Here is a 43593-nt window from a genome sequence, read left to right on the forward strand (position 1 = left end):
GGGGCAGTGCGTCTCGATTCCCTCCTTCAGGGCGGCAAATTTCTCCGGGTCGGAAGAGGGGCTGCCGTCGCCGTTGCGCACGTGGCAATGGGCGATGGCGGCCCCGGCCTCGAAGGAGGCATGGATGCTCTCCACCTGCTCGGCCACGGTGATGGGCACGGCGGGGTTGTCGGATTTCCGGGCCACGGAGCCGGTGATCGCGACGCAGATGATGCAGGGTTCGCTCATGGGCGCGCCTCGCCTATCGCGGGTTGCGGTTTCACCTCGCCTTTGCAGCGGGCTCCGAAACGGTAGACGGGCAGGGGGCTTGCATCAAGATGTCTCGCCCCGGCGGGCATGGATCGGACAGGGGGCTTCGAGCCGGGGAGGGTGAGGCCGCGCGTGCGGGCGCGGCCTCGCCGGGATCACTCCGCGAAGTGGCAGGCCACCTCGCGCCCGCCGGCGGCAAGCAGGGCGGGCTTGGTCGCCTTGCAGGCGTCCTGGCGCTTCGGGCAGCGCGATTGGAACAGGCAGCCCTCGGGCAGGTTCAGCGGGCTCGGCAGATCGCCTTCGAGCACCTGCGGCTCCACGATCACGTTGGGATCGGGCACCGGCACCGAGGAGAGCAGCGCCTGCGTGTAGGGGTGGCGGGGCGTGCGCACCAGCGCGTCGGACTCGCCCTTCTCCATCATGCCGCCCATGTACATCACGAGGATGTCGTCGGAGATGTGGCGCACCACGCCCAGATCATGGGCCACGAAGATCAGCGACAGCCCCATCTCGGCCTGCAACTCCCGCAGCAGGTTCACGACCTGTGCCTGGATCGACACGTCGAGCGCGGAGACCGGTTCGTCGCAGAGCAGGATCTTAGGGTTCACCGCGAGCGCACGGGCGATGCCGATGCGCTGGCACTGGCCGCCGGAGAACTCGTGCGGGTAGCGGTTGAAGTTGCGCTGCGCGATGCCGACGCGATCGAGCAGGTCGTGCACCAGCTTGTCCTGAGCCTCGGGATCCAGATCGCCGCGGAACCGGCGCGTCGGCTCCGAAACGATCTCGCGCACGGTCATGCGCGGGTTGAGCGAGGCCACCGGGTCCTGGAAGATCATCTGCACCTTGTGGCGCAGCGCCAGCACGTCGGCCCGGCTGCCGTAATCCACCGCGCGCCCTTCGAGGGTGACGGTGCCGCCCGTGGGCGTGACCAGGCCGGCGATCGCGCGGATCAGGGTGGACTTGCCGCACCCCGATTCGCCCACGACGCCCAGCGTGCGGCCGCGCTCGAGCGACAGGCTGACGCCGTTCACGGCGTGCACCTTCTTCATCGGGGACCAGGGCCATTTGCGGCCCTGGCGGGTGTCGAACGTGACCTTGAGATCTTCGACGGTGAGGATGGGTTCGCTCATGACAGGGCCTCCACGGGGCGCAGGCAGGCGCGTTTGGTTGCTTCGCCGGTCAGCTCGGGCAGGGTGCTGCGGCACTGCTCCACCGCGTCCACGCAGCGGGCGGCGAAGGGGCAGTGGGTCAGCGGGCGCAGCTGGTTGGGCGGGCTGCCCGGAATCGCGCGCAGTTCGCCGGCGGCATCGTTGATGTTGGGCACCGCGCGCAGCAGGCCGCGGGTGTAGGGATGGCTCGGCGCGGCGAAGAGATCCTTCGTCGGGGCGGTTTCCATCATCCGCCCGCCGTAGAGCACCATCGAGCGATCGCAGAAGCCCGCCACGACGCCGAGGTCGTGGGTGATGAGCAGCACGGCGGTGTTCAGCTCGGACTGGATCTCGTCCAGCAGGCGCATGATCTGGGCCTGCACGGTGACGTCCAGCGCGGTCGTCGGCTCGTCGGCCAGGATCAGGCCGGGCTTGCAGATCAGCGCCATGGCGATGACGATCCGCTGGCGCATCCCGCCGGAGAACTCGTGCGGGTAGGCGTCGATCCGGTTCTTCGCGTCCGGGATCTGAACCGCTTCCATCGCTTCGATGGCACGCTTGCGCGCGTCCGCGCGCCCAAGCCCCTCGTGCAGCTCCACGATCTCGGTGAGCTGCCGGCCGACCCGCATGTAGGGGTTCAGCGCGCTCATCGGATCCTGGAAGATCATGGCGATCTTCTTGGCGCGCACCTTGTTGAGCGCATCCTGAGACAGGGTGAGCAGATCCCGCCCCTCGTGCAGGATGCGGCCCGACACCTGTGCGTTCTTGGCCAGCAGCCCCATGATCGACAGGGCGATCTGCGATTTGCCGGAGCCGCTTTCACCTACCAGCGCGACCTTCTCGCCGGGGGCGATGTCGAAGCTGACGTTGTTCACGGCATGAACGGTGCCATCGCCGGTGGAGAACCGGATGGCGAGATCTTGAACGGAAAGCAGGCTCATAGGCGATCCTTCGGGTCAAGGGCGTCACGGAGACCGTCGCCGATGTAGTAGAGGGAGACCTGGGCGATCACGAAGAAGGCGGCCGGGAAGGCCAGCTGCCACAGCGTGCCGAAGGTCATGGTGGAGGCGCCTTCGGAGATCAGCGCGCCCCAGCTCGTGTTGGGTTCCTGGATGCCGACGCCCAGGAAAGAGACGAGGCTCTCCATCATGATGACTTCCGGCACCACCATGGAGGTGTAGATCACCACCACCCAGAGGATGTTGGGCGCGATGTGACGGAAGATGATGGCCACGTCCGACAGGCCGAGCATGCGCGCGGCATCCACGAATTCGCGGTTGCGGAGCATCATCACCTGGCCGCGCACGATCAGCAGGCCGGCCGTCCAGTTCACCAGCACGATCACGAGGATCATCTGGCCCAGCGAGCGGCCGAAGAAAGCCTGCCAGACGACGAAGAAGATGATGTAGGGCACGGAGAGCCAGATCGTGTAGCCGCCCATCACGATGCTGTCGAACCGGCCACCGAAATAGCCGGCGAACGCGCCGATGGTGGAGCCGATCAGCACCGAGGCGATGCCGGCGACGAAACCGACGAGCAGCGAGGTGCGGCTGCCCTGCACGACGCGAGCATACATGTCGCGGCCCAGTTCATCGACGCCGAAGTAATGGCCGTTGGCGATGGAGGGGCCGCCTTCCTCCTTGATCATGCCGAGGAGGTTCCAGTCGATTTCCTCGTAGCTCCATTGCGCGATCACGTTGCCGAAGATGGCGAAGAGCACGAGCAGGAACAGCATGAAGACCGAGACGAGCGCCATGCGGTTCTTGAAGAAGCGGGCGCGGGCGTCGGCCCAGAAGGAGCGGGAGGAGAGCATCTCCTCCGCGACATCCTCGACGAAGGCCTGGGATTGCAGGCGAGCTTTTGCGGAGGTCACAGCGAATCCCTCACTTTGGGGTCGATCCAGGCGTAGAGCAGATCGAGCACGAGGTTGATCGAGAAGGTCAGCACGCAATAGATGATCGCGAGGCCGAGCAGCACCGAGTAGTCGCGGCTGTAGGCGCCGTCGATGAAATCCTGCCCGATGCCGCCGGTGGAGAAGAAGACGTCGATGAACACCGAGCCGGTGATCATGTAGACGAAGACGGGCCCCATGTAGGTGAGCGTCGGCAGCAGCGCCGGTTTCAGCGCGTGGCGGATCAGGATGGTGCGCTCGGGCAGGCCCTTGGCGCGGGCGGTGCGGATGAAGGGCGAGTTCAGCACTTCAAGCAGCGAGCCGCGCGTCAGGCGGGCCACGCCGGCCATGTAGGAGGTGCCGAGGGCGATCGCGGGCATCACGATGTACTGCCACTGGCCGCCGTTCCAGCCGCCGCCGGGAAGAAGGCCCCAGCTCAGCGTGAACAGCAGCACCATCAGGGGCGCGAGCACGAAATTGGGGAAGATCTGGGAGAAGATCGCAAGACCCGTCATCAGGTAGTCCCAGAAGCTGTTGTGGCGCAGCGCGGCGATGATGCCGAGCGGAATGCCGAGCACCAGCACGAAGACGGCCGACCAGAACCCGTAGGTCAGCGTGACCGGGAAGCCCTGCGCGATGATGTCGTTCACAGAACGGTCCTTCTGGGAGAAGGAGGGGCCGAAATCAAAGCAGCAGACGATGTTCTTGATGTAGGTGAACAGCTGCATGTGCAGCGGCTCGTCCATGCCGTAGCGTTTGAGCACGTTTTCCATCACCGCCGGAGGCAGCGGTTTTTCGGAGGTGAACGGGCCGCCGGGGGCAAGCCGCATCAGGTAGAAGGCGAAGACGATCAGGATCAGGATCGTGGGCACCGCTGTGAGAAGGCGCCGGACGCTGTAGTTGAACATGCGATCTCCGAACAACAGACCCGCCGCCCGAAGGCGGCGGGGAAGGGGCGCGGGCCTCGGCCGCGCGCCCCGGTTTGGGTGAAGGGTTTACTCGGCGACCTTGTAGAGGTCCTTGGAGTACCAGTTCTGCTCGACGTTGTTCACCGGCCAGCCCTGGATGCTGTCGTCCAGCATCATGTTGGTGGAGTAGTGGTAGACGGGCACCACCGGCATGTCCTCTGCGAGGATCTGCTCCACCTCGGTGTAGAGCGGCTGGGCGTTGGCGGAAGATTTCGCTTCCGTCATCAGCTCGTCCACGCGGGGGTTGGAGTATTTGCCGTCGTTGTAGCCGGACGGCGTGGTGAGCAGGTCGAGGAAGGTCGAGGCTTCGTTGTAGTCGCCGCACCATGCGCCGCGGGCCATGTCGAAGTTCTGGTTGCCGCGGGTTTCGAGGAAGACCTTCCATTCCTGGTTGGACAGTTCCACGTCCACGCCCAGTTTCTGCTTCCACATCTGGGTGGCCACGATGGCGACCTGCTTGTGGGCTTCGCTGGTGTTGTAGAGGTAGGTGAAGGAAAGCTTCTCGCCGTCCGGGCCGTAGCCGGCTTCGGCGAGCAGTTCCTTGGCCTTGGCGTCACGCTCGGCCTGGGTCATGCCGGCGTATTCCACGGCGGGCACTTCGAAGCCGGCGGTCGCCGCCGGGGTGAAGGTGTAGGCCGGGAACTGGCCGCCCTGCAGCACGCGGTCCACGATCACCTGGCGGTCGATCGCGTAGGAGAGCGCCTTGCGCACGCGGGCGTCCTTGAAGGCTTCCGGGCCGCTTTCGAGGTTGAAGGTGAAGTAATAGTTGCAGAGGCGCGGCAGGGCGTAGGCCTCTTCCGGGAACTCCTCCTTCAGGGCCGGGTACTGGCCTGCGGGGATCTCGGTCTTCTCGACTTCACCGGCGCGCCAGCGGGTCAGCGCCTGGGCGTCGTCGCCGATGACGAGGGTCACGACCTTGTCCAGAACGGTGTTCTCGTTGTCCCAGTACATCGGGTTGCGCTCGCGCACGGAGCGCTCCTTGAGCACGTGCTCGGTCAGGACGTAGGCGCCGTTGGACACGATGTTGCCCGGGCGCGTCCATTCCTTGCCGTGGGCTTCGATCGCCCATTTCGGTGCCGGGAAGGTGGTGGCGTGGGTGACCATCTTGTCGAAGTAGGGCAGCGGCTGGCTCAGCTTCACGACGAGCGTGTGATCGTCGGGTGCGGAGACGCCGAGCTCGGTGACGGGCTTCTCGCCGGCGATGATGGCCGAGGCGTTCTCGATCGACATCAGTTCCATGTACCAGGCGTAGGGCGAGGCCAGCTCCGGATCCACGGCACGCTGCCAGGCGTAGACGAAATCGCCGGCGGTGACGGGGGTGCCGTCGCTCCACTTGGCGTTGTCACGCAGCGTGAAGGTGTAGGTCATGTTGTCTTCGCTGACCGTGTGGCTCAGCGCGACGCCGGGCACGTTGTTGCCGTCGGCGTCCTGGTTGTAGAGGCCTTCGAAGAGGTCACGGACCACTTCGGAGCCGTTCACGTCCTCGACGACCTGCGGGTCGAAGGACGAGAATTCGTCGAGCACTCGGTAGGTGAAGACCTGCTCTTCGGCGAGCTTGGTGCCTTCGGGCACATTCGCCGCAAAGGCAGCGGTGCTGATTGCGGTGGAAAGCAAAAAAGCGCGGAAAGCGCGAACGAACGCGACATTGTCTGTCTCCCTGTTTGTTCGGATGGGGCACTTGAGGTGAAAAATGCGGAAAACTTCAAGATGCAACTTGCAGGAATTGGCGTCAGATTGCCGATAAAACCCCAACGTCAGCAGGATTTCGCGGCCATCTTGTCCCGAAATGGCAACTTTGGCTGCCGAAATGGCGGTGGGCGCCGGGGACGCTGGCCAAAGCGGGCAGGCGTTTCGGATTTCGGAACCTATGCGGGAATCAGCCTTGGCCCGGCCGGGATCTTGTCATTGCGCCGGAGAGGTCGCACCTATTGTCGGGCCGCGCCTTTGTAAAGGGCGCCGATCAACCGGAGGGGACATGACCGAGGCGAAGAGCGGATTGACGGCGGAGGAAGCCAAGGGGCTGCGCACCGCCAAGGAGCTGGAAGGCCACCTGAACTGGCTCGATACCTTCACCTCGGCGGCGCTGGGCGTGCTGGCGGTGGCCTCGGGCATCTACACCTACCTCGGCGTGTCTTCGCTGCTGGAAGACAACGGCGCGATCACATTCATCGCCGCCGTCGCCTATTCCATCGCCGTTTCCGTCGGCATCTTCGTCTTCTGGAGCTACATGCTCCGGCTTCTGCCGGCGATGCGCAGCGCCGGCGGTTTCATCGGCCTCACGGTGGCGACGGTGGTGGGATCGCTGGCGATCATCGCCATGTCCAGTTGGCTCAACGCCGCCGCGCTGGCGGGATCGGCGGCGGTGGAGCAGCATCTCGAAAACACCGTACGCGACTACCAGCAATCGCTGGAGCAGGCTCATGACATCGCCCTCGGCGGGCAGGCGCTGGGCCGCGAGGTGGAGCGGGCGCGCCAGAGTTTCGAGGAACTCGCGGAGCTTGAGCAGTCGGGCGATCTGTCCGGCGCAGCCGGCCGGGGCGCCGTGTTCCGGGTGCTGACGCAGAAAAGCGAGGAACTGCGCAATCTCGAAGAGCAGATCGCCGCGCAGCAGCCGCTGATCGAGGAAGCCTTCGAGCGGGGCAACGCGATTCTCGCCCGCATGCGCGAGCTCACCGTGGCGCCGGGCCCGGTGGACCGCCGCTCGGTGCAGTTTTCCGAGGAAAGCGTGAAGCTCGCGGGGGTCATCTCGCAGCTCAACCAATACAACGTGGCGCCGCTGGTGGCGCGCGCGGCGGAGGATCTGCCCGCATCGGTGGTGCTGCCCGAGCTTGACGGGCGCTCCACCTCGGTGCGCGATGCGCAATCCGCCACCATCACCTCGGTGCTGAACGCGCTGGACCAGCGCAGCCGCACCCTGCGCACGGCCGCCGAGGAAGTGCTGGAGATGGAGCCGCCGATCCAGACGGCCTACAACCCGATCTCCCGCGCCGACGCGGTGGTGCGCTATGCCGGAAACTTCGCGCCAAGCTGGGCCGGGGCCATCGCCATCGATCTGCTTCCGGCGGTGCTCGTCTTCGTGCTGGCGATCACCCAGGCCGCGATCCGCTCGGGCCGTGATGGGATGAGTATCGAGGAGACCCTCACGCTGGCTGATCTGAAAGCCGCGATGAACGCGATGAAGGACGTGGAGCTTACGATGGGCGCTGCCGATGCCGCCTTGCAGGAGCGCGCGGCCGGCAAGCAGGATACCGAGCAGGGTGGCGCCGGGCAGGGTGGTGCGGGCTGATGGCGCTGGATGTCGCCCGTGGCCTGCGCCTGATCCTCGTGGCGCAATTGGCAATGGCCGGTGTGCTCGTGGCCGCAGACGGTTTGGGTGCGCTCTCGGGGCTGGTCTCGCCTTCCGCGCCGCAGCCCTCTGGCCCGGTCTCCCCCGGCGACCAGACACGCGAATACCGCACCGACCGCACCCTGCCCACGCTGCGCCGCCCCGACGCGCCGCCGGGGCTGGACCTGCCGCAGACCTTTTCCGACAGGCTCGAATTCGAGGATCGGGAGTTCGAGGGGCTCGGCGATGTCCTGCTGCTGACCGGCACCATAGCGGAGGGCGATGCCGCACGGTTCTCCGCCCATCTGGCCGAACGCCCCGCCCCGCCGGCGCGCATCGCGTTGCACAGCCCCGGCGGGATCGTGATGGAGGCGCTGGAAATCGGCCGCCTGATCCGGGCGCGGGGCCTCGATACGGTGGTGCCTTCGGGGGCCTATTGCCTGTCGAGCTGCCCCTACATCCTTGCCGCCGGGCCCGAGCGCGCGGTGGGCGAGGGCGGAGTCGTCGGGGTGCACCAGCACTACTACGAGCAACCGAAATTCCTGCCCGTGGTGCTGGCCGTCGAGGGCATCCAGTTCGGGCAGGGCGAGACGCTGGAATACCTGCTGGAGATGGGCATCGCGCCGTCTCTGATGGTCTTTTCGCTGAAAACCCCGCCCGAGCAGATCTACGCGCTCGTCGAGGAGGAGCTTCTGGAGACCCGGCTGGCGACGGAAATCGTGGAGTAGGGCGCGCGCCGGGCTGGGTGCCCTTCGGATTGAAATTGAGAATGATTTGCAAAATCATTGACGCGGGTGCGGTTTCGCCATAGCTCTTCTCCAACACCTTCATTTTCCCGTTCAGCGAAAGCCCGACCATGCCAGTTGCCCGCCGTTTTCTTTCCGCCGCTCTCGCCGTCGCCCTCGCCCTGCCCGCCGCGGCGGCGGAGAAGATGAAAGTGGTCACGACCTTCACCGTGATCGCCGACATGGCCGCCAACGTCGCCGGGGAGGCAGCGGAGGTCGTCTCCGTCACCAAGCCCGGCGCCGAGATCCACGGATACGAGCCCACCCCGCAGGACATCGTGCGCGCCCATGACGCCGACCTGATCCTCTGGAACGGGTTGAACCTCGAGCTGTGGTTCGAGCAGTTCCTCGCCAACCTCGGCGATGTGCCCTCCGCCACCCTGACGGACGGCATCGATCCGATCCCGATCGCCAGCGGATCCTACGAGGGCAAGCCCAACCCGCATGCCTGGATGGGGCTGGAGAACGCGCAGATCTACGTCGACAACATCGCACGCGCCTTCGCGGCGCAGGATCCGGCGAACGCCGAGATCTATGCCGCCAACGCCGAGGCCTACAAGGCGAAGCTGCGCGCCACGCTCGAGCCGCTGCGCGCAGCCGTGGCGCAGGTGCCGGAGAGCAAGCGCTGGCTCGTCTCCTGCGAAGGGGCCTTCAGCTACCTCGCAAGGGACCTCGGCCTGAAGGAGCTGTATCTCTGGCCGATGAACGCCGATCAGACCGGCACGCCGCAGCAGGTGCGGGCGGTGATCGACGGGGTGCGGGCGCATGAGATCCCCGCGGTCTTCTGCGAAAGCACCGTCTCCGACGCGCCGGCGCGGCAGGTGGCCCGGGAAACCGGGGCGGCGTTCGGCGGCGTCCTCTACGTGGACAGCCTGTCCCAACCCGACGGGCCGGTGCCCACCTACCTTGATCTCCTGCGCGTCACCACGTCGACCGTCGTCGAGGGGCTGACCGGTGCGGTGAACTGAAGGTGCAGACGGCATGACGGCACAAGGCCAGAACACATCGACCGCGCCCGAAGCATCGCCCGCGGGCGGCGCGGAGGGGCTGGTGGCCCGGGGCGTGACCGTCACCTACCGCAATGGCCACACCGCCCTTCGGGACGCGAGCTTCAGCGTTCCCCGCGGCACGATCACGGCGCTCGTGGGCGTGAACGGCGCGGGCAAATCCACACTGTTCAAGGCGATCATGGGCTTCGTGCCCGCGGCCAGCGGCAGCATCTCCATGCTCGGCCTGAGCGTGAAGGAGGCGCTGCGGCGCAATCTCGTGGCCTATGTTCCGCAGGCGGAGGAGGTGGATTGGGCCTTCCCGGTGCTGGTGGAAGACGTGGTGATGATGGGGCGCTACGGCCACATGGGCTTTCTGCGCCGGGCGAAAGCGGCCGATCATGCCGCGGTGGATGCGGCGCTGGAGCGGGTCAACATGACGGCCTACCGCCACCGCCAGATCGGCGAGCTTTCGGGCGGCCAGCGCAAGCGCGTCTTCCTCGCCCGCTCCCTGGCGCAGGAGGGGCAGATCATCCTGCTGGACGAGCCCTTCACCGGGGTGGACGTGAAGACCGAAGCCCAGATCATCGCGCTCTTGCGGGAACTGCGCGAGGAGGGGCGGATCATGCTCGTGTCCACCCACAACCTCGGCTCCGTGCCGGAATTCTGCGACAGGACGATCCTCGTGAAGGGCACGGTTCTGGCCTCGGGCCCCACCGAGGACGTGTTCACCCACGCGAACCTCGAAAATGCCTTCGGCGGCGTGCTGCGCCACTTCACGCTGGGCGGCGAGACGCTGCACGAGGATGAGGACGGGCGCAGCGTCACCATCCTCACCGACGACGAGCGCCCCCTCGTGCACTACGGCGGCAAGATGCAGCAGGCCGAAGCCGAGCGCCGCGGCGAGGAGGATGCATGAGCAGCCTGCTGCTGGAGCCCTTCTCCTACGGCTACATGGTCAACGCGATGTGGGTCTCGGCGCTCGTGGGGGCGGTTTGCGCCTTTCTTTCGGCCTACCTCATGCTGAAAGGCTGGTCGCTGATCGGCGATGCGCTGTCCCACGCCGTCGTGCCCGGAGTCGCCGGCGCCTACATGCTGGGCCTGCCGTTCGCGCTGGGGGCCTTCCTGTCGGGCGGGCTGGCGGCGGGGGCGATGCTCTTCCTGTCGGACCGGTCCGGGCTGAAGCCCGACGTCATCATCGGCCTGATCTTCACCGGGTTCTTCGGTCTCGGCCTTTTCATGATCTCGGTCAGCCCCACCTCGATCGACGTGATGACGATCACCATGGGCAACATCCTGGCCATCACGCCCGAAGACACGCTCCAGCTGGCCATCATCGGCTTCGTCTCCCTCGCGGTGCTCAGCGCCAAGTGGAAGGATCTGATGGTCACCTTCTTCGACGAGAGCCACGCCCGCACGATCGGCCTTCGCACGCAGCTTCTGAAGGCCTTGTTCTTCGCGCTGCTGTCGGCCTGCGTGGTGGCGGCGATGCAGACCGTGGGCGCCTTCCTCGTGATCGCACTGGTGGTGACGCCCGGTGCCACCGCCTACCTGCTGTGCGACAGGTTCCCCCGGCTGATCCTCACCTCGGTGGCCATCGGCGCGGGCACCAGCTTCCTCGGAGCCTACGTGAGCTATTTCCTCGACGGGGCGACGGGGGGCGTCATCGTCTGCCTGCAGACGCTGATCTTCCTCGTGGCTTTCACCTTCGCACCCAAGCACGGGATTCTGGCGGCGCGTCGCAAGGCGGCGGCGGCCCTGCGGCGGGCAGATGAACCGGCGGAGGCCGCCTGATGGAATTTTCCCTCGATACCGCGCTCTTGCCCTTCCAGTTTCCGTTCATGCAGAACGCCTTCCTGATCGCGGCAATCGTGGCGGTGCCGACGGCGCTTCTCTCCTGCTTCCTCGTCCTGAAGGGCTGGGCGCTGATGGGGGATGCGATCAGCCATGCGGTTCTGCCCGGAATCGTTCTGGCCTACATGCTGGGCTTTCCGCTCATCCTCGGCGCCTTTGGTGCGGGCATGTTCACGGCGGTGGCCACGGGCTACCTCGCGGGCAACAGCCGGGTGAAGCAGGATACGGTGATGGGGGTGGTGTTCTCGGGGATGTTCGGGCTCGGGATCGTCCTTTACGTGGCGGTGAAGCCGGACACGCACCTCGATCATATCCTCTTTGGCAACATGCTGGGGGTGGGCGCGGCGGACCTCTGGCAGGCCGGGGTGATTTCGCTCCTCGTGGCGGGCGTTCTGGCGCTGAAATGGCGCGATTTCCTGTTGCACGGGTTCGATCCGGCCCAGGCGCGCGCCTCCGGCCTTGCGGTGGGGTGGCTGCACTACGGGCTGTTGGCGCTGATCTCTCTCACCATCGTCGCCACGCTCACGGCGGCCGGGCTGATCCTTGCCGTAGGGCTGCTGATCGCACCGGGCGCGATTGCCTTCCTGCTCGTGCGCCGCTTCTCCGCGATGCTCTGGGTCTCGGTGCTCGTCTGCATGGGCTCCATGCTCGCCGGCATCTACGCGAGTTTCTACCTTGACAGCGCCCCGGCGCCCACGGTCATCCTCGTGCTCACCGGTCTCTTCCTGCTGGCCTTCCTGCGCCGCCAACTCCGGATCCGGCAGCTGGCACGGCGGACGGGTTGAGCGCCGAGAGTGGTTTGCAAGGGGCTGATTTCATTGCCGTTTGACCCGCAGGTGGCCCTGTGGTCTACTCGAAACAAAGTTGCGTAACCAGTAAAGGCCTTGGTTTGGAGAATGACATTTCGATCGGCGTTCTGCTGCAGATCGCCGGGAGGATCATGGAGGCGGGTTTGGCCCGCGTCTCGGAAGACATCGACCTGACGACCGGCCAGTTGGCGGTCCTGGGCATGGTGTGCCGCTACCCCGAGTTGCCCCAATCCGAATACGGGCGGATCCTCTGCATCAACGAAGCAACACTCGGCCGCTACGCCAGCCGGCTGGAAACCACGGGCCACATCACGCGCAGCCGCAACGATCCGGATGGTCGTATCATCCGGCTGAGCCCAACGGATGAAGGCAAGGCGCTGTTCAAACTTCTCGGGGAACGATTGCAGACCTTTTCCGAGGCCTACCGTGCGGCATCGCCTGACGGGAACGTGGAGCGGCTCCACAAGGAAGTTTCCCAGTTTCTGAAGGCCCAGGGTTGGGCTCTGCCTGACAAGGCCAGAGCCGGGCCCACAGGATAGGGGGCTGCGCGGAAAGACCCGCGTTCGGGCGCGCCCTTCACCGCAGGGCGCGGCGGCTGCGCAGGGGTTCCGCCTCGACAGCCGTCCGCTGCACGTATTTCAGGTGCCCGATGGCGGGGCGGAAGCCTTCGTGGGCGGGTTTGCGTTCGAGGTAGTCCATGATCCGGTAGAGGTTGATCGGCTGTTTCACCACCAGCGCCTTGATGCGCTCCACCGCGTCCATGTGCGGGTAGGTGTCGATGAACATGCAGGCCGCCTGCGTCGGCGTCAGGATGAACCAGTCCTGCGGCCGCCGCTCGGTGTAGCGCGTGGCGTCGAAGGGGGATTCCCCGAGCGCGCGGAACTTGGGCATGATGGCGCGGATGTTGTCGGCGCGGTTCTCCAGAACGGTGCCCGAGACCTGCCGGAAGCCCAGCGGCGCCAGTTTCTGCAGCGCCCGGCGGCGCATCGGGCCCGAGAGCATGTCCATGTCGGCGCGGTCGAATTTCAGGTCGTCGAAGACGGAGATGATCCTGAGCTGTTCGTCGGCCACCAGTAGGTAGGGATCCTTGTTCAGCACCTGCATCCGGGCGGCGAAATCCGGGGTGAAGGCCCGTTCGTCCCGCGCCGGAGAGGACAGCCCCAGCGCCGCTGCAACCCTGTTCACCATGCCCATCGTGCCGTGCCTCCCTTCTGGAAATTCACCCTGCGAAGCCTAGGTTGCTTCTCAGGTTCAAGGGTAAGACGAAGGGATGGCACGGCAATGCTTCAGGACAAACGCCAGGATCTGGACGCCGAGAAACAGAGGCGGCTGCTGCAACGGCTCGTGGAAGAACTGAGCCGGACGCATGGGGAACTCTACTACCAGCCGACGAGCCAGATCGCGATGCAGCTGGAATCCTACATCGACGGCGAGGCGAAGCTCTTCGCGGAAGAGCGCGCGCTGCTGAAGCGGCTGACCCGGCGCGACATCGAGGTGCTCCTCAGCCTCCATTGAGGTCAGTCCGCGCAGCCGCGCGGCCGGGTTTCACCCAGCGGCGGGAATCACCCCACGAGAATGATGCTGCTTTCCCCGGCGGCGCGGCGCAGGGCGTGGATCTCGGCAAGCTCGGGATCGTCGCGCCAGGCGATCGCCGCTTCGCGGCTCGGAAAACTCAGCACGCCCACCATGCTCGGCGCCGGCAGGGCATCGTCCAGCAGGGTCGGTGTTGGGCTGGCGGCTTCGAGCTTGCCGCCGTGCCGGGCGAGTGCCGCGCCGGCGCGTTCGCGATAGGCCGCGAGCGCGGCCGGGTCGGTGATGTTCATGTGGACGGTTGCATAGATCATGCCGGTGGCCCTTCCTGCGTGGGTGTTTGGAATAGCCCGAACCTATGCCTGGACAACCCAAGCGAAAACCGGGTGCTTTTGCATTCATGACATGCGAAATTGCATGGCATGAAGGACGATTGGGACGATCTGCGCGCGGTTCTGATGGTGGTGCGGCACGGGGCGCTGGCGCGGGCGGCCAAGGCGCTGGGCGTGAACTACACCACCGTGGCACGGCGCATCGCGCAGGCGGAAGAGGCCTACGGCGTGCGTTTCTTCGAGCGGTTGCCGGCCGGCTACGTGCCCACGCCCGAGGGCCTTGCGGCGGCCGAGGCCGCCGAAGCCATGGCGGAGCGCGAAACGGGCCTTCGGCTGCGGCTTGCCGGGCAGGATGCGCGCCTGTCGGGGCCGCTGACCGTCACCGCGCCCTCGCTGCTGATCGCGTCGCATCTGTGCACCGTGTTCGACGCCTTCACCCGCGCCCATCCCGACGTGGAGCTGCGGGTGCTCGCGGCGAACGAGGTTCTGAACCTGAACCGGCGCGAGGCCGATCTGGCCGTGCGGATCAGCAACGATCCCGGAGATACGCTGACCGGCCGCAGGCTGGCGCAACAGCATACGGCGGCCTTCGCCGCGCCTGAGCTGGCCGAGCGGTTGGCGGCCGAGCCGGGCATGCCGTTGGAGTGGATCGGCTTCACCTTCTGGGACGGCCCCCCGAAGGCCTCGCGCGCGCGCCACCCGGAGGGGCGCGTTCGCCTGCGGTTCGATGACATGACGGCGGTGATCGGCGCGGCGAAAGCCGGGCTGGGGGTTGCCCGGATGCCGGTTTTCGTGGGGCGCGCGGCGGGGCTCGTGCAGGTGCCGGTCATGCCGCCGCAGCCCTACCAGGACATCTGGATGGTGGCGCACCGGGATGTCTGGCCGGCGGCGAAAGTTGCGGCGATGCGGGCGCTGATCGTGGCCCGGTTCGCCGGGGCGGAAGCGGAGTTTCTTTCCCGACCCGATCGCTAGGGCGCCGCGGGCGCTTCAGGCCCAGGTGACATCGCCGAGAAAGATGTAGCCCGCGCCGTAGATCGTCTTGATGAGGCGGGGGTTCTTGGGATCTTCCCGCAGCTTGGTGCGCAGCCGCGAGATGCGCACGTCCATCGCCCGGTCGAAGCTTTCACCGGCGGCACCGCCGAGGCTTTCCTGCATCTGCGCGCGGGAGATCAGCCGTTTCGGGCTTGAGAGGAACAGGCGCAGCACTTCGCCTTCCGCATGGGAGAACGGGGTTTCCCGGCCCTCGGCGTCTTCGAGGATGTAGCGATCGAAATGGGCCGTCCAGCCGGCGAAACGCGCCTGTTCGCTGGGCTTGCCCGGCGCGCGTTCCTTGCGCAGCCGCGCCCGGATGCGCGCCACCACCTCGGCCGGGTCAAAGGGCTTGATGATGTAGTCGTCGGCGCCCAGTTCCAGCCCGGTGACCCGATCCTGCACCTGCGCCCGCCCCGAGATGATGATGATCGCGGCACCGCTTTCCAGCGCCAGCCGATGCACGAGCGCGAGCCCGTCCTTGTCGGGCAGGCCGAGATCCACGAGGCAGACGTCGGGCACGTCCTTGGCCAGCGAAGCCTCGAACTCGGTGGCCCGTGCGAAACCGGCGGTGCGGAAACCGGCCTCGTCGAGCGTTTCCAGCAGCAGGCGCCGGATCTCGGGCTCGTCGTCCAGCACGGTGACATAGGGTTGGCTCACGCGGGGCTCTCCTGAAGGTCGAGGAAACGGGCGAGGCGGCCCGTGGCGAAGGGTTTGGGCAGCAGCGGGTAGCGCGCGGCGGCCTGCTGGCGCAGCGGATCGCCCGCCGGAAGGCTCGTCATCAGGCGGCCCGGCACCTCGGGCAGTTCGGCGGCGAGATCGTCGAGCAGGGCGAGCCCCGTCCGCTCGCCGGCGAGCATGATGTCGGAGAGCACGAGCCCGACGCCGGGCAGCCGCGCCAGCGCCAGCGCCTCTTCGGCGCTTTCGGCCTCGATCACGCTGTGGCCCAGTTCCGTCAGCATCCCGCGCACCGACTCGCGGATTTCGGGGCTGTCTTCGGCCAGCACCACCAGAGTGGGCTCGCGGGTGGCGCGCAGGCGCCGGAAGGGCAGGCGCAGGGTCACGCGGGCACCGGTCTGGGTGTTGGCGAGCCGCACCTGCCCGCCGGCGAGCCGGGTGGAATCATAGACCATCGAAAGCCCCAGCCCGCTGCCCTCGCCGCCCTTCGTTGTGAAAAAGGGATCAAGCCCGCGCCGCAGCGCGATCTCGGAGAAGCCGGGGCCGGTGTCGGAGACTTCGATCTCGATCCAGGTTTCCTTCTGGGTGCGCAGGGTGACGCGGATCTCGCCGGGGCCGGTGCCGATGGAATCGCGCGCGTTGATCACGAGGTTCAGCAGCGAATCCTGAAGCGCGCCCGCGTCGAGGTGGAACAGGCCCTCCAGCGGCGGGCAGTCGATGGTCAGGCGCACGTGCTCCGGAAGACTCGGCTCCGCCAGCAGCCGCAGATCCGCCAGAAGACGGTTCAGATCGGTCGGGGCCGGGTTCATCTCACGCGGGGAGGAGACGCTGGCGATCTTCTCCAGAAGCGTGCCGCCGCGCGCCACCGCAGCCTTGGTGGCATCCACCAGCGCATGGGCCTCGGGCGGAAGCTCCATCCGCTGCAGCTTGCTCTGCATCCCCATCATGATCGTCAGGAGATTGGCGAAGTCATGGGCCATGCCGCTCGTCATCTGCGCGGCCAGCTCGCGTTTCATCGCCTGCCCGAGCGCGGTGCGGGCCTGCACCTCTTCGGTCACGTCCATCGACAGGATGTAGACGCCGCGCACCTGGCCGCCGGATTCGTCCGGCGTCAGCGCCACGCGGATGCGCCGCCCGGCGATTTCCTCGGTGAACTCGAAGACGGAGCCTTCGCCCAGAAGCGCCTGGGAGAAATGCGGCTCGATCTGGGCCCAGGCATGTGCGCCGAGCGCCTCCTGCATCGTCATGCCGATGATGTCGGTCGCCCGTTCCGGCATGACGGACGAAAGCCGGCGGTTGGAGTAGGTGTAGCGCTGATCGGTGCCGACGCGGGCGATGTGGGCCGGCATCATCTCGGTGGTGAGCCGGGTGCGCTGCTCCATCTCCGTCAGTTCGCGCTTGGCCTGCTCAAGCGCGGTGTTGGTGGCCGCGAGAGCGCGGTTTGTCGCCGCCAGTTCCTCCGCGCGGGAGAGCAGTTGATCGGACAGGCTCTCGGAGCGGGCCCGCAGCAGATCTTCCTGCTGCTTGATCTCGGTGATGTCGGTGTAGACGGTGACCCAGCCGCCCATGGGAAGCGGCGCGCCCTCGATGGAGACGACGCGCCCATTGGAACGGTGGCGCTCCACGTAGTGCGGCTCGAAGGCCTCCGCCAGCGCCACCCGCCCGGCGACCCAGGCCTCCACGTCCTCCACCTCGCCGTATTCGCCGCGCTCGGCGAGGTAGCGGATGGTTTCGGCAAAGCTCGCGCCGCGCGTGACGAGCCGCTCGGGCAGATCGAACATCTCCTTGAAGCGATCGTTCCACACCGCCAGCCGCAGCTCCGCGTCGTAGATCGAGATCGCCTGCTGGATCAGGTTCAGCCCCGCGAGGGTCATCCGGCTGCGTTCGGCTTCGGTCAGCGCCATGGCTTGCTCCTCCCGGTCTATCGCTAGCATCGCCGGGCAGGCGAAGAAAAGGGGCGCGCGGCGGCTGTTACAATTCGTAAGGATTGGGAAAAAATCAGGAAAAAATTGACGGCCAGAAATTTCACGTCACCCTTTGCAGGGAAGAGAATCGCATCAAGCGATCGCCGCCTTCGGTTGAGGAGCCTGAGGCACGGGAGGAGAATACTGTTGGAGAAAACAGCGTCGTCCGGCGCGCTGGAATCCGTTCCGGCGCTTCTGTTGCGCAACGCCGCCGAACGTGGGGCGCGCCCTGCGTTCCGGGAAAAGGAATTCGGGATCTGGCAAAGCTGGACCTGGGCGGAGACGGAGAAGGAAGTCGAGGCGCTCGCGCTCGGGCTGATCAATCTCGGGGTGAAACCCGGCGATTTCGTCGCCATCATCGGCCGCAACCGCCCCTATCTCTACTGGTCCTTCGTCGCGGTGCAGAGCGTGGGCGCGGTGCCCGTGCCGCTCTACCAGGATGCCGTCGCCGAAGAGATGGCCTACGTGCTGGAGCATTGCGGCGCGCGCTTCGTGATCGCGGGCGACCAGGAGCAGGTGGACAAGGTGATCGACGTGCAGGACCGCCTGCACCAGTTCGAGCACATGATCTACCTCGATCCGCGCGGCATGCGGAAATACGATCATTCCCGGCTGCATGACTTCCGCCACGTGCAGGAGCAGGGCCGCGCGGCCTATGACGAATTCATGCCCGAACTGGTGCGCCGCCGCGCCGCGCTGGGCTATGACGACATCTGCGTGATGCTCTACACCTCGGGCACCACGGGCCGCCCCAAGGGCGTCGTGCTCTCCAACCGCAACATCCTGATCACCAGCGAGAACTCGGCCGCCTTCGATCACCTGACCGAGAACGAAGAGGTGCTGGCCTACCTGCCCATGGCCTGGGTGGGGGATTTCATCTTCTCGATCGGGCAGGCCTTCTACGCGGGCTTCTGCGTGAACTGCCCCGAAAGCCCTGACACGATGATGACGGACCTGCGCGAGATCGGGCCGACCTACTACTTCGCGCCGCCGCGCGTGTTCGAAACCCTGCTCACCAACGTGATGATCCGCATGGAGGATGCCGGCCGCTTCAAGCGCTGGCTGTTCAAGGTGTGCATGGATCACGCGCGCAAGGTCGGGCCCGACATTCTGGACGGCAAGCCTGTCGGCGCCTGGGACCGGTTCAAATACGCGCTGGGCGAGCTGCTGATCTACGGGCCGCTGAAGAACACGCTCGGCTTTTCGCGGGTGCGCGTCGGCTACACGGCGGGCGAGGCCATCGGGCCGGAGATCTTCGATTTCTACCGATCGCTGGGCATCAACCTGAAGCAGCTCTACGGGCAGACGGAGGCCAGCGTCTTCATCACGCAGCAGCCCGATGGCGAGGTGCGGTCCGATACCGTGGGCGTGGCATCCCCCGGCGTGGAGATCCGCATCGCCGAGAACGGCGAAGTCTTCTACCGTTCGCCGGGCGTCTTCGTGGAATACTTCAAGAACCCGGAAAGCACTGCCGACACCAAGGATCCCGATGGCTGGGTCGCCACCGGCGATGCCGGCTTCATCGAGGAGGCCACCGGCCACCTGCGCATCATCGACCGCGCAAAGGATGTGGGCAAGATGGCCGATGGCCGGCTCTTCGCGCCGAAATACGTGGAGAACAAGCTCAAGTTCTACCCGAACATCCTCGAAGCGGTCGTCTTCGGGGCGGGCCGCGAGATGTGCACCGCCTTCATCAACATCGATCTCACCGCCGTGGGCAACTGGGCGGAGCGCAACAACATCGCCTACGCCTCCTACCAGGAGCTTGCCGGCCACCCCGAGGTCTACGCGATGATCGAACGCCACGTGGCCGAGGTGAACGAAAGCGTGGCGAAAGATGAAATGCTCTCGGGCTGCCAGATCCACCGCTTCCTGATCCTGCACAAGGAGTTGGACGCCGACGACGGCGAGCTGACCCGCACGCGCAAGGTGCGCCGCCGCATCATCGAGGAGAAATACGCAGATCTGATCGCGGCGCTCTACGACGGCTCCACCGAGATCTTCACCCGCACCGAGGTGACCTACGAGGACGGCCGCAAGGGCGAGATCTCGGCCACGCTGGAAATCCGAGATGCCAAGGTCGTGGGCGGCGGAGAACGGATGGCGGCGGAATGACCAAACAACCTGACACGAACACACGAGGGCCGCGCCATGCTTGATGCCAGCGAAGGCTACACCACCGCCGACGGCCGCAAGATCGGCGGCGTGCTGATGGAGATGCAGAACATCACCCTGCGCTTCGGCGGCGTGGTGGCGATCAAGGACATCAGCTTCGACATTCGCGAAGGCGAGATCCGCGCCATCATCGGCCCCAACGGGGCCGGCAAATCCTCCATGCTCAACGTGATCTCGGGCTTCTACCGCCCGCAGGAGGGCGCGGTGATCTACAAGGGCCGCAAGCGCCCGGCGATGAAGCCCTACCAGGTGGCGCAGCAGGGCATCGCGCGCACCTTCCAGAACATCGCGCTCTTCGAGGGCATGAGCGTTCTGGACAACGTGATGACGGGCCGCCTGACCCACATGAAGAGCAGCCTGTTCAGCCAGGCGCTCTGGTGGGGCAAGGCCGAGGCCGAGGAGATCGCCAACCGCGAACTGGTGGAGCGGGTGATCGACTTCCTCGAGATCCAGCACATCCGCAAGACGCCGGTCGGCCGCTTGCCCTACGGCCTCAAGAAGCGGGTGGAACTGGCCCGCGCGCTGGCGGCGGAGCCGAGCCTTCTGCTGCTCGACGAGCCGATGGCCGGCATGAACGTGGAGGAGAAGGAGGACATGAGCCGCTTCATCCTCGACGTGAACGACGAATTCGGCACCACCATCGCCCTGATCGAACATGACATGGGCGTCGTCATGGATCTGAGCGACCGGGTGGTGGTGATGGACTACGGCAAGAAGATCGGCGACGGCACGCCCGACGAGGTGCGCAACAACCAGGACGTGATCGATGCCTACCTGGGGGTCTCCCATGACTGACGTATCAAAGTTCCGCCGCATGCAATCCGAAGCAGGAGGCCACCATGCCTGATCAACTTCTCTTCGCGATGGAGGTCACGCTCAACGGCCTCATGGCCGGGGTGCTCTATGCGCTGGTGGCGCTGGGCTTCGTGCTGATCTTCAAGGCCTCCGGCATCTTCAACTACGCGCAGGGCGTCATGGCGCTCTTCGCCGCGCTCACGCTGGTGGGCCTGCAGGAGGGGCAGATCCCCTTCGCGCATCTGATCAACGCCATTCTCGGCACCGATCTGCACCACTTCGGCTGGCACCTGACTGCCATCGTCGCCATCGTGCTGACGATCGGGGTCATGGTGCTGCTGGCGATCCTCGTGGAACGGATCGTGCTGCGCCACCTCGTGAACCAGGAGCCGATCATCCTCTTCATGGCCACCATCGGGCTGGCCTATTTCCTCGAAGGGCTGGGCGATCTGATGTGGGGTTCCGACATCAAGAAGCTCGACGTGGGCCTGCCGCAGGGCATCTCCGAAACCATCGACACCGCCACCTTCAACTGGTTCGGCTACGGCTTCTTCATCGACAAGCTGGACATTTTCGCCACGGTCATCGCCGCGCTGCTGGTGATCGGGCTGACGCTGTTTTCCCAGTATTCCAAGCAGGGCCGGGCCCTTCGCGCCGTGGCCGACGATCACCAGGCCGCGCTCTCGGTGGGCATCTCGCTGCGCTTCATCTGGGTGCTGGTGTGGTCCATCGCCGGCTTCGTGGCGCTGGTGGCCGGCATCATGTGGGGCGCGAAATCGGGCGTGCAGTTCAGCCTCTCGCTGATCGCGCTCAAGGCGCTGCCGGTGCTGATGCTGGGCGGCTTCACCTCGATCCCCGGCGCCATCGTGGGCGGCCTCATCATCGGGGTGGGAGAGAAACTGTTCGAATTCGCCATCGGCCCCATGGTCGGCGGCGCCACCGAGAACTGGTTCGCCTACGTGCTGGCGCTGCTGTTCCTCGTGTTCCGCCCGCAGGGCCTGTTTGGGGAGAAGATCATTGAGCGTGTCTGAGACGACATCGGCCACCATGGCGGGCGCCGCGCGCCAGCCTGACGCAGCCCGCCGCCGCGCCACCCAGCGCAAGCTGCTCGCCATCGTCAACATGGTGTCCTGGGGGCTGTTCTGGGCCTTCGGATACCTCGCCCTGACGGCCGCGCCCGAAGCCACGTCCGAGATCCTCACCGCGATGGGCTTCGCCTTCGTGGGGCTGGTGTCCGGAACCTGGTGCTACCTGATACTGAAACGGGAGATCGGCTGATGCTTTACCGTGAAGCCGGGGATTTCAACACCTCCTACAAGCAGGACGGCCAGACCTTTCCGATCCGGTTCGACCGCTACCGCTACTACGCGGTGCTGGCGGTGGCCTTCGGGGTGATCCCCTTCATCATCAACGACTACTGGGCCAACGCCGTATTCGTTCCCTTCCTGATCTACGCCATCGCCGCGATCGGGCTGAACATCCTCACCGGCTACTGCGGCCAGGTGAGCCTCGGCACCGGCGGTTTCATGGCCGTGGGCGCCTATGCCTGCTACAAGCTGATGACGGGGTTTCCCGATGTCTCCATCGTGATCCACGTGATCCTGTCCGGCGGCATCACCGCGGCCGTGGGGGTGCTCTTCGGCCTGCCTTCGCTGCGGATCAAGGGCTTCTACCTCGCCGTGGCGACGCTGGCGGCGCAGTTCTTCCTGGTCTGGCTCTTCAACAAGGTGCCGTGGTTCTACAACTACTCCGCCTCGGGGCAGATCAACGCCCCGGAGCGCAGCGTGTTCGGCATCATCGTGACCGGTCCCAACACCGAGGCCTGGGCGAAATACATGATCTGCCTCGTCTTCGTGGTGGCCTGCGCCTGGATCGCCCGCAACCTGACGCGCGGCGCTTCGGGCCGGCGCTGGATGGCCATCCGCGACATGGACATCGCCGCCGAGATCATCGGGGTGAACCCGCTGGGCGCGAAGCTCACGGCCTTCGCGGTGTCGAGCTTCTTCATCGGCATCGCCGGCGCGCTGTTCTTCGCCGTCTACCTCGGCGCGGTGGAAGTCGGCGAGGCCTTCGGCATCAACAAGAGCTTCCTCGTGCTGTTCATGATCATCATCGGCGGGCTGGGTTCCATCTTCGGGAGCTTCGCGGGAGCGGCCTTCATGGTGCTGCTGCCGGTGCTGCTGAAGAACGTGCTCGTCGGCGGGCTCGGCTGGGCCACCGACCTGGCGGCGCATCTCGAATTCATGATCGTCGGCGGGCTCATCGTCATGTTCCTGATCGTGGAGCCCCACGGGCTGGCGCAGCTCTGGCGCCTGACGAAGGAAAAACTGAGGCTTTGGCCGTTCCCCCACTAGGGGCGGCCCGAGAAACCCCTGCCGTCCGCAGGGAACGCAAGCGGGATCGTTCGAGGAGGAGCGGCACCGCGACAGATGGCCCTCAGGTGCACATGGGGGACAACATGGGAGGAAGAACAGAATGAAACTGAAACTGGCGACACTCGCGCTGACGGGCCTCATGGCCGCTGCGCCCGCGATGGCGGACCTCGTGTTCCCCTCGCTCTCCTACCGCACCGGCCCCTATGCCGCCGGCGGCATCCCCTTCGCCGACGGCTACGCCGACTACTTCACGCTGCTGAACGAGCGTGACGGTGGCATCGGCGGCGTGATGACCAAGGTCATCGAGTGCGAAACCGGCTACAACACCGAGAAGGGCGTTGAATGCTACGAGGCCACCAAGGGCGAAGGCTCGCTGGTCTACCAGCCGCTCTCCACCGGCATCACCTACCAGCTCATCCCGAAGGTCACCGCCGACGGCATCCCGCTTCACACCATGGGTTACGGCCGCACCTCGGCCGCCAACGGCAAGGTGTTCTCGCATGTGTTCAACTACCCGGCCAACTACTGGGACGGCGCCTCGATCGCGGTGAACCACCTGCTCGACATCAACGGCGGCGATCTCTCCGGCAAGAAGATCGCGCTGGTCTACCACAACTCCGCCTACGGCAAGGAGCCGATCCGCACGCTTGAGGAGCTGTCCGCCAAGCACGGCTACGAGCTGACCACAATCGCCGTGGACCACCCCGGCCAGGAGCAGAAGAGCCAGTGGCTGCAGATCCGCCGCGAGCGCCCGGACTACGTGCTGATGTGGGGCTGGGGCGTGATGAACCAGGTCGCCATCCAGGAAGCCGCCAACATCCGCTTCCCGATGGAGAACTTCATCGGCGTCTGGTGGTCCGGTTCCGAGAACGACGTGCTGCCCGCCGGTGACGGCGCCAATGGCTACAAGTCTCTCGCGCTGCACGGCACCGGTTCGGACTACCCGATCTACGCCGACATCCAGAAATACGTCGTGGATGCGGGCAAGGCCGCCGGCGCGGGCGATCAGATCGGCACGGTGCTCTACTCACGTGGCCTCTATGCCGCGATGCTGGCCGCCGAAGCCGCCAAGAAGGCCCAGGAGATCCACGGCACGGCCGACATCACCCCGGCCATGATGCGCGACGGCATGGAAGCGCTGGAGATCACTGCCGAGATCCTCGAAGCCAACGGCCTGCCCGGCTTCGGTCCGGAGTTCAAGGTGAGCTGTGAAAACCACGGCGGCCCCGGCCTCGGCATGGTGCAGCAGTGGGATGCCTCCGCGAAGAAGTGGAACATCATCACCGACATGATCCAGTCCGACAAGAGCGTGATCGACGCGCTGGTGAAGGAAGATTCCGAGGCCTTCGCCGCGGAGAACAACATCGAAATGCGCTGCAACTGATGGCGCCCCGGCCCCGGCCTGCGCCGGCCGGGGCCTTCCACCGAACAGAAATCTGAAAGCCCACCGCCATGCTGGACTCCGGACACACGCAGGAAACCCTCCTCGAGGTCAACAACATCGAGGTGATCTACAACCACGTGATCCTCGTGCTCAAAGGCGTGAGCCTGACCGTTCCCAAGGGGGGGATCACCGCCCTGCTGGGCGGCAACGGCGCGGGCAAGACCACGACGCTCAAGGCGATCAGCAACCTCTTGGCCAGCGAACGCGGCGAGGTGACGAAGGGCTCGATCACGTATCGCGGCGACTCCGTCGCCGATCTGAACCCGGCCGATCTGGTGAAGCGCGGGGTGATCCAGGTGATGGAGGGGCGCCACTGCTTCGAGCACCTGACCGTGGAGGAAAACCTGCTCACCGGCGCCTACACGCGCCGCGAGGGCAAGGGCGCCATCGCCCGCGATCTGGAGATGGTCTACGATTACTTCCCGCGCCTGAAGGAGCGCCGCAAATCGCAGGCGGGCTATACCTCGGGCGGGGAGCAGCAGATGGTCGCCATCGGGCGCGCGCTGATGAGCCGGCCCGAAACCATCCTTCTGGATGAGCCCAGCATGGGGCTCGCGCCGCAGCTGGTGGAGGAGATCTTCACCATCGTGCGGGATCTGAACGAGAAAGAGGGTGTCTCCTTTCTGCTGGCGGAGCAGAACACCAACGTGGCGCTGCGCTTCGCCCACTACGGCTACATCCTCGAATCCGGCCGCGTGGTGATGGACGGCCCCGCCACCGAACTGCGCGAGAACCCGGACGTGAAAGAGTTCTACCTCGGCATGAGCGACGAGGGCCGCAAGAGCTTCCGCGACGTGCGCTCCTACCGCCGCCGCAAGCGCTGGCTGAGCTGAGGGCTTTCCACTGGTGAACGACCCGACCGCAGATACGCCCGCTTTTCCCGCACCGCCGGGCACGGCGCTTCACGCCACCCGTTACGGGGCGATGGCGGCGTTTCCGAAGGATATCTACGTCGGCCGCTCTCTGGAGGCCTACGGGGAATGGTGCCCGGCGGAAATCGCCCTGCTTGGGCAGGTGGTCCGCAGCGGCGATACTGTCGTGGACGCCGGGGCGAACATCGGTGCGCATACTGTGCCCTTCTCGCGCCTCGTTGGTCCGCAGGGCCTCGTGTTCGCGATCGAGATGATGCCCGAGACGGCGGCGCTGCTTTCGTTCAACACGGTACTCAACGGATGCGGCAACGTGCGCGTCATCAATGCAGGGGTTTCCGCCGCGCCCGGCAGGATCGCGATGCCCCGCATCCGGACGGACAGTGCCTACAATTTCGGCAGCCTCTCCGTAGAACGCATGGAGAAGGCCGGGGCCGGGCATGGCGCCGTGTCCGTGCCGCTCCAGCCCCTGGACGAGCTGATCCGTTGCACGTCGCTCGCGTTGATCAAGGCCGATGTGGAAGGCCACGAAGCGGATTTGCTGCGCGGGGCACGGAACCTCATCCGGACCCATGCGCCGGTTCTGTATCTGGAGGCCGACCAGCCGGAAAGCGCCGAGGCGCTATGCGGGCTGCTGTCGGAATTCGGCTATGCGGGCTACTGGCACCGCGCGCCTTTGTTCAGCCCCGGAAACTGGAAGAACAATGCCGAGGACGTATTCGGGAACGTCACCTGCATCAACATGCTCTGCGTTCCGCAGGCGCGCCCGGTGCAGGGGCTCAAACGGGCCGATGGGCCCGAGTCCCATCCGAAATTCCGCCGCCACCCGCACCAAGATGTTCAGGCCGACTAGGAGCAGACATGTCTTTCTTCGATGATCTCGAAACCCGCAGCGCCGAAGACCGCGCCGATTGGATCGCGGCGAACCTGCCCGAGCAGATCGCCCGCGCGCAGGGCCTGCCGGGCTACGCGGAGAGCCTGGCGGGGGTTGCGCCCGGGTCGATCCTGAGCCGGGCGGACCTGGCCGGCCTGCCGGTGCTGCGCAAGTCCGAGATCGGAAAGGCGCAGGCCGCCCATCCGCCGCTCGGCGGCTTCGCGGCGGCGGATGCCGGCTTCGAGCACATCTTCCAGTCGCCGGGGCCGATCTACGAGCCGGGCCGGCTGGGGGGCGACTGGTGGCGCATGGGCCGCTTCCTGCACGCCTGCGGCATCGGCGCCGGCGACATCGTGCAGAACTGCTTCGGCTATCACCTGACACCGGCGGGCATGATCTTCGAAAGCGGTGCGCGGGCCGTCGGCGCAACCGTGATCCCGGCCGGCACGGGCCAGACCGAGTTGCAGGTGCGCGCGGCCCATGACATCGGCGCCACCGCCTACGCGGGCACGCCCGACTACCTGAAACTGATCCTCGACAAGGCTGCCGAGATGGGCCTGCCGCTGAAAATCACGAAGGCCGCCGTGGGCGGCGGCGCGCTGTTTCCCTCGCTGCGCGCTGAATATGCCGAGCGCGGTATTGCCTGCCTGCAATGCTACGCCACCGCGGATCTGGGCAACATCGCCTACGAAAGCCCGGCGCAGGAGGGGATGATCGTGGATGAGGGCGTGATCGTGGAGATCGTGCGCCCCGGCACCGGCGATCCCGTGCCCGACGGCGAGGTCGGCGAGGTCGTCGTCACCACGCTGAACCCGGATTACCCGCTGATCCGCTTCGCCACCGGCGATCTGTCGGCCGTGATGCCGGGAGAAAGCCCCTGCGGGCGCACGAACATGCGCATCAAGGGCTGGATGGGGCGCGCCGATCAGACGACGAAGATCAAGGGCATGTTCGTGCGCCCCGAACAGGTGGCCGATCTCGTGGCCCGCTATCCCGAAGTCACCCGCGCCCGCGTGATCGCGACGCGCGAAGGCGAGATGGACGTGATGACGGTCCGGATCGAGACGGAGGCCAACGCCCCCGAGCGCTATGCCGAGGGGGTGCAGCAGACGCTCAAGCTGAAGGGGCGGGTGGAGATCGTCGCGCCGGGCTCGCTGCCCAACGACGGCAAGGTGATCGACGATCAACGCGTCTACGACTGAGCCGGGGTGATTCCCCGCCCCTGGCCGGGGGTGGCCGCCTGATTCCGGTATCAACCCCAGCGGCTTGGCCCGCCCGGCGCGGCCGCATTCGGGATTCAGGGCGTTTCGTGCTAGACTGGCGCCGGCTCTTCCACTTTCGGGCTCACGAAGGAAATTTGCACCACAAGTCATTTTGAGGCTCCGCAAGCCTGTCGGGCAGGCGGGAACCCGGCGTCCTGCCGGGTCGGAAAAGCGTGAGGTATTTCCAATGAAGGACTGGCGTATTCAGGGCCGCGAACTGGCGAACTGCAACTGCAACTTCGGCTGCCCCTGCCAATTCGGCGTGCTGCCGAGCGATGGCACATGCGAGGCCGCGGTGTTCTATCAGATCGAGAAAGGCCACTACGGCGACGTGACGCTCGACGGCCTGATGGCCGCGGGCACCTACAAGTGGCCCGGCGCGATCCACGAAGGCCAGGGCGAGATGCAGCTGATCATCGATTCGCGTGCCACGCCCGAGCAGGTGGCCGCGCTGGAGGCCATCATGACGGGGCAGGACACCAACGAGATGGCCACCATGTGGTTCGTCTTTTCGGCCATGGCGCCAAACCGCCACCCGACGCTGACCGCGCCGATGTCCGTCGAAATGGACACAGACGCGCGCAAGGGGAGAGTGCGGGTCGAGGGTGTGTTCGAGATTGATGCCGTGCCCATTCCCAACATCGTGACGGGCGATCCCCACCGGATCTCCATCAACCTGCCCAACGGGTTCGAATTTGCCCGTGCCGAAATGGCGAAGGGCAGCACGCGGACGATGGGCGGCGCGATCTCGCTCGCGAAGAACTCGGGAACGCATGCGCATTTCGCCGACCTTCACCTGACGGGCGCGGGCGTTGTCAGGGCCTGAATTCGGGCCTGAATTTGGGCCTGAGAGCGGGCGGGGTGCCGGGGCTGCGCCGTTGGAACGCTGGTTGAAGCGCGATCAGTGGATCGTGGCCCTGGCGGCCGGGGCGGTGACGCTGCTGGCCGCGGCCTACACGGTCTTTGGCGTCGGCATGCAGATGTCGGCCCTGGAGATGACCCGCATGGCGCGCCCGGTGGGCGAGCCGATGCCGATGGGGCCGGGGCGCGGCTGGACGGCGGGCTATGCGCTGCTCGTGTTCCTGATGTGGTGGGTGATGATGGTGGCGATGATGATCCCCAGCGCCGCCCCGACGCTGCTTCTCTACACGGCGCTCAAGCGCACCGGCCCGGATGCGGCGCGGGCGGCGTGGCTCTGCGGGGTTTTCCTGTTCGGATATCTTGCCTGTTGGGCAGTCTTCAGCGCCCTTGCGACGGGGCTGCAATGGCTGCTTTCGGCTTCGCCCTTGATGAATGCCCCCATGATGAGCTTGCACGGCAAGGGGATGGCCGGGGCGGTGCTCCTGCTTGCGGGACTGTACCAGTTTTCTCCGCTGAAGCAGGCCTGCCTGAGGCATTGCCGTGCCCCGGCGCAGTTCCTTGCCCGGCACCACCGGCCCGGCGCCGGCGGAGCACTGGGCCTGGGGCTGCGCCACGGGGTCTACTGCCTTGGCTGCTGCTGGGCGCTGATGGCGCTGCTCTTCGTCGGCGGCATCATGAACCTGTGGTGGGTTGCCGGCCTCGCGGTCTGGGTGCTTGTGGAGAAGGCCGCGCCCCACGGGGTGTGGCTCACGCTGGCCGGCGGGGCCGTTCTGATCCTCTGGGGCGGGTGGCTGCTTCTCGCGGGTTAGCCTGCGCTCAGGCGCTTTTCCATCGCACAGCGCTCCAGAGCCTGATCCGCGCGCGTGATCCGTTCGCGGGCAGTGGCGGTGAATCCGAGGGCGAGGAAGGGCCCTTCGGCGGCAAGGCTGGCGTGGGTCGTCAGCCTGGTGATTCCCTGGCGTCCCGCCTCTCGCTCCAGCCCCTCCATCAGGCGCCGGAACAGGCCGGTGCCCCGCGCCTGCGGCAGGATAAAGGCCAGATCGACGTATCCTGCCCGCGTGAGGGAAACGAATCCCTGCGGCCCCTCCGGGCCGTCTTCCAGCAGGACAATCTGCGCGGCGAGCCGGGTCTCCCATTCGGGCCCGTGCGGGGGCGCGGGAAGCCAGGCCGCGCACTGGGCCGCCGAGTAGGGGCTGCCCTGCGCGTGGATGGCGGCGAACATCACCTGCCCGAGGGCGGCGTGGTCTGCGGCTGTTGCGTGGCGCATTCCTTTTCTCCCGCCGGGAACCGGGCAAAGAAAAAGGCCGCCTCGGAGTGATCCGGGGCGGCCCTTTCTTGTTCTGGCGTTCGCCTCAGCCCTGGCGGGCTTTGAACTTGCGTTGCGTCTTGTTGATGACGTAAACGCGGCCCTTGCGACGCACGATGCGGCAGTCGCGATGGCGGTTCTTGAGCGAACGGAGAGAGTTCCGAACTTTCATTGCCTTCTCCATCTTATCGCGGCGCGCGTGCGCCTTGGGTTTCAAACTCGGTTCCGAAGGTCAAACGATGGTGGGCGATACTGGGATCGAACCAGTGACCCCTTCGATGTCAACGAAGTGCTCTACCGCTGAGCTAATCGCCCGTCTGACCAGTGCGGACCATGCGCCCTAAATGAATAGGACGCGGGCAGTCCGCGTCGGTGAAGCGCTCTATATTCGGAGTCGTGAGGGGGTTCAAGGGTTTTGGAGCGAGAAAAAATGCGGCACAGTCTTTTTTACGGAAATGGAGCGCGAATGGAGAAGACGGCCTATGATCTGACGGTGCCTGTGCGCAGGGATACGTCGGTGATTTTTGCCTCGCCGCACTCGGGGCGGCACTACCCGTGGGCGTTCCAGCGCAAGACGGTTCTGGACGAACGGACCCTGCGTTCCTCGGAGGATGCCTTCGTGGATGTCCTGTTTTCCAAGGCTCCCGAGTTCGGTGCGCCACTTCTGGCGGCGCGGATGCCGCGGGCTTTCGTGGATCTGAACCGCAGTGCCGACGAGCTTGACCCGGCCGTGGTGGAAGGGGTGCGCCGCGTGTCGCACAACCCGCGCATCGCTTCGGGCCTCGGGGTGATCCCGCGCGTGGTGGCACAGGGGCGGCAGATCTATCGCGGCAAGATGCGGCTGCAGGAAGCCCATGCGCGAATCGCGGATTACTGGCGGCCCTACCATGACGCGCTGCAACAGCTGCTCAACGAAAGCCGGGCCCGCTTCGGCGAGGCGATCCTGATCGACTGCCACTCGATGCCCCACGAAGCACTGGACGTGATCGCGCGCCGGGGCAAGCCGCGGCCGGACGTCGTGTTGGGCGATCGCTTCGGCGCGGCGGCGGATGGCGAGATCGTGGACCGGATCGAGGAGGCCTTCACCGCCGCCGGCCTGCGCGTTTCACGCAATTCTCCCTTCGCCGGCGCTTTCGTGACCCAACACTACGGGCGCCCTTCCAGCGGCCAGCACGTGATCCAGGTCGAGATCGACCGCTCGCTCTACATGAATGAAGCGATGATCCGCCCCAACGGAAATTTCCACGCCTTCCGGCGGCTGATGGGGTCGGTGACGGCCCAGATCGCCGACATGGGGCGCCGGCGGCCGCAGGAACTGGCGGCGGAATAGCTCTGCGCTGATGCAAGGGCGGGGGCTCTGCCCCCGCGCCCCCGAGGTATTTGGAGCGAGAGGAAGAAGGGGCGCAAAGGGCTCAGCGCAGGGCGCGGCCCTTGATGATGGCGTCGGCGCCGAAGCGCGCGCGGATGGCATCGGTGGCGGCTTCGGCCCTGCGGCGGGCGGCGGCGCCGGGATCGAGCAGATCGCCGGAGAGATCCGCCTGCGCATCGTCTTCCAACTGGCTCAGCCCGACGCCGATCAGGCGGTAGGGGCCCTTGTCGCCGACCTGATCGAAGAGGCGGCGCGCGGTGCGGTAGAGCGTGTCGGCGGATTGCGTGGGTTCGCGCAGCGAGACCCGGCGGCTGAGCAGGGCGAAATTGGCGCGTTTCAGCTTGAGCGTCACCACCCGGCCGGCGATGTCCTTGGCCTTGGCGCGGGCGGCCACTTTCTCGGCGAGGCGCCAGATGTGGCCGTCCAGCACGTCGGGATCCGCGGTATCTTCGAAGAAGGTGGTTTCGTTGGACAGGCTCTTCACCGGGGCGCGGGCGGAGACGCGGCGGCGATCCTCGCCGCGGGCCAGGTGCCAGAGGCGCGTGCCGGAGGCGCCGAAGCGGCGGGTCAGATCCTCTTTCTCCCAGCGCAGCAGATCGGCGAAGGTGCGGATGCCGGCCTTTTCGAGGGCGGCCTGGGAGGCCTGGCCGACTCCCCAGATCAGGCTCACCGGCTTGTCGTGCAGGAAAGCCGCGGTTTCCGCCTTGCCGATCACCGAGAAGCCGCGGGGCTTGTCGAGATCGCTGGCGACCTTGGCGAGGAACTTGTTGTGGGAAAGGCCGATGGAGCCCGTGAGGCCCAGTTCGTCTTCCATGCGTTTCACCAGCCGTGCCAGCATCGCCGCCGGAGGGGCGCCGTGCAGGGCTTCCGTTCCGGTGAGATCCATGAAGGCTTCGTCCAGCGACAGCGGCTCAACATCGGGCGTGAGCTCGTCCATCATGGCGCGGATGGCGCGGGAGGCCTCCACGTAGGCGGCCATCCGGGGCCGCACGACGACGGCCTCCGGGCAGAGCTGCAGCGCCTTGAACATGGGCATCGCGGAGCGAACGCCCTTGATGCGGGCGATGTAGCAGGCGGTGGAGACGACGCCCCGCTTGCCGCCGCCGATGATCACCGGGCGATCGCGCAGCTCGGGATTGTCGCGCTTCTCCACCGAGGCGTAGAAGGCATCGCAATCCATATGCGCGATCGCCAGGCTGTTCAGCTCTTCATGCGCGGCGATGCGCGGGCTTGCGCAGTGCGGGCACCGGGGCCCGGACGGGAATTGCGTGAGGCAGTTTCGGCAGAGCGCGGGCATAGGCCAAGGATATCTTGGGCCGGGACGGCTCGCAATCCAGGTTCACGGCCTGTGGCGGCAGATCCCTGTCGTTCAGCGCGGAGAAGGCATGGCCCTTGATCAGCCAGCACAGGCCGAAGGCCCAGACCCCGATGCTTTCGATCCAGAACTGGTAGCTGTTGGCGTCCATCACCGCTTTCGTTTCCGGCGAGGAGATCCGGTAGGTGTAGAGCGCGGCCATGGCCACGAGGATCACGGCGCCGCTGCCCTTGTAGATCCGGTTGCGCAGGGCCATGCGGGCGTGATCGCCGGTGCCGTCCTCTTCGCGCTCGTAGAACAGGAAGAGACAGAAGAGGGCCATGGACAGGAAGAACAGCCCGGCGAATACGTGGTGGATGTCGCTGCCCGTCTGCATCCCGGTCATGCATTGCACGAAGGAACATTCGAAGGGTTTGTCGGTGTGGGTGGGCACGAGGGCCAGCCCGATGGCGCCGACGCCGCCGATGCGCGAGACGCGCTTGTGGGTGATGAAGCCGGCATCATGGCTGTCGGGCCCCCACGACCCCATGAGAAAGACGCCGATGGCGCAGAGGGCGCCGACGAAGACGTCCTGCATCGAGGTGTAGTAGAAGTGGCTGATCGAGGGGGCGATCCCTTCGTTTCCCGCAAGGCCGCCCACGAGCAGGACGACGGGGAGGGCGAGGCCGATGTAGCCGAGGCTTTGGCGGATGGTGAGATAGGAGGCGACGATGCCTTCCTTCTGGCACGGAGCCTGCGGGCGCTGTGCAGGGCGACACTGGGGCGAGGTGCTGAGCATTGTATTCGTTCCGGATGTGAGAAAGCCCGAGTGCGCGGGCTGTGGCAGCGGGATGCGCTTTGTCAGGCGGTGAGGCGGGTGCGGTCGTAGCGGTCGCGTGCGGCGTGGATGTCCGGCTGGCGATTTTCGGCCCAGACCTGCAGGGGCTTGAGCGAGGGCACGAGGGATTGGCCCAGGGCCGTCAGCGCGTATTCGACGTGGGGCGGCGAGGAGGGCAGGACGGTGCGCGAGACGAGGCCGTCGCGTTCGAGGTGGCGCAGCGTCACCGCAAGCATCCGCTGCGAAATCCCGGAAACGGAGTCGCGCAGCTGGTTGAAGCGCTTCTTCTCCTTGGACAGCTCGATCAGGACGAGCAGGCTCCAGCCATCGGTGATGCGGCGCAGGATATCCCGGGTGGCACAGGGTGGATTCGGGTGTTGGCGTATCGTCGTCATGTCTCTCTCCCTCGCACGAGTGGTCTTCGAGGTTGCGGAGGGCCAGCCAGTGACCGTCCGTTAGTTGGTTACCATCGGTAACCTAGCAGAGAGAGGGGCGGGGTGCGCACTACTTATTGGGGTGCAGCAATGAAAAAATGACTAATGGAAGATGGGGGCGGGGCAATATCGTGTCATTAAGACCGATTTTGTAACGTTTTGTAAAGGTTTAGGCACCTGAGGCCAGCCGCGCTGGGTGTGGTGCCACCCGGTGCGAATCATGATCCGCCCGCCTTCCAGAGCCGGAAAGCGGGCGGGGGAAAGAACATCTATGGTTGAATTCAGCCCTTGCGGCGGCGGGACGGGCGGCGGATCGCCGGCCCGCGTTCAGGCTGTGTCAGGGCAGCGTCAGACAGCGGCGATCTCGTCGAGGACCGCCCTCGCGGCGGCGGCCGGATCCTCCGCCTGCCAGATCGGCCGGCCGACGACGATGTGATCGGCCCCGTCCGCCAGCGCGGCCGCCGGCGTGGCCACGCGTTTCTGATCGCCGAGCGCGGCGCCGGCGGGCCGCACGCCGGGCGTGACGATCAGCTTGCCCTGCGCTTCCGGCAGCGCGCGGATCAGGGCGGCTTCACGGGGCGAGGCGATCACGCCGTCCGCCCCGGCGGCCAGGGCCCGCGCGGCACGCTCCACGGTGATGTCGAGCACGGCGCCGGCCTCGATCATGGCTTCGTCCAGATCGCCCCGTTCCAGCGAGGTCAGCACCGTCACGGCAAGGATCTTGAGATCCTTCCCGCCCTTGCCCTCGGCGGCCGCCCGCACGACATGGGGGTCGCCGTGCACGGTCAGGAAATCGAGATCGAACTGGGCCAGCCCCCGGACGGCGGATTCAACCGTCGCGCCGATGTCGAAGAGCTTCATGTCGAGGAAGATGCGCTTGCCGTGCTCCTGCTTGAGCTCGTTGGCCAGCGCCAGGCCGCCGCCGGTGAGCATCCCGAGGCCGATCTTGTAGAAGTTGACGGACTCTCCCAACTGCTCGGCCAGTTTCAGCCCGGCCAGGGCGTTCGGCACGTCGAGGGCTACGATGAGGCGATCGTCGGAAGGGGGGCTGGTCATGGCGGAAGGCTCCTGCTGGTTCGACCCCTTTTCCCCGCCTGCGCGGGCGCGGTCAACCTCCCGTGCGGGCGCTCAGGCGCTGAAACGCGGCTGGCTGCCGTCGGCGAGCCGCAGGGTGACGCGTTTCACGTCCGGCATCCGGCGCAGGCGCGCGATGGCATCTTCCGCGAGCAGGGCTTCCATCTCCTGCGCCGGCGCTGAGGCCGGAGCCCGGGCGCTGGCATGCAGGTGCAGCAGCCGCGGCTCCGTGCCGTCGTCCTCCTGGATTTCAAAGACGACATGGCCTCGTTGGTAGGCGCCGTTGCGCCCGCTGATGGACACGTCGATTCGGGTTATGATCATTGCTCGCACACTCTTTACACGCGTAAGCTTTTGCCTGCGCGAGCCTCGCCAGGTAAGGTGAATATCCCGAAAAAATCGTCAGATCTGGCGATTTTCGGGCGGCGGAATTCTTGACGTAACGGGAGCGTGAACCCACATCAGGTGCAAGGTCCACCGGCGGCCGTGCCTGATGCAGGGCGGGTGCCAGACGGGACGCTTAGAAAAGGAGACAGCTCATGAACTTCGAAAAGTTCACCGAGCGGTCGCGGGGGTTCATCCAGGCCGCCCAGACGATCGCCATGCGGGAAAGCCACCAACGGCTGGCACCCGAACATATTCTGAAAGCACTGATGGATGACGACCAGGGGCTTGCGAGCAACCTGATCAAACGCGCGGGCGGTTCGCCCGAACGCGTCGTCGAGGCTTTGGACGCCGCCCTTGCCAAGATGCCGAAAGTGTCCGGCGACGCCGGGCAGATCTACCTCGACAGTCAGACCGCGAAGGTCCTTGACGAGGCCGAGAAGATCGCCACCAAGGCTGGCGACAGCTTCGTGACCGTGGAGCGCATCCTCACCGCTCTCGCGGTGGTGAAGAGCAAGGCCAAGGACGCGCTGGATGCCGGCGCGGTGACGGCGATGAAGCTCAACACCGCCATCAACGACATCCGCAAGGGCCGCACCGCCGACAGCGCGAGCGCGGAAGAAGGCTATGACGCGCTCAAGAAATACGCGCGTGACCTCACCGAGGCCGCCCGGGAAGGCAAGATCGACCCGATCATCGGCCGCGACGAGGAAATTCGCCGCACGATGCAGGTCCTGTCGCGCCGCACCAAGAACAACCCGGTTCTGATCGGCGAGCCCGGCGTGGGTAAAACCGCGATCGCGGAAGGGCTCGCCCTGCGGATCATCAACGGTGACGTGCCGGAATCGCTGCGCAACAAGAAGCTGATGTCGCTCGACATGGGCGCGCTGGTGGCCGGAGCCAAATACCGGGGTGAATTCGAGGAACGGCTCAAGGCCGTGCTGTCCGAGGTCACCGCGGCCGCCGGCGAGATCATCCTGTTCATCGACGAGATGCACCAGCTCGTGGGTGCCGGCAAGACCGATGGCGCGATGGATGCGGCCAACCTGATCAAGCCGGCTCTTGCACGGGGCGAACTGCACTGCGTGGGCGCGACCACGCTCGACGAATACCGCAAATACGTCGAGAAGGACGCCGCGCTTGCCCGCCGCTTCCAGCCGGTGATGGTGGATGAGCCGACGGTGACGGACACGATCTCGATCCTGCGGGGCATCAAGGAGAAATACGAGCTGCACCACGGCGTGCGGATCAGCGACTCCGCCCTCGTGGCGGCGGCCACCCTGAGCCACCGCTACATCACCGATCGCTTCCTGCCCGACAAGGCCATCGACCTCGTGGACGAAGCCGCCAGCCGCCTGCGGATGGAGGTGGACTCCAAGCCCGAGGAGCTCGATGCACTGGATCGCGAGATCCTGCAGAAGCAGATCGAGGCCGAGGCGCTGAAGAAGGAAGACGACGCGGCATCCAAGGACCGGCTCGAAAAGCTCGAGAAGGAACTGTCGGAGCTGCAGGACAAATCCGCGGCCCTGACGGCGAAATGGCAGGCCGAGCGTGACAAGCTCGCCAAGGCCCGTGAGCTGAAGGAGCAGCTGGACCGCGCCCGTGCGGAACTCGATATCGCCAAGCGCGAAGGCAACCTCGCCAAGGCGGGTGAGCTGTCCTACGGCGTGATCCCGGAACTGGAGCGCAAGGTGGCCGAGGCGGAATCCAGCGAGGACGAAGTGCTCGTGGAGGAAGCCGTGCGCCCCGAACAGATCGCCCAGGTCGTGGAGCGCTGGACGGGCATCCCGACGAGCAAGATGCTCGAAGGCGAGCGCGAGAAGCTGCTGCGCATGGAGGAAGAGCTCGGCAAACGGGTGATCGGCCAGAAGGCCGCCGTGCGCGCCGTGGCCAACGCCGTGCGCCGGGCCCGTGCCGGCCTGAACGACGAGGCCCGCCCGCTGGGCAGCTTCCTCTTCCTCGGCCCGACGGGCGTCGGCAAGACGGAGCTCACCAAGGCCGTCGCCGAATTCCTGTTCGACGATGACAGCGCCATGGTGCGGATCGACATGAGCGAGTTCATGGAGAAACACGCCGTGGCCCGCCTGATCGGTGCCCCGCCGGGCTACGTCGGCTACGACGAAGGCGGCGTTCTGACCGAAGCCGTGCGGCGCAAGCCCTACCAGGTCGTGCTGTTCGACGAGGTCGAGAAGGCGCACCCGGACGTGTTCAACGTGCTGCTCCAGGTGCTCGATGACGGCGTGCTGACCGATGGCCAGGGCCGCACCGTGGACTTCAAGCAGACGCTGATCGTTCTGACCTCCAACCTCGGTGCGCAGGCTCTGAGCCAGCTGCCGGAGGGGGCCGACAGTTCCGAAGCCAAGCGCGACGTGATGGACGCGGTGCGGGCGCACTTCCGGCCCGAGTTCCTGAACCGTCTCGACGAAACGATCATCTTCGATCGTCTCAGCCGGGACGACATGGACGGCATCGTGGACATCCAGCTTGGTCTGCTGGCCAAGCGGCTGGCCCGGCGCAACATCACGCTGGAGCTGGACGATGCCGCCCGCAAGTGGCTGGCGGACGAAGGCTACGATCCGGTGTTCGGTGCCCGCCCGCTGAAGCGGGTGATCCAGCGCCACCTGCAGGATCCGCTTGCCGAGATGCTGCTGGCTGGCGACGTGCTGGATGGCTCCACCGTGCCGGTGACCGTGGGGGCCGACGGTCTGATCGTGGGCGACAGGATCGCCCCGAGCAACCGCCGTCCGCCGGAAGCGACCGTGGTGCATTGACCCGCACCCAGCCAAAAGGCGAAAAGAAAGCCGGGCCTCGTGCCCGGCTTTTTTGTGCCCGGAGGAATGCCGCCATGCCCCGCCCGTCCCTGGTGATCTTCGACTGCGACGGCGTTGTGGTGGACAGCGAACGCCCGACGCTCGCCTTCCTGCGCGACGAGCTTGCCGCGCACGGGCTGGATCTGACGGTGGCGCAGGTGACGGAGATGTTCATCGGCGGCACGATGCAGGGCGTCTTCGAGGCGGCGCGCGCCAGGGGTGCGGCGCTGGCCGACGACTGGGTGGACAGCTACTACCGCCGGCTCTACGCGCTTCTGGCGCGCGAGGTCGAGGCGGTCCCCGGTGTCGTGGCAGTGCTGGATGCGCTGGAGGCGGCGGGGATTCCCTACGCGATCGGCTCCAACGGGCGGATCGAAAAGATGGAAGTGACCCTCGGGCGCACGGGGCTTGCGGCGCGCTTCGCCGGGCGCGCCTTCTCCGCTCAGGATCCGGCCCACCCGCAGCGCCGCCCCAAACCCGCGCCCGACATCTACCTCTGGATCGCGTCGGAAATGGGCGTGGCACCCGGCGCCTGCGCCGTGGTGGAGGACAGCCCCACCGGCGCGCGCGCCGCGCAGGCCGCGGGCATGGCGTGCTACGGCTTCACACGCGAAACGCCGGCGCACCGTTTCAAAGGCATCGCCGACGTTCTGTTCGATGACATGGCCCAGCTGCCGGCCCTTCTGCAGCTGTAGGGCAACGCGCAAGGAGGCAGCGTCCGCTGCCTCCTTGCGGGCTGTGGTATTCCGGTTCAAACCGGCAGATGTCAGGGCAGCAGCACCTTGTCGATCACGTGGATCACGCCGTTGCTGGCGCGGATGTCGGCGGCGGTGACGTTGGAGGAGTTGACCTTCACGCCGTTGCGGCCGTCCACGTGGATGTTCTTGCCGTTGACGGTGGTCAGCGCGCCGCGCTTGCCGGCGAGCGACGAGGCCGGGTAGTTTCCGGCGACCACGTGGTAGGTGAGCACGGCGACGAGCTGATCCTTGTTCTCGGGCTTCAGCAGGTTCTCGACGGTGCCGGCGGGCAGCGCGGCGAAGGCTTCGTTCGTCGGGGCGAAGACGGTGAACGGCCCGTCACCCTTCAGCGTTTCGGCCAGACCGGCGGCGCCGACGGCGGCGACGAGGGTGGAGAAATCGTCATTGCCGGCGGCGATGTCCACGATGTCCGGGCTGCGCGGGGTCGTGGCGCAGGCGGAGAGGGCGGCGACGGCGCCGAATGCGGCAAGCGCCTTGAGGGCGGAACGGCGTTTCATGGGGTTACTCCCTGATGGTCATTCAATTCTTGGGTGGTTCGATGCCGGGAGCGCGGCGGGCGCGCTCCCGATCGGTGCGATCACTTCGGCAGGATCACGGCGTCGATCACGTGGATCACGCCGTTGGAGGCCATCACGTCGGCCTGGATCACCTTGGCGCCGTCGATCATCACGCCGTCGGTGGCATCGACCATGGCCTTGGAGCCCTGGACGGTCTCGACGTCCATCTTCTTGCCGGCGATGTCGGCGGCCATCACCTTGCCCGGGATCACGTGGTAGGTGAGCACGGCGACGAGCTGATCCTTGTTCTCGGGCTTGAGCAGTTCTTCGACGGTGCCGGCCGGCAGCGCGGCGAAGGCGTCATCGGTGGGCGCGAAAACGGTGAACGGGCCTTCGCCCTTCAGCGTCTCCACGAGGCCCGCTGCCTGAACGGCGGCCACGAGCGTGGTGAAGCTGCCGGCGCCGACGGCGGTGTCCACGATGTCCTTGCCGTGGCCGTCCGCGAGGGCGGGGGCGGCGAAAGCTGCGGAAGCGGCGAGGGCGACAAAAGTTCTGCGAAACATGATGTACTCCGTTTTGGTTGTTCGCGGTCAGTCAATGTTTCGGCTACGGCGCCCCTGCCGGTTTGGATGAAAGATGACGCAGCAAGACTGCCCTTGAAATCGAAAGGCGGCGGACTAAGCCGCGCCGATTTCCCGCGGCAACTCAACTGATTGTGAAGATCTGCCCGTGATCCGCCCTGAATGCGCGGGGGCTCGCGGCCGATCGAATCTGCCGGACCGGCGGAAAATTTCGCTGTGCAGCGCGCGGGTAGGCTGGTTTAGTCCGGGGCGACATGGTTCTTCGCGGCCCCTGCGCGGCTGCGGCGTGGACGGAAGGGGCGGCCGGATGGAAATGGAACGCATGATCGATTGGGCGGCGCTCGCGCTGCAGACGCTGGCGCTTGCCTTCGTCTTCATCCTCGGGGTCGCGGCGGCTGTGGTGGTGATCCTCTTCATCATCGACCGCACCCAGACCGGGGACGCGATCCGGCGCAACTACCCGGTCATCGGGCGGTTCCGGCATCTCTTCACCACTCTGGGCGAGTTCTTCCGCCAGTATTTCTTCGCGATGGACCGCGAGGAGATGCCCTTCAACCGCGCGCAGAGGGATTGGGTCACGCGGGCGGCCCGCGGCGAGAGCAACACCATCGCCTTCGGCTCCACTCGCAACCTCAACATCGTGGGCACGCCGATCTTTGTGAACGCGCCCTTTCCCCCGCTGGACGATCAGGTCGGCTCGACCGAGCCGATGCTGATCGGCCCCGGTGCGCGGCATCCCTACCGCGCGCCGTCCATCTTCAACATCTCGGGCATGAGTTACGGCGCCCTCTCGCGGCCCGCGATCGAGGCGCTTTCGCGCGGGGCGGCGGAGGCCGGCATCTGGCTGAACACGGGGGAAGGGGGGCTTTCGCCCTATCACCTCGCCTCCGGCTGCGACATCGTCTTCCAGATCGGCACGGCGAAATACGGGGTCCGCAACGATGACGGCACGCTGAACGAAGAAAAGCTGCGCACCATCGCCGCGTATCCGCAGGTCCGGATGTTTGAGATCAAGATGGCTCAGGGGGCCAAGCCCGGAAAAGGGGGCATCCTGCCCGGCGCCAAGGTGACGCCCGAGATCGCCGCCATCCGGGGGATCCCCGCAGGTCAGCCGAGCCTGTCGCCCAACCGTCACGTGGACATCGCCAACATCGACGAATTCCTCGACATGGTGGTGCGCATCCGCGAGATCACCGGCAAGCCCGTGGGCTTCAAGACGGTGATCGGCTCGGTGGAGCCCTTCCGCGCGCTTTTCACGCGCATCAAGGAGCGGGGCGAGGATTGCGCTCCCGATTTCATGACGATCGACGGCGGCGAAGGCGGCACCGGCGCTTCGCCGATGCCGTTGATGGATCTCGTCGGGATGCCCGTGCGCGAGGCACTGCCGCGCATCACCAGCCTGCTCAACGAAATTGGTCTGCGCGGGCGGATCCGGCTGGTGGCCTCCGGCAAGCTGGTGAACCCGGGCGACGTGGCCTGGGCGATCGCCGCCGGCGCCGATTTCGTGACCTGCGCGCGCGGCTTCATGTTTTCCCTCGGCTGCATCCAGGCCCTGAAGTGCAACCGCAACACCTGCCCGACCGGCATCACCACCCACGATCCGCGCCTGCAGAAGGGGCTCGTCGTGGAAGACAAGTTCAAGAAGGTGGCCAACTACGCCAAGGGCATCATCAAGGACGTGGAGACCATCGCCCATTCCGTCGGCGTCTCCGAGCCGCGGCAGATGCGGCGCAAACACGTCCGGATCGTACAGGACGACGGCACCTCCCGGCGGATGGATCGGATCTTCGAGGATCTCACGGATTGACCCGGCCGGCCATTCGGCCCCCCTTGCGCCCTCGCGGGATCAAACAACTTCGTGAGGCACGGGCATATGACTTGGACGCGCGCCCTATCTTCGGTGAATGTGGCCCAAACACCGGAGGCATCATGCGCACACGTTTCAAGACCGATCTCACCTGGGCGGACGTCACCCCGAAGGACGCCTTCCTGAACCGCCGCTCCCTCATCGCCGGGCTCGGGGCGGCGGCCGCCGTCGGATCGATCGGCGGCGCGGCGCAGGCCGCCAGGATAGATACGGTGCCGAGCCCGTATTCCACCGATCTGGAGCCCAACAGCTACGAGGACGTGACCTCCTACAACAACTTCTATGAATTCGGCACCGGCAAGGACGATCCGGCGAAATACGCCGGCGCGCTGACCACGGATCCTTGGGCGGTGAAGATCGACGGGCTGGTGGATCGCCCGGGCACCTATGACCTCGCGGATCTCACGAAGGGCGTGCAGATGGAGGAACGGATCTACCGGTTCCGCTGCGTGGAGGCATGGGCGATGGTGATCCCCTGGGTCGGTTTCGAACTCAACCAGCTGCTGGCCCGCGTAGGCGTTCAGTCTGGCGCGAAATACGTTGCCTTCGAAACCCTGGTGCGCCCGGAGGAAATGCGCGGCCAGCGGCGTGGCACCCTCGACTGGCCCTACCGCGAAGGGTTGCGGCTGGATGAGGCGATGCACCCGCTCACCATCCTGGCCACCGGTCTGTATGGCGAAACCATGCCCAACCAGAACGGCGCGCCGATCCGGCTGGTGGTGCCGTGGAAATACGGCTTCAAGTCGATCAAGTCGATCGTGCGCATCTCGCTCACCGCGGAGGAGCCGCCCACCAGCTGGAACATGGCCAACCCGCGCGAGTACGGCTTCTACTCCAACGTGAACCCCGAAGTGGATCACCCCCGCTGGTCGCAGGCGACCGAGCGCAAGGTCGGGGGCGGGCTGATCGCCCGGCGCCAGCCGACCCTGATGATGAACGGCTATGCCGACGAGGTGATGGATCTCTACAAGGGTATGGACCTTGCCAAGTTCTACTAGCGCGGCGCTGGCCGACGGGATCAACGGCCTGGCCCGCCGCCTGCCGGCCTGGCCCATCTACCTGCTGGCCTGCCTGCCCCCGGCCTGGCTTCTGTGGCAGGGGCTGACCGGCGGGCTCGGCGTGGACCCGGTGAAGGAGATGGAGCACCGGATGGGGCTCTGGGGTCTGCAGGTTCTGATCGCCAGCCTCTGCATCACGCCCCTGCGCACCTTCGCCCGGATCAATCTGGTCCGCTATCGCCGGGCGCTGGGCCTCGTGGCCTTCTTCTACATCTTCCTGCACCTGCTGATCTGGCTCGTGCTCGACGTGCAGATCCCCGCCCAGATCTGGGCCGATATCGTGAAGCGGCCCTATATCACCATCGGGATGGGGGCATTCCTCGCCATGGTGCCGCTGGCGATCACCTCCAACAACCTGTCGATCCGGCGCATGGGGGCCGCCGCCTGGCGTCGGCTGCACAAGTTGGCCTATTTCGCGGTGCTGGCGGGGAGCATCCATTTCCTGATGCTGGTGAAGGGCTGGCAGATCGAGCCAATGATCTACTTCGGAATCGTCTGCGCCCTGCTCGGCGCCCGTCTCCGCCCGCACCACCTCGGCCGGATTTCCGGTGGAACGGCGACTCGCCGGCAGGGCTGACCCGCCTCTCTCAGCCCGCTGAATCGTCCGAGTCTGTGGATAGCCCTGTGGAGAACTGGCCCCCCGGCGTGTCGGGGCCCATTCATGACGGCTCCCGCGTGCCGCCGTGGCGTCTGAACCCAGCGGGCGCCGTGGCGCGTTTCCTCAAAAACCACTTTAACATCAGTCACTTACGCAAAAAATTGGATTGATTTGTGATTTTCTTCATTTTTGGTGTTGCGACTCTCTGCGTGTCTCCGTAAAAGCCCCCTCACCGGCGGCGCTGAGGCGCTGACGGGGCGGCCCTGGGGCCGGGACGGAACGGACGGAAGCTTGGGTTTTCGGAAGGATCGGAACGGATTTAGGGTTGAAACTTCGGAGATGATGACGCGGGTTGCGCCAAGGAAATGCGGCGCTTCCGGTTGATTTTGTCTCCCCGCTCTTTGACATTATTGGTGACTTGAAGAGATATGCGGGCGGTTTGGTCTGTATCGACGGATCGACGTTTTGCATATCTGGTCTCTAGGGCTCTTTCGGGGGTTCGATGATGAGATGAACAGCTTC

Annotated in this window: 45 protein-coding genes and 1 tRNA gene (1 of these 46 only partly in view); 26 read left to right on the forward strand and 20 right to left on the reverse strand. The window is 66.2% G+C overall.

Annotated elements, in window-relative coordinates; genetic code table 11:
- From PSA7680_RS10885 to PSA7680_RS10910, 6 genes are all read right to left on the reverse strand, one after another.
- Positions 1-228 carry the start of a 3-oxoadipate:acetyl-CoA acetyltransferase gene (locus tag PSA7680_RS10885; RefSeq protein ID WP_085868739.1) on the reverse strand. The gene continues 624 nt to the left of window position 1, outside the view, so the window shows 228 of its 852 coding nt (coding positions 1-228); it begins with the start codon at positions 226-228; its stop codon lies beyond the left edge, outside the window.
- A gap of 176 nt (positions 229-404) precedes the next feature.
- On the reverse strand, positions 405-1379 hold the full coding sequence (locus tag PSA7680_RS10890) for an ABC transporter ATP-binding protein (RefSeq protein ID WP_085868740.1): 975 nt from the start codon (positions 1377-1379) through the stop codon (positions 405-407).
- Positions 1376-2338, reverse strand: a complete 963-nt coding sequence (locus PSA7680_RS10895) for an ABC transporter ATP-binding protein (RefSeq protein WP_085868741.1) — start codon at positions 2336-2338, stop codon at positions 1376-1378. The genes PSA7680_RS10890 and PSA7680_RS10895 overlap by 4 nt, the downstream gene beginning before the upstream one ends.
- Positions 2335-3270 carry an ABC transporter permease gene (locus PSA7680_RS10900; protein ID WP_245824594.1) on the reverse strand — a complete coding sequence of 312 codons (936 nt, stop codon included), beginning with the start codon at positions 3268-3270 and terminating at the stop codon, positions 2335-2337. The genes PSA7680_RS10895 and PSA7680_RS10900 overlap by 4 nt, the downstream gene beginning before the upstream one ends.
- The gene (locus PSA7680_RS10905) at positions 3267-4196 is read right to left on the reverse strand and encodes an ABC transporter permease subunit (RefSeq protein ID WP_085868742.1); all 930 of its coding nucleotides are present in this window, start codon (positions 4194-4196) and stop codon (positions 3267-3269) included. Before PSA7680_RS10905 ends, PSA7680_RS10900 begins: the two co-directional genes overlap by 4 nt.
- Before the next feature lie 87 nt (positions 4197-4283).
- Positions 4284-5828 carry a peptide ABC transporter substrate-binding protein gene (locus PSA7680_RS10910; RefSeq protein WP_245824596.1) on the reverse strand — a complete coding sequence of 515 codons (1545 nt, stop codon included), beginning with the start codon at positions 5826-5828 and terminating at the stop codon, positions 4284-4286.
- A gap of 403 nt (positions 5829-6231) precedes the next feature.
- On the opposite strand from PSA7680_RS10910, the gene PSA7680_RS18510 reads away from it, so the two are divergent.
- The 7 genes from PSA7680_RS18510 to PSA7680_RS10945 all read left to right on the forward strand — a co-directional run bounded on the left by PSA7680_RS18510 (position 6232) and on the right by PSA7680_RS10945 (position 12554).
- A complete protein-coding gene (locus PSA7680_RS18510; RefSeq protein ID WP_176244125.1) occupies positions 6232-7542 on the forward strand; it encodes a hypothetical protein in 1311 nt (436 codons plus the stop codon).
- On the forward strand, positions 7542-8309 hold the full coding sequence (locus PSA7680_RS10920; protein WP_085868744.1) for a COG3904 family protein: 768 nt from the start codon (positions 7542-7544) through the stop codon (positions 8307-8309). The genes PSA7680_RS18510 and PSA7680_RS10920 overlap by 1 nt, the downstream gene beginning before the upstream one ends.
- Positions 8310-8437: 128 nt before the next feature.
- Positions 8438-9334, forward strand: a complete 897-nt coding sequence (locus PSA7680_RS10925) for a metal ABC transporter substrate-binding protein (RefSeq protein WP_085868745.1) — start codon at positions 8438-8440, stop codon at positions 9332-9334.
- Between the two features lie 13 nt (positions 9335-9347).
- On the forward strand, positions 9348-10271 hold the full coding sequence (locus PSA7680_RS10930) for a manganese/iron ABC transporter ATP-binding protein (RefSeq protein WP_085868746.1): 924 nt from the start codon (positions 9348-9350) through the stop codon (positions 10269-10271).
- On the forward strand, positions 10268-11146 hold the full coding sequence (locus tag PSA7680_RS10935; RefSeq protein ID WP_085868747.1) for a metal ABC transporter permease: 879 nt from the start codon (positions 10268-10270) through the stop codon (positions 11144-11146). Before PSA7680_RS10930 ends, PSA7680_RS10935 begins: the two co-directional genes overlap by 4 nt.
- Positions 11146-11991 (forward strand): metal ABC transporter permease, encoded by an 846-nt coding sequence (locus PSA7680_RS10940; protein WP_085868748.1) that lies wholly within the window; start codon positions 11146-11148, stop codon positions 11989-11991. The genes PSA7680_RS10935 and PSA7680_RS10940 overlap by 1 nt, the downstream gene beginning before the upstream one ends.
- A 104-nt stretch (positions 11992-12095) precedes the next feature.
- Positions 12096-12554 carry a MarR family winged helix-turn-helix transcriptional regulator gene (locus PSA7680_RS10945; protein ID WP_085868749.1) on the forward strand — a complete coding sequence of 153 codons (459 nt, stop codon included), beginning with the start codon at positions 12096-12098 and terminating at the stop codon, positions 12552-12554.
- A 37-nt stretch (positions 12555-12591) separates the two neighbouring features.
- Here PSA7680_RS10945 and PSA7680_RS10950 read toward each other — a convergent pair whose 3' ends face one another.
- The gene (locus PSA7680_RS10950; protein ID WP_139838620.1) at positions 12592-13209 is read right to left on the reverse strand and encodes a hypothetical protein; all 618 of its coding nucleotides are present in this window, start codon (positions 13207-13209) and stop codon (positions 12592-12594) included.
- An 87-nt stretch (positions 13210-13296) separates the two neighbouring features.
- Between PSA7680_RS10950 and PSA7680_RS10955 the strand changes: the two genes are divergently transcribed.
- The gene (locus PSA7680_RS10955) at positions 13297-13530 is read left to right on the forward strand and encodes a hypothetical protein (RefSeq protein ID WP_085868750.1); all 234 of its coding nucleotides are present in this window, start codon (positions 13297-13299) and stop codon (positions 13528-13530) included.
- 47 nt (positions 13531-13577) lie between these two features.
- Here the strand turns inward: PSA7680_RS10955 and PSA7680_RS10960 are convergent, their stop codons facing one another.
- A complete protein-coding gene (locus PSA7680_RS10960) occupies positions 13578-13859 on the reverse strand; it encodes a DUF1330 domain-containing protein (protein ID WP_085868751.1) in 282 nt (93 codons plus the stop codon).
- 108 nt (positions 13860-13967) lie between these two features.
- On the opposite strand from PSA7680_RS10960, the gene PSA7680_RS10965 reads away from it, so the two are divergent.
- Positions 13968-14849 carry a LysR family transcriptional regulator gene (locus PSA7680_RS10965; RefSeq protein ID WP_085868752.1) on the forward strand — a complete coding sequence of 294 codons (882 nt, stop codon included), beginning with the start codon at positions 13968-13970 and terminating at the stop codon, positions 14847-14849.
- Positions 14850-14864: 15 nt separating this feature from the next.
- Here the strand turns inward: PSA7680_RS10965 and PSA7680_RS10970 are convergent, their stop codons facing one another.
- Positions 14865-15566 (reverse strand): response regulator transcription factor, encoded by a 702-nt coding sequence (locus tag PSA7680_RS10970; RefSeq protein ID WP_085868753.1) that lies wholly within the window; start codon positions 15564-15566, stop codon positions 14865-14867.
- Positions 15563-17488, reverse strand: a complete 1926-nt coding sequence (locus tag PSA7680_RS10975; RefSeq protein ID WP_085868754.1) for a PAS-domain containing protein — start codon at positions 17486-17488, stop codon at positions 15563-15565. Before PSA7680_RS10975 ends, PSA7680_RS10970 begins: the two co-directional genes overlap by 4 nt.
- Before the next feature lie 204 nt (positions 17489-17692).
- Here PSA7680_RS10975 and PSA7680_RS10980 point away from each other — a divergent pair, with 204 nt between their 5' ends.
- The 11 genes from PSA7680_RS10980 to PSA7680_RS11030 all read left to right on the forward strand — a co-directional run bounded on the left by PSA7680_RS10980 (position 17693) and on the right by PSA7680_RS11030 (position 29012).
- Positions 17693-19663: an AMP-binding protein gene (locus PSA7680_RS10980; RefSeq protein WP_085868786.1), complete on the forward strand. Its 1971-nt coding sequence runs from the start codon at positions 17693-17695 to the stop codon at positions 19661-19663.
- Positions 19664-19699: 36 nt separating this feature from the next.
- Positions 19700-20518 (forward strand): ABC transporter ATP-binding protein, encoded by an 819-nt coding sequence (locus PSA7680_RS10985; RefSeq protein ID WP_085868755.1) that lies wholly within the window; start codon positions 19700-19702, stop codon positions 20516-20518.
- 44 nt (positions 20519-20562) lie between these two features.
- Positions 20563-21549 (forward strand): branched-chain amino acid ABC transporter permease, encoded by a 987-nt coding sequence (locus PSA7680_RS10990; RefSeq protein ID WP_085868756.1) that lies wholly within the window; start codon positions 20563-20565, stop codon positions 21547-21549.
- Complete coding sequence (locus PSA7680_RS10995) at positions 21542-21796, forward strand: hypothetical protein (RefSeq protein WP_139838621.1); 255 nt, start codon at positions 21542-21544, stop codon at positions 21794-21796. The genes PSA7680_RS10990 and PSA7680_RS10995 overlap by 8 nt, the downstream gene beginning before the upstream one ends.
- Positions 21796-22872: a branched-chain amino acid ABC transporter permease gene (locus PSA7680_RS11000; RefSeq protein ID WP_085868758.1), complete on the forward strand. Its 1077-nt coding sequence runs from the start codon at positions 21796-21798 to the stop codon at positions 22870-22872. Before PSA7680_RS10995 ends, PSA7680_RS11000 begins: the two co-directional genes overlap by 1 nt.
- A 121-nt stretch (positions 22873-22993) precedes the next feature.
- Positions 22994-24277: an ABC transporter substrate-binding protein gene (locus PSA7680_RS11005; protein ID WP_085868759.1), complete on the forward strand. Its 1284-nt coding sequence runs from the start codon at positions 22994-22996 to the stop codon at positions 24275-24277.
- A 68-nt stretch (positions 24278-24345) separates the two neighbouring features.
- On the forward strand, positions 24346-25170 hold the full coding sequence (locus PSA7680_RS11010; protein WP_085868760.1) for an ABC transporter ATP-binding protein: 825 nt from the start codon (positions 24346-24348) through the stop codon (positions 25168-25170).
- Between the two features lie 13 nt (positions 25171-25183).
- Positions 25184-26059, forward strand: coding sequence for an FkbM family methyltransferase (locus tag PSA7680_RS11015; protein WP_139838622.1), 876 nt, complete (start codon positions 25184-25186; stop codon positions 26057-26059).
- Positions 26060-26067: 8 nt separating this feature from the next.
- A complete protein-coding gene (locus PSA7680_RS11020) occupies positions 26068-27282 on the forward strand; it encodes a phenylacetate--CoA ligase family protein (protein ID WP_085868762.1) in 1215 nt (404 codons plus the stop codon).
- A gap of 247 nt (positions 27283-27529) precedes the next feature.
- Positions 27530-28168 carry a DUF1326 domain-containing protein gene (locus PSA7680_RS11025; RefSeq protein WP_085868763.1) on the forward strand — a complete coding sequence of 213 codons (639 nt, stop codon included), beginning with the start codon at positions 27530-27532 and terminating at the stop codon, positions 28166-28168.
- A 52-nt stretch (positions 28169-28220) separates the two neighbouring features.
- Positions 28221-29012, forward strand: a complete 792-nt coding sequence (locus PSA7680_RS11030; protein ID WP_245824598.1) for a DUF2182 domain-containing protein — start codon at positions 28221-28223, stop codon at positions 29010-29012.
- Here the strand turns inward: PSA7680_RS11030 and PSA7680_RS11035 are convergent.
- From PSA7680_RS11035 to PSA7680_RS11045, 3 genes are all read right to left on the reverse strand, one after another.
- Positions 29009-29470, reverse strand: coding sequence for a GNAT family N-acetyltransferase (locus PSA7680_RS11035; RefSeq protein WP_085868765.1), 462 nt, complete (start codon positions 29468-29470; stop codon positions 29009-29011). The two genes, PSA7680_RS11030 and PSA7680_RS11035, sit on opposite strands and share 4 nt — an antisense overlap.
- An 85-nt stretch (positions 29471-29555) precedes the next feature.
- On the reverse strand, positions 29556-29681 hold the full coding sequence (gene ykgO / locus PSA7680_RS11040; protein ID WP_085868787.1) for a type B 50S ribosomal protein L36: 126 nt from the start codon (positions 29679-29681) through the stop codon (positions 29556-29558).
- Positions 29682-29749: 68 nt separating this feature from the next.
- Positions 29750-29824 (reverse strand) — tRNA-Val (locus tag PSA7680_RS11045).
- 151 nt (positions 29825-29975) lie between these two features.
- Between PSA7680_RS11045 and PSA7680_RS11050 the strand changes: the two genes are divergently transcribed.
- A complete protein-coding gene (locus PSA7680_RS11050) occupies positions 29976-30839 on the forward strand; it encodes an N-formylglutamate amidohydrolase (RefSeq protein WP_085868766.1) in 864 nt (287 codons plus the stop codon).
- A gap of 82 nt (positions 30840-30921) precedes the next feature.
- Here PSA7680_RS11050 and PSA7680_RS11055 read toward each other — a convergent pair whose 3' ends face one another.
- The 5 genes from PSA7680_RS11055 to PSA7680_RS11075 all read right to left on the reverse strand — a co-directional run bounded on the left by PSA7680_RS11055 (position 30922) and on the right by PSA7680_RS11075 (position 34842).
- The gene (locus PSA7680_RS11055; RefSeq protein WP_085868767.1) at positions 30922-32175 is read right to left on the reverse strand and encodes a DNA polymerase IV; all 1254 of its coding nucleotides are present in this window, start codon (positions 32173-32175) and stop codon (positions 30922-30924) included.
- Complete coding sequence (locus PSA7680_RS11060; protein WP_085868768.1) at positions 32087-32971, reverse strand: hypothetical protein; 885 nt, start codon at positions 32969-32971, stop codon at positions 32087-32089. The genes PSA7680_RS11055 and PSA7680_RS11060 overlap by 89 nt, the downstream gene beginning before the upstream one ends.
- Positions 32972-33033: 62 nt before the next feature.
- On the reverse strand, positions 33034-33405 hold the full coding sequence (locus PSA7680_RS11065) for a winged helix-turn-helix transcriptional regulator (protein ID WP_085868769.1): 372 nt from the start codon (positions 33403-33405) through the stop codon (positions 33034-33036).
- 387 nt (positions 33406-33792) lie between these two features.
- On the reverse strand, positions 33793-34500 hold the full coding sequence (gene pyrF / locus PSA7680_RS11070; RefSeq protein ID WP_085868770.1) for an orotidine-5'-phosphate decarboxylase: 708 nt from the start codon (positions 34498-34500) through the stop codon (positions 33793-33795).
- 72 nt (positions 34501-34572) lie between these two features.
- Positions 34573-34842 (reverse strand): hypothetical protein, encoded by a 270-nt coding sequence (locus tag PSA7680_RS11075; protein ID WP_085868771.1) that lies wholly within the window; start codon positions 34840-34842, stop codon positions 34573-34575.
- 215 nt (positions 34843-35057) lie between these two features.
- Here PSA7680_RS11075 and clpB point away from each other — a divergent pair, with 215 nt between their 5' ends.
- Together clpB and PSA7680_RS11085 are read left to right on the forward strand one after the other, a co-directional pair.
- Positions 35058-37673, forward strand: coding sequence for an ATP-dependent chaperone ClpB (gene clpB, locus PSA7680_RS11080; protein ID WP_085868772.1), 2616 nt, complete (start codon positions 35058-35060; stop codon positions 37671-37673).
- Between the two features lie 74 nt (positions 37674-37747).
- Positions 37748-38407, forward strand: coding sequence for an HAD family hydrolase (locus PSA7680_RS11085; RefSeq protein WP_085868773.1), 660 nt, complete (start codon positions 37748-37750; stop codon positions 38405-38407).
- Positions 38408-38478: 71 nt separating this feature from the next.
- On the opposite strand, the gene PSA7680_RS11090 is transcribed toward PSA7680_RS11085, so the two are convergent.
- Both PSA7680_RS11090 and PSA7680_RS11095 read right to left on the reverse strand, forming a co-directional pair.
- On the reverse strand, positions 38479-38967 hold the full coding sequence (locus PSA7680_RS11090) for a fasciclin domain-containing protein (RefSeq protein ID WP_085868774.1): 489 nt from the start codon (positions 38965-38967) through the stop codon (positions 38479-38481).
- Positions 38968-39047: 80 nt separating this feature from the next.
- Positions 39048-39530 carry a fasciclin domain-containing protein gene (locus PSA7680_RS11095; protein WP_085868775.1) on the reverse strand — a complete coding sequence of 161 codons (483 nt, stop codon included), beginning with the start codon at positions 39528-39530 and terminating at the stop codon, positions 39048-39050.
- A gap of 325 nt (positions 39531-39855) precedes the next feature.
- Here PSA7680_RS11095 and PSA7680_RS11100 point away from each other — a divergent pair, with 325 nt between their 5' ends.
- The 3 genes from PSA7680_RS11100 to msrQ all read left to right on the forward strand — a co-directional run bounded on the left by PSA7680_RS11100 (position 39856) and on the right by msrQ (position 43050).
- Complete coding sequence (locus PSA7680_RS11100) at positions 39856-41355, forward strand: FMN-binding glutamate synthase family protein (RefSeq protein WP_245824599.1); 1500 nt, start codon at positions 39856-39858, stop codon at positions 41353-41355.
- A gap of 122 nt (positions 41356-41477) precedes the next feature.
- A complete protein-coding gene (gene msrP, locus PSA7680_RS11105) occupies positions 41478-42413 on the forward strand; it encodes a protein-methionine-sulfoxide reductase catalytic subunit MsrP (protein ID WP_085868776.1) in 936 nt (311 codons plus the stop codon).
- On the forward strand, positions 42397-43050 hold the full coding sequence (gene msrQ, locus PSA7680_RS11110; RefSeq protein ID WP_085868777.1) for a protein-methionine-sulfoxide reductase heme-binding subunit MsrQ: 654 nt from the start codon (positions 42397-42399) through the stop codon (positions 43048-43050). The genes msrP and msrQ overlap by 17 nt, the downstream gene beginning before the upstream one ends.
- The last annotated feature ends 543 nt before the right edge of the window (positions 43051-43593 follow it).

The sequence above is a fragment of the Pseudoruegeria aquimaris genome (assembly GCF_900172235.1).
GTDB lineage: Bacteria > Pseudomonadota > Alphaproteobacteria > Rhodobacterales > Rhodobacteraceae > Pseudoruegeria > Pseudoruegeria aquimaris.

Bases quoted from the DNA above. Each gene is read 5' to 3' on its own strand.
- PSA7680_RS11025 (WP_085868763.1), top strand. From the start codon at position 27,530: ATGAAGGACTGGCGTATTCAGGGCCGCGAACTGGCGAACTGCAACTGC.
- PSA7680_RS11075 (WP_085868771.1), bottom strand. From the start codon at position 34,842: ATGATCATAACCCGAATCGACGTGTCCATCAGCGGGCGCAACGGCGCC.
- PSA7680_RS10960 (WP_085868751.1), bottom strand. From the start codon at position 13,859: ATGATCTATGCAACCGTCCACATGAACATCACCGACCCGGCCGCGCTC.
- PSA7680_RS11085 (WP_085868773.1), top strand. From the start codon at position 37,748: ATGCCCCGCCCGTCCCTGGTGATCTTCGACTGCGACGGCGTTGTGGTG.
- msrP (WP_085868776.1), top strand. From the start codon at position 41,478: ATGCGCACACGTTTCAAGACCGATCTCACCTGGGCGGACGTCACCCCG.
- PSA7680_RS10905 (WP_085868742.1), bottom strand. From the start codon at position 4,196: ATGTTCAACTACAGCGTCCGGCGCCTTCTCACAGCGGTGCCCACGATC.
- PSA7680_RS11095 (WP_085868775.1), bottom strand. From the start codon at position 39,530: ATGTTTCGCAGAACTTTTGTCGCCCTCGCCGCTTCCGCAGCTTTCGCC.
- PSA7680_RS11000 (WP_085868758.1), top strand. From the start codon at position 21,796: ATGCTTTACCGTGAAGCCGGGGATTTCAACACCTCCTACAAGCAGGAC.
- PSA7680_RS11065 (WP_085868769.1), bottom strand. From the start codon at position 33,405: ATGACGACGATACGCCAACACCCGAATCCACCCTGTGCCACCCGGGAT.
- PSA7680_RS10930 (WP_085868746.1), top strand. From the start codon at position 9,348: ATGACGGCACAAGGCCAGAACACATCGACCGCGCCCGAAGCATCGCCC.
- ykgO (WP_085868787.1), bottom strand. From the start codon at position 29,681: ATGAAAGTTCGGAACTCTCTCCGTTCGCTCAAGAACCGCCATCGCGAC.
- PSA7680_RS10950 (WP_139838620.1), bottom strand. From the start codon at position 13,209: ATGGGCATGGTGAACAGGGTTGCAGCGGCGCTGGGGCTGTCCTCTCCG.
- PSA7680_RS11010 (WP_085868760.1), top strand. From the start codon at position 24,346: ATGCTGGACTCCGGACACACGCAGGAAACCCTCCTCGAGGTCAACAAC.
- PSA7680_RS11100 (WP_245824599.1), top strand. From the start codon at position 39,856: ATGGAAATGGAACGCATGATCGATTGGGCGGCGCTCGCGCTGCAGACG.
- PSA7680_RS10890 (WP_085868740.1), bottom strand. From the start codon at position 1,379: ATGAGCGAACCCATCCTCACCGTCGAAGATCTCAAGGTCACGTTCGAC.
- PSA7680_RS10990 (WP_085868756.1), top strand. From the start codon at position 20,563: ATGCCTGATCAACTTCTCTTCGCGATGGAGGTCACGCTCAACGGCCTC.
- PSA7680_RS10895 (WP_085868741.1), bottom strand. From the start codon at position 2,338: ATGAGCCTGCTTTCCGTTCAAGATCTCGCCATCCGGTTCTCCACCGGC.
- PSA7680_RS11050 (WP_085868766.1), top strand. From the start codon at position 29,976: ATGGAGAAGACGGCCTATGATCTGACGGTGCCTGTGCGCAGGGATACG.
- PSA7680_RS10965 (WP_085868752.1), top strand. From the start codon at position 13,968: ATGAAGGACGATTGGGACGATCTGCGCGCGGTTCTGATGGTGGTGCGG.
- PSA7680_RS11055 (WP_085868767.1), bottom strand. From the start codon at position 32,175: ATGCCCGCGCTCTGCCGAAACTGCCTCACGCAATTCCCGTCCGGGCCC.
- PSA7680_RS10920 (WP_085868744.1), top strand. From the start codon at position 7,542: ATGGCGCTGGATGTCGCCCGTGGCCTGCGCCTGATCCTCGTGGCGCAA.
- PSA7680_RS10985 (WP_085868755.1), top strand. From the start codon at position 19,700: ATGCTTGATGCCAGCGAAGGCTACACCACCGCCGACGGCCGCAAGATC.
- PSA7680_RS11090 (WP_085868774.1), bottom strand. From the start codon at position 38,967: ATGAAACGCCGTTCCGCCCTCAAGGCGCTTGCCGCATTCGGCGCCGTC.
- PSA7680_RS11005 (WP_085868759.1), top strand. From the start codon at position 22,994: ATGAAACTGAAACTGGCGACACTCGCGCTGACGGGCCTCATGGCCGCT.
- PSA7680_RS11035 (WP_085868765.1), bottom strand. From the start codon at position 29,470: ATGCGCCACGCAACAGCCGCAGACCACGCCGCCCTCGGGCAGGTGATG.
- pyrF (WP_085868770.1), bottom strand. From the start codon at position 34,500: ATGACCAGCCCCCCTTCCGACGATCGCCTCATCGTAGCCCTCGACGTG.
- PSA7680_RS10955 (WP_085868750.1), top strand. From the start codon at position 13,297: ATGCTTCAGGACAAACGCCAGGATCTGGACGCCGAGAAACAGAGGCGG.
- PSA7680_RS10935 (WP_085868747.1), top strand. From the start codon at position 10,268: ATGAGCAGCCTGCTGCTGGAGCCCTTCTCCTACGGCTACATGGTCAAC.
- clpB (WP_085868772.1), top strand. From the start codon at position 35,058: ATGAACTTCGAAAAGTTCACCGAGCGGTCGCGGGGGTTCATCCAGGCC.
- PSA7680_RS11060 (WP_085868768.1), bottom strand. From the start codon at position 32,971: ATGCTCAGCACCTCGCCCCAGTGTCGCCCTGCACAGCGCCCGCAGGCT.
- PSA7680_RS10925 (WP_085868745.1), top strand. From the start codon at position 8,438: ATGCCAGTTGCCCGCCGTTTTCTTTCCGCCGCTCTCGCCGTCGCCCTC.
- PSA7680_RS10975 (WP_085868754.1), bottom strand. From the start codon at position 17,488: ATGGCGCTGACCGAAGCCGAACGCAGCCGGATGACCCTCGCGGGGCTG.
- PSA7680_RS18510 (WP_176244125.1), top strand. From the start codon at position 6,232: ATGACCGAGGCGAAGAGCGGATTGACGGCGGAGGAAGCCAAGGGGCTG.
- PSA7680_RS10940 (WP_085868748.1), top strand. From the start codon at position 11,146: ATGGAATTTTCCCTCGATACCGCGCTCTTGCCCTTCCAGTTTCCGTTC.
- PSA7680_RS11020 (WP_085868762.1), top strand. From the start codon at position 26,068: ATGTCTTTCTTCGATGATCTCGAAACCCGCAGCGCCGAAGACCGCGCC.